General features: G+C 68.8%; 54 protein-coding genes. 29 read left to right on the forward strand and 25 right to left on the reverse strand.

All coding sequences use genetic code 11. The features are described from left to right. Positions 1-638, forward strand: a 638-nt coding sequence (tsaB, locus tag VNS22_RS09170) for a tRNA (adenosine(37)-N6)-threonylcarbamoyltransferase complex dimerization subunit type 1 TsaB (protein WP_325731717.1), incomplete at its 5' end; no start/stop codon positions are given. Then, positions 638-1,171 (forward strand): GNAT family N-acetyltransferase, encoded by a 534-nt coding sequence (locus VNS22_RS09175; protein WP_325731718.1) that lies wholly within the window; start codon positions 638-640, stop codon positions 1,169-1,171. The genes tsaB and VNS22_RS09175, both read left to right, overlap by 1 nt. On the opposite strand, the gene VNS22_RS09180 is transcribed toward VNS22_RS09175, so the two are convergent. Beyond that, positions 1,168-1,407: a sulfurtransferase TusA family protein gene (locus tag VNS22_RS09180; RefSeq protein ID WP_325731719.1), complete on the reverse strand. Its 240-nt coding sequence runs from the start codon at positions 1,405-1,407 to the stop codon at positions 1,168-1,170. The two genes, VNS22_RS09175 and VNS22_RS09180, sit on opposite strands and share 4 nt — an antisense overlap. A gap of 114 nt (positions 1,408-1,521) precedes the next feature. Between VNS22_RS09180 and VNS22_RS09185 the strand changes: the two genes are divergently transcribed. From VNS22_RS09185 to irrA, 20 genes are all read left to right on the forward strand, one after another. Continuing rightward, positions 1,522-1,950 (forward strand): MucR family transcriptional regulator, encoded by a 429-nt coding sequence (locus VNS22_RS09185; protein WP_159712480.1) that lies wholly within the window; start codon positions 1,522-1,524, stop codon positions 1,948-1,950. Between the two features lie 153 nt (positions 1,951-2,103). After that, positions 2,104-3,477, forward strand: coding sequence for a tRNA (N6-isopentenyl adenosine(37)-C2)-methylthiotransferase MiaB (miaB, locus tag VNS22_RS09190; protein ID WP_325731720.1), 1,374 nt, complete (start codon positions 2,104-2,106; stop codon positions 3,475-3,477). Continuing rightward, positions 3,474-4,532, forward strand: a complete 1,059-nt coding sequence (locus VNS22_RS09195) for a PhoH family protein (protein ID WP_325731721.1) — start codon at positions 3,474-3,476, stop codon at positions 4,530-4,532. The genes miaB and VNS22_RS09195 overlap by 4 nt, the downstream gene beginning before the upstream one ends. Continuing rightward, positions 4,529-5,038 (forward strand): rRNA maturation RNase YbeY, encoded by a 510-nt coding sequence (gene ybeY / locus VNS22_RS09200; protein ID WP_325731722.1) that lies wholly within the window; start codon positions 4,529-4,531, stop codon positions 5,036-5,038. The genes VNS22_RS09195 and ybeY overlap by 4 nt, the downstream gene beginning before the upstream one ends. Further along, complete coding sequence (locus tag VNS22_RS09205) at positions 5,035-5,952, forward strand: hemolysin family protein (protein WP_325731723.1); 918 nt, start codon at positions 5,035-5,037, stop codon at positions 5,950-5,952. The genes ybeY and VNS22_RS09205 overlap by 4 nt, the downstream gene beginning before the upstream one ends. Next, entirely contained in the window at positions 5,945-7,507 is a 1,563-nt protein-coding gene (lnt, locus tag VNS22_RS09210; RefSeq protein WP_325731724.1) for an apolipoprotein N-acyltransferase, read from the forward strand. Before VNS22_RS09205 ends, lnt begins: the two co-directional genes overlap by 8 nt. 18 nt (positions 7,508-7,525) lie before the next feature. Then, a complete protein-coding gene (locus VNS22_RS09215) occupies positions 7,526-8,050 on the forward strand; it encodes a helix-turn-helix transcriptional regulator (RefSeq protein WP_325731725.1) in 525 nt (174 codons plus the stop codon). Positions 8,051-8,201: 151 nt separating this feature from the next. Next, complete coding sequence (gene metK, locus VNS22_RS09220; protein WP_325731726.1) at positions 8,202-9,377, forward strand: methionine adenosyltransferase; 1,176 nt, start codon at positions 8,202-8,204, stop codon at positions 9,375-9,377. A 2-nt stretch (positions 9,378-9,379) separates the two neighbouring features. After that, positions 9,380-10,090, forward strand: a complete 711-nt coding sequence (gene trmB / locus VNS22_RS09225; RefSeq protein WP_325731727.1) for a tRNA (guanosine(46)-N7)-methyltransferase TrmB — start codon at positions 9,380-9,382, stop codon at positions 10,088-10,090. Positions 10,091-10,135: 45 nt separating this feature from the next. Beyond that, on the forward strand, positions 10,136-10,546 hold the full coding sequence (locus VNS22_RS09230) for a hypothetical protein (RefSeq protein WP_325731728.1): 411 nt from the start codon (positions 10,136-10,138) through the stop codon (positions 10,544-10,546). 79 nt (positions 10,547-10,625) lie between these two features. After that, the gene (rimP, locus tag VNS22_RS09235) at positions 10,626-11,201 is read left to right on the forward strand and encodes a ribosome maturation factor RimP (protein WP_325731729.1); all 576 of its coding nucleotides are present in this window, start codon (positions 10,626-10,628) and stop codon (positions 11,199-11,201) included. 8 nt (positions 11,202-11,209) lie between these two features. Further along, positions 11,210-12,760, forward strand: a complete 1,551-nt coding sequence (gene nusA / locus VNS22_RS09240) for a transcription termination factor NusA (RefSeq protein WP_349261756.1) — start codon at positions 11,210-11,212, stop codon at positions 12,758-12,760. Further along, complete coding sequence (locus VNS22_RS09245) at positions 12,757-13,425, forward strand: DUF448 domain-containing protein (protein WP_325731731.1); 669 nt, start codon at positions 12,757-12,759, stop codon at positions 13,423-13,425. Before nusA ends, VNS22_RS09245 begins: the two co-directional genes overlap by 4 nt. After that, positions 13,422-16,124, forward strand: a complete 2,703-nt coding sequence (infB, locus tag VNS22_RS09250; protein ID WP_349261754.1) for a translation initiation factor IF-2 — start codon at positions 13,422-13,424, stop codon at positions 16,122-16,124. Before VNS22_RS09245 ends, infB begins: the two co-directional genes overlap by 4 nt. Positions 16,125-16,234: 110 nt before the next feature. Continuing rightward, positions 16,235-16,558, forward strand: coding sequence for a 30S ribosome-binding factor RbfA (rbfA, locus tag VNS22_RS09255; protein ID WP_414653339.1), 324 nt, complete (start codon positions 16,235-16,237; stop codon positions 16,556-16,558). Continuing rightward, a complete protein-coding gene (gene truB / locus VNS22_RS09260) occupies positions 16,555-17,499 on the forward strand; it encodes a tRNA pseudouridine(55) synthase TruB (protein ID WP_325731733.1) in 945 nt (314 codons plus the stop codon). The genes rbfA and truB overlap by 4 nt, the downstream gene beginning before the upstream one ends. Continuing rightward, positions 17,496-17,765, forward strand: coding sequence for a 30S ribosomal protein S15 (gene rpsO / locus VNS22_RS09265; RefSeq protein ID WP_159712434.1), 270 nt, complete (start codon positions 17,496-17,498; stop codon positions 17,763-17,765). Before truB ends, rpsO begins: the two co-directional genes overlap by 4 nt. Positions 17,766-17,968: 203 nt before the next feature. Next, on the forward strand, positions 17,969-20,221 hold the full coding sequence (pnp, locus tag VNS22_RS09270) for a polyribonucleotide nucleotidyltransferase (RefSeq protein ID WP_325731734.1): 2,253 nt from the start codon (positions 17,969-17,971) through the stop codon (positions 20,219-20,221). Between the two features lie 201 nt (positions 20,222-20,422). Continuing rightward, positions 20,423-21,841 (forward strand): NAD(P)H-dependent flavin oxidoreductase, encoded by a 1,419-nt coding sequence (locus tag VNS22_RS09275; RefSeq protein WP_325731735.1) that lies wholly within the window; start codon positions 20,423-20,425, stop codon positions 21,839-21,841. Positions 21,842-21,963: 122 nt separating this feature from the next. After that, positions 21,964-22,401, forward strand: coding sequence for an iron response transcriptional regulator IrrA (gene irrA / locus VNS22_RS09280; protein ID WP_325731736.1), 438 nt, complete (start codon positions 21,964-21,966; stop codon positions 22,399-22,401). Positions 22,402-22,497: 96 nt separating this feature from the next. Here the strand turns inward: irrA and VNS22_RS09285 are convergent, their stop codons facing one another. Then, positions 22,498-22,995 (reverse strand): SH3 domain-containing protein, encoded by a 498-nt coding sequence (locus tag VNS22_RS09285; RefSeq protein ID WP_325731737.1) that lies wholly within the window; start codon positions 22,993-22,995, stop codon positions 22,498-22,500. 167 nt (positions 22,996-23,162) lie between these two features. Here VNS22_RS09285 and VNS22_RS09290 point away from each other — a divergent pair, with 167 nt between their 5' ends. Beyond that, a complete protein-coding gene (locus VNS22_RS09290; protein WP_325731738.1) occupies positions 23,163-24,149 on the forward strand; it encodes a D-glycerate dehydrogenase in 987 nt (328 codons plus the stop codon). Here the strand turns inward: VNS22_RS09290 and VNS22_RS09295 are convergent. From VNS22_RS09295 to VNS22_RS09325, 7 genes are all read right to left on the reverse strand, one after another. Then, positions 24,146-24,847, reverse strand: a complete 702-nt coding sequence (locus tag VNS22_RS09295) for a hypothetical protein (protein WP_325731739.1) — start codon at positions 24,845-24,847, stop codon at positions 24,146-24,148. The two genes, VNS22_RS09290 and VNS22_RS09295, sit on opposite strands and share 4 nt — an antisense overlap. Positions 24,848-24,875: 28 nt before the next feature. Continuing rightward, on the reverse strand, positions 24,876-25,544 hold the full coding sequence (locus tag VNS22_RS09300) for an ABC-type transport auxiliary lipoprotein family protein (RefSeq protein ID WP_325731740.1): 669 nt from the start codon (positions 25,542-25,544) through the stop codon (positions 24,876-24,878). Next, positions 25,541-26,515: an MlaD family protein gene (locus tag VNS22_RS09305; protein ID WP_325731741.1), complete on the reverse strand. Its 975-nt coding sequence runs from the start codon at positions 26,513-26,515 to the stop codon at positions 25,541-25,543. The genes VNS22_RS09300 and VNS22_RS09305 overlap by 4 nt, the downstream gene beginning before the upstream one ends. A 10-nt stretch (positions 26,516-26,525) precedes the next feature. After that, the gene (locus tag VNS22_RS09310) at positions 26,526-27,305 is read right to left on the reverse strand and encodes an ABC transporter ATP-binding protein (protein ID WP_325731742.1); all 780 of its coding nucleotides are present in this window, start codon (positions 27,303-27,305) and stop codon (positions 26,526-26,528) included. A gap of 2 nt (positions 27,306-27,307) precedes the next feature. Next, positions 27,308-28,441 carry an ABC transporter permease gene (locus VNS22_RS09315; protein ID WP_325731743.1) on the reverse strand — a complete coding sequence of 378 codons (1,134 nt, stop codon included), beginning with the start codon at positions 28,439-28,441 and terminating at the stop codon, positions 27,308-27,310. A gap of 75 nt (positions 28,442-28,516) precedes the next feature. Then, entirely contained in the window at positions 28,517-29,086 is a 570-nt protein-coding gene (locus VNS22_RS09320) for a tetratricopeptide repeat protein (protein ID WP_325731744.1), read from the reverse strand. Further along, entirely contained in the window at positions 29,061-30,350 is a 1,290-nt protein-coding gene (locus tag VNS22_RS09325) for a nucleotide sugar dehydrogenase (RefSeq protein WP_325731745.1), read from the reverse strand. Before VNS22_RS09325 ends, VNS22_RS09320 begins: the two co-directional genes overlap by 26 nt. 592 nt (positions 30,351-30,942) lie before the next feature. On the opposite strand from VNS22_RS09325, the gene mdoH reads away from it, so the two are divergent. Together mdoH and VNS22_RS09335 are read left to right on the forward strand one after the other, a co-directional pair. Continuing rightward, on the forward strand, positions 30,943-32,688 hold the full coding sequence (gene mdoH / locus VNS22_RS09330) for a glucans biosynthesis glucosyltransferase MdoH (protein WP_325731746.1): 1,746 nt from the start codon (positions 30,943-30,945) through the stop codon (positions 32,686-32,688). Positions 32,689-32,791: 103 nt separating this feature from the next. Next, on the forward strand, positions 32,792-32,917 hold the full coding sequence (locus VNS22_RS09335; RefSeq protein WP_325731747.1) for a hypothetical protein: 126 nt from the start codon (positions 32,792-32,794) through the stop codon (positions 32,915-32,917). Between the two features lie 4 nt (positions 32,918-32,921). Here the strand turns inward: VNS22_RS09335 and VNS22_RS09340 are convergent, their stop codons facing one another. Then, entirely contained in the window at positions 32,922-33,281 is a 360-nt protein-coding gene (locus VNS22_RS09340) for a histidine triad nucleotide-binding protein (RefSeq protein ID WP_325731748.1), read from the reverse strand. Positions 33,282-33,361: 80 nt separating this feature from the next. On the opposite strand from VNS22_RS09340, the gene gshB reads away from it, so the two are divergent. Next, positions 33,362-34,324, forward strand: coding sequence for a glutathione synthase (gene gshB, locus VNS22_RS09345; RefSeq protein ID WP_325731749.1), 963 nt, complete (start codon positions 33,362-33,364; stop codon positions 34,322-34,324). Between the two features lie 133 nt (positions 34,325-34,457). On the opposite strand, the gene VNS22_RS09350 is transcribed toward gshB, so the two are convergent. From VNS22_RS09350 to VNS22_RS09400, 11 genes are all read right to left on the reverse strand, one after another. Then, a complete protein-coding gene (locus tag VNS22_RS09350) occupies positions 34,458-34,703 on the reverse strand; it encodes a hypothetical protein (RefSeq protein WP_325731750.1) in 246 nt (81 codons plus the stop codon). A 100-nt stretch (positions 34,704-34,803) separates the two neighbouring features. After that, a complete protein-coding gene (locus tag VNS22_RS09355) occupies positions 34,804-35,307 on the reverse strand; it encodes a CarD family transcriptional regulator (RefSeq protein WP_159712393.1) in 504 nt (167 codons plus the stop codon). 239 nt (positions 35,308-35,546) lie between these two features. Beyond that, positions 35,547-35,888, reverse strand: coding sequence for a ferredoxin FdxA (fdxA, locus tag VNS22_RS09360; protein WP_325731751.1), 342 nt, complete (start codon positions 35,886-35,888; stop codon positions 35,547-35,549). A gap of 208 nt (positions 35,889-36,096) precedes the next feature. Continuing rightward, complete coding sequence (gene mutL / locus VNS22_RS09365; protein ID WP_325731752.1) at positions 36,097-37,902, reverse strand: DNA mismatch repair endonuclease MutL; 1,806 nt, start codon at positions 37,900-37,902, stop codon at positions 36,097-36,099. 35 nt (positions 37,903-37,937) lie between these two features. After that, the gene (locus VNS22_RS09370; RefSeq protein ID WP_325731753.1) at positions 37,938-39,191 is read right to left on the reverse strand and encodes a pitrilysin family protein; all 1,254 of its coding nucleotides are present in this window, start codon (positions 39,189-39,191) and stop codon (positions 37,938-37,940) included. Positions 39,192-39,240: 49 nt separating this feature from the next. Beyond that, positions 39,241-40,563: a pitrilysin family protein gene (locus tag VNS22_RS09375; RefSeq protein ID WP_325731754.1), complete on the reverse strand. Its 1,323-nt coding sequence runs from the start codon at positions 40,561-40,563 to the stop codon at positions 39,241-39,243. A 14-nt stretch (positions 40,564-40,577) separates the two neighbouring features. Continuing rightward, a complete protein-coding gene (locus VNS22_RS09380) occupies positions 40,578-41,192 on the reverse strand; it encodes a DUF3035 domain-containing protein (protein ID WP_325731755.1) in 615 nt (204 codons plus the stop codon). After that, the gene (lspA, locus tag VNS22_RS09385; protein ID WP_325731756.1) at positions 41,189-41,662 is read right to left on the reverse strand and encodes a signal peptidase II; all 474 of its coding nucleotides are present in this window, start codon (positions 41,660-41,662) and stop codon (positions 41,189-41,191) included. The genes VNS22_RS09380 and lspA overlap by 4 nt, the downstream gene beginning before the upstream one ends. Then, the gene (gene ileS, locus VNS22_RS09390; protein WP_325731757.1) at positions 41,659-44,478 is read right to left on the reverse strand and encodes an isoleucine--tRNA ligase; all 2,820 of its coding nucleotides are present in this window, start codon (positions 44,476-44,478) and stop codon (positions 41,659-41,661) included. The genes lspA and ileS overlap by 4 nt, the downstream gene beginning before the upstream one ends. After that, on the reverse strand, positions 44,478-45,437 hold the full coding sequence (locus tag VNS22_RS09395; protein ID WP_325731758.1) for a bifunctional riboflavin kinase/FAD synthetase: 960 nt from the start codon (positions 45,435-45,437) through the stop codon (positions 44,478-44,480). The genes ileS and VNS22_RS09395 overlap by 1 nt, the downstream gene beginning before the upstream one ends. Before the next feature lie 72 nt (positions 45,438-45,509). Continuing rightward, positions 45,510-45,977 (reverse strand): MaoC family dehydratase, encoded by a 468-nt coding sequence (locus VNS22_RS09400; protein ID WP_325731759.1) that lies wholly within the window; start codon positions 45,975-45,977, stop codon positions 45,510-45,512. Between the two features lie 118 nt (positions 45,978-46,095). On the opposite strand from VNS22_RS09400, the gene VNS22_RS09405 reads away from it, so the two are divergent. Further along, complete coding sequence (locus tag VNS22_RS09405) at positions 46,096-46,677, forward strand: nitroreductase (RefSeq protein WP_325731760.1); 582 nt, start codon at positions 46,096-46,098, stop codon at positions 46,675-46,677. On the opposite strand, the gene VNS22_RS09410 is transcribed toward VNS22_RS09405, so the two are convergent. Then, positions 46,650-47,696, reverse strand: a complete 1,047-nt coding sequence (locus tag VNS22_RS09410; protein WP_325731761.1) for a hypothetical protein — start codon at positions 47,694-47,696, stop codon at positions 46,650-46,652. The two genes, VNS22_RS09405 and VNS22_RS09410, sit on opposite strands and share 28 nt — an antisense overlap. A 116-nt stretch (positions 47,697-47,812) precedes the next feature. Continuing rightward, the gene (locus tag VNS22_RS09415) at positions 47,813-48,190 is read right to left on the reverse strand and encodes a phasin family protein (RefSeq protein ID WP_325731762.1); all 378 of its coding nucleotides are present in this window, start codon (positions 48,188-48,190) and stop codon (positions 47,813-47,815) included. Positions 48,191-48,452: 262 nt separating this feature from the next. Here VNS22_RS09415 and rpmB point away from each other — a divergent pair, with 262 nt between their 5' ends. Continuing rightward, entirely contained in the window at positions 48,453-48,749 is a 297-nt protein-coding gene (rpmB, locus tag VNS22_RS28275; protein WP_349261755.1) for a 50S ribosomal protein L28, read from the forward strand. 8 nt (positions 48,750-48,757) lie between these two features. Further along, the gene (locus VNS22_RS09425; RefSeq protein ID WP_325731763.1) at positions 48,758-49,315 is read left to right on the forward strand and encodes a VUT family protein; all 558 of its coding nucleotides are present in this window, start codon (positions 48,758-48,760) and stop codon (positions 49,313-49,315) included. Positions 49,316-49,349: 34 nt separating this feature from the next. Here VNS22_RS09425 and VNS22_RS09430 read toward each other — a convergent pair whose 3' ends face one another. Further along, positions 49,350-50,327: an esterase-like activity of phytase family protein gene (locus VNS22_RS09430; protein ID WP_325731764.1), complete on the reverse strand. Its 978-nt coding sequence runs from the start codon at positions 50,325-50,327 to the stop codon at positions 49,350-49,352. 94 nt (positions 50,328-50,421) lie between these two features. Beyond that, positions 50,422-51,117, reverse strand: coding sequence for a Bax inhibitor-1/YccA family protein (locus VNS22_RS09435; RefSeq protein WP_349261757.1), 696 nt, complete (start codon positions 51,115-51,117; stop codon positions 50,422-50,424). Positions 51,118-51,201 lie beyond the last annotated feature (84 nt).

Here is a 51,201-nt window from a genome sequence, read left to right on the forward strand (position 1 = left end):
TTGGCGGGAGCGGGTCGGTCGCGGCGGCCGCTTGCCTGGTTGACGCTGCTGGCACGACCGTGACCGGCCGGGCGATGCGGGCCGCTGCCGCCGAGGCCGATCTGCTGCCGGGCCAGGTCCAGGCCTGTCTGGAGCAAGCAGGCTGGCGCGCCGGCGAGTTCGACCTGATCGCCTGCGGAGTCGGGCCCGGCGGCTTCACCGCGATCCGCGTGGGCGTGGCCCTCGCCCGGGCGCCGGCGCTCGCCGCCGGCGTGCCGGTCATGGCGGTCTCGACCTTCGAGGCGCTGGCGATTGCCGCCCGCACCGCTGGCATCACCGAGCCTTTGCGCATCGTGGTGCCCGGCGGCCGCGGCAACTGGCATGTGCAGGACGTCGATGCGGCCGGCCGCTTCGGCCCGATCTCGACCAGTTCCACCCCGCCCGGTACCGCAGCCGGCTTCCAGCTCATCGGCGGCGAGGTGCCCGAAGCCGTGCAGCTCGTGACCGGCGCCGAGGAGGTGGCCCTGGCCGCAGTCAGGCGACTGCAGGCCGGCGAGCCGGGGATGGCTGGCGAAATGCTGGTGCCGCTCTATCTGCGCGGTGCCGATGCCCGGGAAGGTGCCGGGCGGTCGCTGCTGGAACTGGCCGGGGTGGCCTGATGGCGCTGATCGCCCTGCCCCGGCCCGGCCAGATCGCCGTCAAGAATATCGGGCCGTTCGATCTCGGGCGGCTGGCCCGCCTGCATCGCGGCTGCTTCGACGATGGCTGGTCGAGATCGGATATCGCCCACCTCCTGTCCCTGCCGGGCAGCTTCGGCCTGATCGCGCGCTGCTTCGACCGCGGCTTTTCTGCGATCGACGGGCTGCGCGGGGTTGGGTTCGCCATCTGCCGCGTGGTGCGCGACGAGAGCGAACTATTGTCGATCGGGGTCCTGCAACCTTGGCGCAAGCGCGGGGTCGCCGGAATGTTACTGGAAACCGCTATGTTCCGCGCCCATGAAGCCGGCGCCGAGGCCATGTTCCTGGAGGTCGCCGTCGACAATGTCACGGCGCAGAGCCTGTATGAAAGATATCGCTTCGAGCGGGTCGGCACGCGCACCGACTACTACCACCGCCCGGACGGCCGCAAGACCAGCGCCTATACGATGAAGGCTTCTTTAGGAAACCTCAGGTCCCGGGTGCGCCTGGGCTAGTCCTTCCCTCGGCGTACGACAAGCTCGAAAATCCCCTTGTCCACAGCTTCGCGAGCGATGACCTCGTGTCCATGGTCCATCAGGGAAACCGGTACATTACTCAGCGGCTCACCCTCGCGCAGCCGAATGCGCAGCATGTCGCCGGGACGCATCTTTTCGAGTGCCAGCTTTGCACGAACGAACGTGATCGGGCAGGTGTCGGCGGTGATGTCCAGGGTTGCTTCAGTTGACGGCACTTCAACTAGCCTTTTCTGACACGATTTTTCTCTAAGCCCCCTTGCGGGCGCGCGTTGAAGAAATATAGTAGTGGCTCGTCTAATACCAAGCAGGCCGGGAGCCCTTACGCTGAGATGGCGGATCAGTTGACCCAGAACGAACTCCTGTCGTTGACGACGGAGATCGTCGCGGCACATGTGTCCAACAACACTGTGTCGTCCACCGACCTGCCCGACCTCATCAGGCTCGTATATTCGTCTCTGTCGTCCCAGGGCGTCGAGATCAAGGAAGAGCCCCAGGAGAAGCTGACTCCGGCCGTGCCGGTGAAGAAGTCGGTGACGCCTGAGTACATCATCTGCCTGGAGGATGGGAAGAAGCTGAAGATGCTCAAGCGGCATCTGAAGACCCGTTATAATATGTCTCCGGAAGACTATCGCAAGCGCTGGGGGTTGCCGGACGACTATCCGATGGTCGCGCCCGCCTATGCGGAGCAGCGCTCTTCGCTGGCGAAGAAGATCGGGCTCGGCACCAAGCCGCGAGCACGCGGTCGCCGTTCGGCCTGACCGCAACCGTCTGGCGGGAGGTGGCCGTCCGGCCTTTACCTCCCGTATCGGCGCCGCCTGCACGGGCGGCGCGGCTGCACAGCGAAGCGTAACTTGACGGGTCGAGCCGCGCTGGGAATAACTCGGCGCGGTAAAACCATTTCTGGTTGGCGGGTGACGAAGAAGCTCTTCATCAAGACCTATGGCTGTCAGATGAACGTCTATGACTCCGAGCGCATGGCCGGAGCTCTGGCACCACACGGGTACGCCGCCACGGATCGGATCGAGGACGCGGATCTCGTCGTCCTCAATACCTGCCACATCCGCGAGAAGGCCGCCGAGAAGGTCTATTCCGAACTCGGCCGGGTCCGCCTGCTGCGCGACCAGCGTCGCGCCTCGGGCGACGACCTGACCATCGCGGTCGCGGGCTGCGTCGCCCAGGCCGAGGGCGAGGCCATGCTCGAGCGCGCGCCCTTCATCGACGTGGTGGTGGGCCCGCAGGCCTATCACCGCCTGCCCGAGATGCTGGCAAGGCGCGGCCTGACCGCGCGGGGTGTGATCGACACCGACTTTCCTCCGGAAAGCAAGTTCGACGAGCTGCCGGCGGCGCTCACGCCCATGGGGCCGTCAGCCTTCCTCACCGTGCAGGAAGGTTGCGACAAGTTCTGCACCTTCTGCGTGGTGCCTTATACCAGGGGCGCCGAGGCGTCGCGCCCGGCTGCCGCGATCCTGGCCGAGGCGCGCCAGCTCCTGGCCCAGGGCGTGTGCGAGATCACGCTGCTCGGCCAGAACGTCAATGCCTATCGTGGCGATGGCCCGGACGGCAGGAGCTGGAGCCTCGGACGGCTGATCCGTGCCCTGGCCGAGCTCGATGGCCTGGCGCGGATCCGCTACACGACCTCGCACCCACGCGACATGGACGACGAGCTGATCACGGCGCATCGCGACGTGCCACAGCTCATGCCCTTCCTGCACCTCCCGGTGCAGTCCGGCTCGGATGCGCTGCTCCAGGCGATGAACCGCAAGCACGGCGCGGACGACTATCTCCGGCTGGTCGACCGGCTGCGCGCGGCCCGGCCCGACCTGGCCCTGTCCTCCGACTTCATCGTGGGCTTTCCCGGCGAGACCGACGAGGACTTCCAGGCGACCCTGCGACTGGTCGAGCAGGTCCACTACGCCCAGGCCTTCTCCTTCAAGTACAGCCCGCGCCCGGGCACGCCCGCCAGCCTGATGAAGAAGCAGGTGCGCGAGGCGACCAAGGCCGAGCGGCTGGCGGCCCTGCAGGAACTGTTGGAGGCGCAGCGGCGTTCGTTCGATCAGCGGGCCATTGGGACGGTGATGGAAGTGCTGATTGAGCGCGACGGACGGGATGCGGGCCACAAGGTCGGTCGTTCTCCCTGGTTGCAGATCGTCCATCTGGTAGGCGACGAGCTCCGCGTCGGCGATTTGTGCCGCGTCGAGATCACCGGCGCCAATCCGCGCAGCCTGGCGGCGCGCCTCCTGCCGACCCTGTCCTCACCCAATGTCCAGCGAGGACGCGCCGCTTGAAGCCGCTCTTGCCGATGGCGGAACTCGACCACGCGGATCGCCGGGTCGTCCTGCCGGACAACCGGCTCTGCGCCATCGTGTTCGGCCAGCACCACAGCCATCTGGCCCGGATCGAGCAGCAGATTCCGGTGAATCTGGTGGCGCGGGGCAACGAGGTGATCGTCCATGGCGACGACCCGGATGCCGTGAACGCCGCAGCGACCGTGCTGCAGGAACTCTATGTCCGTGCCCGCGGCGGCGAGCAGCTCGGCCGCAACGAGGTGGATGCCACCGTGCGCATGGTGACGGCGGGCGAGCCCCTGCCGGCCGACGGCTATCGCGGCCAGCAGGCGGCGGTGCGCACCGAGCGCAAGCTCGTGGTGCCGCGCACGCCCAACCAGGCGCGCTATCTGGAGGCCCTGCAGAAGAACGACCTGGTCCTGGGCCTGGGACCGGCCGGCACCGGCAAGACCTATCTGGCGGTGGCCGCCGCGGTGGCGGCGATGAAGGCCAGGACGGTGGAGCGGCTGATCCTGTCGCGCCCGGCGGTCGAGGCCGGCGAGCGGCTGGGCTTTCTGCCCGGCGACATGCGCGAGAAGGTCGATCCCTATCTGCGGCCGATCTACGATGCCCTGCACGATCTCCTGCCCGAGGGCCGCCTGGAGCGGGCGATCGAGACGGGGCAGATCGAGATCGCCCCGCTCGCCTTCATGCGTGGCCGCACCCTGCGCAACGCGGCGGTGATCCTGGACGAGGCGCAGAACGCCACGCCCATGCAGATGAAGATGTTCCTCACCCGGCTGGGCGAGAACTCGCGCATGGTGGTGACCGGCGATCCCCGCCAGTCCGACCTGCCGCCCGGCGTGACCTCGGGTCTGCAGGATGCGGTCGACCGGCTGAGCGGCATCGAGGGCATCGCCGTGGTGCGCTTCGATGCGTCGGACATCGTGCGCCATCCCCTGGTACAGAAGATCGTGCAGGCCTATGAGCCTCATGAACCGCCGTCCGCGACGTTCGAGGACGGCGTTGCGAGGACGCTCGGCCGCGGGCCGAGTAATCCGGCTAAGGAACAATGAACGACGACAGTAGTCACCCGATCGAGGTGGCGGTCGAGGCAGAAGCCTGGCAAACGGCCGTCACCGATCCGATCGGGCTGGTGCGGAGCACTGCCCAACTCGCTTTGGCGGAGGCGGCTCCGGCACCGTTGCAGGACGCGCAGCTCTCGGTGGTGCTGACCGACGACCCGCGCATCCGCCGCCTGAACCACGAGTGGCGCGGCAAGGACAAGGCCACCGATGTCCTGTCCTTCCCGGCCTATGACCCGGACCTGCCCTTGCCGCCCGGCTGCCGGCCGGAGCTCGGCGACATCGTGATCGCCCTGGAGACCGTGCAGCGCGACGCGGCAGAGGCCGGCCTGCCGCTCGACCAGCATCTGCGCCACATGGTCGTCCACGGTGTCCTGCACCTTCTGGGCATGGACCACGAGACCGGCGAGACCGACGCCCTGGCGATGGAGCGCCTGGAAGCGCAGATCCTGGCCCGGTTCGGCATCGGCGATCCCTATCTGGAGGCGGTCCGGTGAGGCAACTGCAACGGCGGGCCGAGCAGAACCCGTCGCTGTTCAGCGATCTGGTGCGCCGGCTGCGCAGCTTCGCGGGTGCGGCCGATGCCACCGATGGCAGCCTGCGTACCCGTATCGAGCATCTGATCGAGGGCGACCTCGACGAGGAAGGCGACCAGAAGCTGCTGCCGGCCGTCCGCGAGCTGGTCCTGAACGCCCTGGCCTTCGGCGAGCTGCAGGTCGCCGACGTGATGGTGCAGCGCCCGGACATCAAGGCGGTCGCCAAGGACGCGTCGCTGGCCAAGGTGCTGGAGACCATGCAGATCGGCATGCATACCAGGCTGCCGGTCTATGGCACCGCGCTGGACGACGTGATCGGCATGGTCCACGTCAAGGACCTGCTGCCCTACATGCTGAAGCCCGACACCTTCGACCTGGCCGCGGTCACGCGCCGGGTGCTGGTGGTGCCGCCATCCATGAAGGTGCTGGATCTCCTGCGCGAGATGCGGGACACGCGGGTCCACATGGCGGTGGTGGTGGACGAGTTCGGCGGCACCGATGGCCTGGTCACCATGGAGGACCTGGTCGGCGAGATCATCGGCGAGATCCCCGACGAGCACGACCCGGCCACCGACGCGCAGATCGTCCGCCAGCCGGACGGCACGGTGGATGCGGACGGCCGCGTCTATCTGGACGACCTCGAGCGGTTCCTGGACGTTGAGCTGGTGGACGAGGAGATGCGCGAGGAGGTCGACACGCTGAGTGGCCTGGTCTCGTCCCTGGTCGACCGGATCCCGGCGACCGGCGAGAAGATCCCGCACCCGGCGGGTTTCCTGTTCGAGATCCTGGATGCATCGAGCCGCCGGATCGAACGTGTGAAGATTCACGATCAACGTGCTGCAAGTACAGGCGAATTCGAGGTGATGGGTGACTGACCCGGCTCCCGGGAACCGGATCGAGGCCATCCTTCTCCGCCATCCCCTGCTCGCCTGTCTCCTGGCCGGGGCCGCAGCCGCCCTGGCCCTGCCGCCCTGGCACGTCCTGCCGGGCCTGCTCGGGTTCGGCGTGCTGGTGCTGGCGATCGCCCGGGCAGCGGGCGTGTTCCGGGCCGGCCTCGCGGGGCTGGCGTTCGGCCTGGGGTTCCACCTGGTCGGCCTCTACTGGGTCGCCATCGCCTTTTCCGCCGAGGCTGCCGGGGTGGCGGTCCTGGCCCTGCCGGCCACCTTCCTGCTCTGCCTGACCTGCGCCCTGTTCGTCGCAGCCTACGCGATGATCCTGCGTGTCCTGCGCATCCGACGGCCGCTCGCGGTGGCGCTCGGCCTGGCGGCATGGTGGGGCTTCGGGGAATGGCTGCGCGGCGCCCTGTTCGGCTTTCCCTGGAACCCGGCCGCCATCGTCTGGTCCTTCAGCGAGGCGAGCCTGCAGATCGTGGCGCTCACCGGCTCGCCCGCTTTGTCGGTCGTGACGGTCGCTGTTGCCGGGGTCGCCGTTCTGGCCGTGACCGGACCAGGGCGGCGGGCACGGCTGATGGGGCTGGCCGTGCCGCTGCTGCTCACCGGAATCGTGCTGGCCCATGGTGTCTGGCGCCTGTCCCAACCGCTGCCGCCCCCCACGGAGCTGGAGCTGCGGGTCGTCCAGGCCGCCATCCCGCAGGACCGCAAATGGGACCCGCAGCGGCTGCGCGAGAACTTCCTGACCCATATCGAGCTGGCCGAGGAGCCGGCCCCGGTCCAGCCGCGGCTGATCATCTGGCCGGAAAGTGCCGTGCCGTTCTCGCTGGAGCGGGACGAGGTCGCGCGCACCTACCTGGCGCGGATCGCGCAGAAGGCCGGCGGGTTCGTCGTCACCGGCTCCAACCATCATGCCGAGGACGCCGACGGGCGGCCCTTTGCCAACAACAGCATCTACGTGATCGATCCGGACGCCGCAGTCACCGCGCGCTATGACAAGGTCGACCTGGTGCCGTTCGGAGAATACCTGCCGCTGCGCGGGCTGCTGGGGGCGCTCGGGCTGAAGGCGGTGGCGGCGCGCGGCGACTTCCGGCCGGGTCCCGGCCGGACCACCCAGGAGCTGCCGGGCATTCCGCCGTTCAGCCCGCTGATCTGCTACGAGGTGGCCTATCCGTCCGCCGCCACCGACGGCAGCGGACGGGCGCAATGGCTCCTCAACGTGACCAACGACGCCTGGTTCGGCAGGAGTGCCGGGCCCTGGCAGCATCTGGCCCTGGCGCGGATGCGCAGCGTGGAGGAAGGCCTGCCGCTGGTGCGTGCCGCCAATACCGGCGTGTCGGTGGTGACCGATGCCTATGGCCGGATCCTGGCTGAGCTCGGCCTGGGCGAGCGTGGCGTCATCGACGGGAAGCTGCCCGCTTCCCTACCGGAGCGGCCGGCAGGCGGGCAACTAGGTTCACTTTGGGGTTGGATAGCGATCGTTCTATTCGCCGTGGCTTGCCTGTTCGTTGAGTTTCGGTCACAACAGGACACTGTTTGAGCGATCAGGCTCGTCCCAATGACGATCGAGCATCCGGACCCGGTTGATGTCCATGTCGGCAAGCGTCTGAAGCTTCGCCGCACGCTCGTGGGGATGAGCCAAGAACGGCTGGGTGAACTGCTGGGCGTCACGTTTCAGCAGATACAGAAGTACGAGCGCGGTGCGAACCGCATGGGCAGCTCTCGCCTGTTCGCGATTAGCCGAATTCTCGACACGCCGGTGGCCTGGTTCTTCGACGAGATGGAGGAGGCCCCGCAACGCGGCTTGGCCGAGGACCGGAGCGGCCGGTTCGATTTCTCCGGCGCGCCACGTACGGTCCCCGCCCCGCCCCTCAAGGTCTCCGGCACGGCGGTGGAGAACCGGGAGACGCTGGAACTGGTGCGCGCCTTCCATCGCATCGAGGATCCGACGATCCGCCGTCGCCTGACCGAGCTGACCAAGGCGCTGGCCGGCCTGTCCGCCGCTCGCCCGCCGGCGGAAAGGGCGTATTCCCCGGGTAACGCGGCGGATTGGTCGCTGTCCCGGCCGCACCGGTCTTCTTGACCGGCACGTTCGTGCCGTTCAGAAGCATCCACGGTCACCATGGCGCGTTCGACCTGACCAATAGCTGGCAAGCGTCGGAATCCGATGGGTCTGTGCCTGCGGCACGGCCTGCGTCTGGGTGACCCCTGTGGTTTCGGAGAGTGGGCGACCAATGGCCTCGAACGACTTCCTTTTCACCAGCGAATCGGTGTCCGAGGGACATCCGGACAAGGTTTGCGACCGGATCTCGGACGAGGTCGTCGATCTCTATCTGGCCGAGTATCCGTATGCGCGCGTCGCGTGTGAGACGCTCGCCACCACCAACCGCGTGGTGATCGCCGGCGAGGTCCGTCCCGGTGCCGACAGCCGGATCGACAACGAGGTGATCAAGGAGACCGCGCGCAAGGCGATCCGGGCGATCGGCTATGAGCAGGACGGTTTCCATTGGCGGAACTGCCAGATCGACGTGCTGCTCCACGAGCAGTCGGCCGACATCGCCCAGGGCGTGGACGCGGGCGACAGCAAGGACGAGGGCGCGGGCGACCAGGGCATCATGTTCGGCTTCGCCGTCGACGAGACCCCGGAGTTGATGCCGGCTCCGATCTACTATGCCCACGAGATCCTGCGCCGCATGGCCGCCGACCGCCACTCCGGCAAGACGAAGGGTTTTCAGCCGGACGCGAAGAGCCAGGTCACCCTGCGCTATGTCGACGGCCAGCCGGTGGCGGCCACCTCCGTCGTGGTCTCCACCCAGCATGACGCGGGGCTGAGCACCGCCGAGGTGCGCGAGCTGGTGCGGCCTTATGTCCGCTCGGTGCTGCCCGAGGGCTGGTTCCCGCCGGAAAGCGAGTTCTACGTCAACCCGACCGGCAATTTCGTGATCGGCGGGCCGGACGGCGACGCCGGCCTCACCGGCCGCAAGATCATCGTGGACACCTATGGCGGTGCCGCTCCCCATGGCGGTGGCGCCTTTTCGGGCAAGGACCCCACCAAGGTCGACCGCTCGGCGGCCTACGCCGCGCGCTACCTCGCCAAGAACGTGGTGGCGGCGGGCCTGGCGCGCAAATGCGTGATCCAGCTCTCCTACGCGATCGGCGTGTCCAAGCCGCTCTCGATCTATGTCGACACGTTCGGTACCGGCCAGGTCGACGAGAGCCGCCTCGCCAGCGTGCTGAACGAGGTCATGAACCTGAGCCCGCGCGGCATCCGCGAGCATCTGCGCCTGAACCGGCCGATCTATGCCCGCACCGCCGCCTATGGCCATTTCGGTCATGCGGCCGAGGCCGATGGCGGCTTCTCCTGGGAAGCCCGCGACCTGGTCGACGAGCTGAAGCGGGCGTTCAACTGAGCATGACCGATCCCGACGCGACCGGGCCCGGCCCGGTCCGTCGCCAGATCTGGGGCCGGCGGCAGGGCCCGGGCCTCAAGCCGGCCCGCCGCCAGCTCCTGGACGAGCGGCTCCCCGCACTGCGGATCACGCTGCCCGAGCAGGGCCGGCTCGACCCGGCCTCGCTGTTTTCCCGGCCGATGCAGGGCTTCCGCCTGGAGATCGGCTTCGGCGGCGGCGAGCATCTGGCCGCCCAGGCGAAAGCCCGTCCCGAGCTGGGATTCCTGGGCGTCGAGCCGTTCCTGGACGGCGTGGGCAAGCTGGTCGCCGAGATCGAGGCGGCCGGGCTCGACAACGTGCGGATCCTCACCGACGACGCACGGCTGCTCCTGCTTGTGCTGCCGGACCGCTGTCTGCAGCGCATCGATGTGCTGTTTCCGGACCCCTGGCCCAAGCTGCGTCACCACAAGCGCCGGATCGTCAACCGTCAGACCGTGCCAGAGATGGCGCGGGCGCTGGTGCCGGGCGGCGAGCTGCGCCTGGCGACCGACATCACCGACTACGCGCGGTGGATGCTGGATACCGCCCTTGCCGAGCCACGGCTGGCCTGGATGGCAGAGCGGGCGGACGACTGGCGGGTGGCACCAGCCGACCACGTACCGACCCGCTATCAGGCCAAGGCTGAACGGGAAGGGCGTAAGTCAGTATTCCTGCGGTTTGTCACCCGACAATAGTCGAGCCGCGCGAGATATACTGCCGCATGCGTGACGAAGGCCGTCATGCCGCGGATCATCTCGACGGAACAACCAGACATGCGTGTGACGAAGTGGGCTGGCGGTGCTGGCGTCCTTGCGTTCATCACCTTGGCGGTCGGCTTGCCGGTGCAGGCGGGACCGATGGAACCGCTGGTCCTCGCCGCTTGCATGAAGAGCCGTACCACGACTGCCGACGAGCGCATTTTCCGGGACATGATGGTCGCAGCACTCCAGGAGGATCAGCATGGCCTCAGGACCACGTTCTCGAACATGCTTTCCTCCTTTATGCGCATCGGCCTCGAGTGCGGGATGACGGTCGACGATTTCGACCAGCCCTGGGCCGAAGCCGCCGTGAATCTTTATGCAGTCGATGTCGGGGAAAGAATCATGGCCCGCGCCATGGCGAAGTCGGGGCTGACGGCGGAAATGAACTGACTGCCAGCGCTCCCCCTTGAACTTCTCCGCCTGAGCGAGTATCTACCGCCACGTTCACTGCCACGCCGATGCGAGGTGAGTGGGTAGACGCCCGCTCCCTTTGGCATGCCGTTTTTCCAGGAGCTACACCATCAGCACCCTTGTCGATCTGATCGAACCAAGCCTGCGTGGAATGGGCTTCGAGCTCGTCCAGGTCCGGCTTCTCGGCCAGACGCGCAGGACGCTGCAGGTCATGGCCGAGCCTGCCGACCCGAACCGGGTGATGGATGTCGAGGACTGTGCCGACATCAGCCGCGCGATCTCGGCGATCCTGGACGTGCATGATCCCATCCCCGGGGCGTACACGCTGGAGGTCACCTCGCCCGGCATCGACCGGCCGCTCGTCAAGCTGGGCGACTATGCCCGGTTCGCCGGCCACCTGGCCAGGCTGGAGGTCGAGCCCGACATCGAGGGGCGCAAGCGCTTCAAGGCCACCATCAAGGCGGTCGACGGCGAGGACATTGTGATCGAGCAGGACGGGCAGGAATTCCGGGTGCCCTACCCGAGCATCCGCAAGGCCCGCCTGGTGCTGACCGACGCGTTGATCAAGGTGGCGCAGCAGGCTCACGAGGCCCGGCTCGCCGCGCAAGACGAGAGCCCCGAGGGAGGCGTCTGATGGAAGCGATGGGTCCCGTGTTCGGCCGGGCCGAACTCCTGCGGATCGCCGAGGCCGTGGCGCAGGAAAAGGGCATCTCGCCTACCGAGGTCATCGAGGCCATGGAGCAGGCGATCGGTACCGCCGCGCGCCGCAAGTATGGTCAGGAACTGGAGATTCGCGCCGAGATCGACCGCAAGACCGGCGACATCGGCATCTTCCGCGTGATGCAGGTGGTCGAGGAGGTTACCGAGCCGACCCTGCAGATCTCGCTGGCCGACGCCAAGCGCCTCAACCCGGCCGCCCACGAGGGCGACGTGATCGAGGACCCGCTGCCGCCGATCGATTATGGCCGCATCGCCGCGCAGTCGGCCAAGCAGGTGATCGTCCAGCGCGTGCGCGAGGCCGAGCGCGAGCGGCAGTACAACGAGTTCAAGGACCGGATCGGCGAGATCGTGGTCGGCGAGATCAAGCGGATCGAGCACGGCAACGTGCTGGTCGACCTCGGCAAGGCGGAAGCCATCTGCCGGCGCGACGACCTGATCCCGCGCGAACTGTTCCGCAACAAGGACCGGATCCGCGCCTATCTCTACGACGTGAGTCACCAGACCCGCGGCCCGCAGATCTTCCTCTCGCGCACGCATCCCATGTTCATGGCGAAGCTGTTCGAGCAGGAAGTGCCGGAGATCTATGACGGCATCATCGAGATCAAGGGCTGCGCCCGCGATCCGGGCAGCCGGGCGAAGATCGCCGTGTACTCGCGGGAAGGCGGCATCGACCCGGTCGGCGCCTGCGTCGGCATGCGCGGCAGCCGTGTCCAGGCGGTCGTGCAGGAACTTGCCGGCGAGAAGATCGACATCATCCCCTGGTCACCCGACCCGGCCAACTTCGTGGTCAATGCCCTGGCACCGGCCGAGGTGTCGCGCGTGGTGCTCGATCCGGACAACAACCGGATCGAGGTGGTCGTGCCCGACCACATGCAGCACATCGCGATCGGCCGGCGCGGTCAGAACGTCCGGCTCGCCAGCCAGTTGACGGGGTGGGAGATCGACATCATCTCCGAGACGGAGGACAGCGAGAAGCGTTCGGCGGTCTTCCGCCGCCGCATCGAGCTGTTCACCGAGGCCCTGAACGTCGAGACCGTGATCGCCGAGCTGCTCGCCACCGAGGAGTTCGACACGGTCGCCGACGTCGCCTATTGCCCGCCGGAGGAACTGGCGGCGATCGAGGGCTTCGACGAGGAGATCGCCCAGGCCCTGATCGAGCGTGCTCATTCCTGGCTGCAGGAGCAGCAGGAGGCGCTGGCCGCCGAGGCGGGCGAGCTTGGCATTGCCGACGACCTGCTCCAGTTCGAGCAGCTGGAGCTGGCCCATACGGTCGAGATCGGCCGCAAGGGCATCAAGACGCTGGAGGATCTGGCCGACCTCTCCGGCGACGAGCTGGTCGAGCTCCTGCCCGACGCCGGTCTGACCGGCGAGACGGCGGGCGAGATCATCATGGCGGCTCGGGTGGCGCTCGGCTGGATCGAACCGCCGGCCACCGAGACCGAAACGACCGAAACGGAAACGGAGCACGCTTGAGCGAGACGACGATCGCGATCATCGAGGAGGCTGCCGGCACGGCGCGCAACCCGCGCCGCTCCGTCCTGTCGCGCGAGCGCCAGGACCGCGCCGGCATGCTCCGCTTTGTCCGTGATCCCGAGGGCCGGCTGGTCTTCGACGTCGACGCTCGCCTGCCCGGCCGCGGCTTCTGGCTGGAGGCCGACCGCGCCAGCCTGGAGCTGGCGCTGAAGCGCCGGGCACTCAGCCGGGCGGCCGGCCCGGAGGTCCGGGTTCCGGACGATCTTCCCCGGCAGGTCGAGGTTGCCCTGGTGCGCCGCGGCCTGGACCGGATCGGGCTGGCCCGCCGCGCCGGCGCACTGGTGAACGGCTTCGACGAGGTCGAGCGTTGCCTGCGTGCCAAGCGGGGCAGGCTCCTGATCCAGGCTATGGACGCAGCGGAGGACGGGCTGCAAAAGCTGGGCCGGATTGCGGTCGACCTGCCGGTGGTCCGGCTGTTCGACCGCTCAGAACTTGGCCGGGCACTCGGCCGCGACGAGGCCGTCCATCTCGTGGTCACCCACGAGAGCCACGCCACGCCGCTTTTGGCGATCACGCGCCGCCTGGCTGGGTTCCGGCAGGCTGGCACTGATCACCCCACCACGATGACGACATCGACCGAACGACAGGAACGGCTCGCCTCATGAACGATCCGAAGGGTCAGGACAACAAAGCCCGGATCGGCCTCCGCCCGTCTGGCACCGGCGGCAGCGCCGGTCGCATGGATCTCCCCCGCAAGACGGTCGACGTCGGCACGGTGAAGCAGGCGCGCTCGCATGGCGTGCTGAGCAAGCCGGTCCAGGTCGAGGTGCGCAAGTCGCGCGGGACCGGCCAGGCTCCGGCGGCACCCCGCCCGACGTCCGGCGGAGGGGCCGATCAGGCCAGCCGCGCGCCGACGGGTGCCGGGCGCTCGGGCGGTGAGTCGCGCGGCTCCGGCGGCGGCAATCGCGGGCCGGTGCGCCTGCGCGCCCTGACCGAGGCCGAGCAGCAGGCACGCCTCCAGGCGGTGATCGTCAACCAGCGCCGCGCCGAGGAGGACCGCAAGCGCCTCGAGGAAGAGGCGCGGCAGCGGGCGATCGACGAGGAGCGTCGCCGCGCCGAGGCCGAGGCCGAGGCCAAGCGTCGCGCCGAGGAGGAAACCCGGCGCAAGGCCGAGGAAGAGATCCGTCGCAAGGCCGAGGAGCAGGCCCGCCGCCTGCTCGAGGAGCAGGAGCGCAAGGCCGCCGCGGCAGCGCCGCAGCCGGCTCGGCCGACCGAGGCCCCTGCCCCGGCCCGGACCGAGGAGCGTCCGGTCGCCAAGCCGGCCGCTGCCGCGCCCGAGGCGCCGCGTGCGCCGCAGCCGACCGCGCGCTTCGGCTTCGAGTCGCTCGAGGAGAAGCGCCCGGTCAAGGGCAAGGCCGCCGCCAAGGCGCCCAAGCTCATGGCCCCGGCCGCCCGCAAGGACGATGGCGGCAAGGTCAAGGGTCGGATCGTGCTCGGTGCCGAGGGCGACATCGAGGAGCGTCGCGCTCCCTCGGTAGCCGCCATGCGTCGCCGCCAGCAGAAGGGCCGCCAGCAGGTCCAGCAACCGACCGAGCTGATCGTCCGCGACGTCGCGATCCCGGACGTCATCACCGTGCAGGACCTGGCCGCCCGTATGGCGGTCCGGTCGGGCGAGGTGGTGAAGGTTCTGATGAAGAACAAGATCCTCGCCACGCCGGCGCAGACGATCGACGCGGACACCGCGGAGCTGGTGGTCTCCGAGTTCGGCCATCGGGCCAGGCGCGTGTCCGAATCGATGATCGAGGAAGGCATCGAGGGCCTGACGACCGACGAGGACGTCGACCTGCAGCCGCGCTCGCCGGTCGTCACGGTCATGGGCCATGTCGACCACGGCAAGACCTCGCTGCTCGACGCGCTCCGCAACGCGGACGTGGCGGCGCACGAGGCCGGCGGCATCACCCAGCATATCGGCGCCTACCGGGTCGACATCGGCTCGGGCATGCCGGTGACCTTCATCGACACGCCCGGCCACGCGGCGTTCACCCAGATGCGCGCCCGCGGCGCCTCGGTGACGGACATCGTCATCCTGGTGGTCGCGGCCGATGACGGGGTGATGCCCCAGACGATCGAGGCGATCCGCCACGCCCAGGCGGCCAAGGTGCCGATCGTGGTGGCGATCAACAAGATCGACCGGCCCGAGGCCGACCCGAACCGGGTCAAGAGCGAGCTGCTCAGCTACGACGTGGTCACCGAGGATTTCGGCGGCGACGTGCAGGCGGTCGAGGTGTCGGCGCTCAAGAAGCTGGGCCTGGAGAAGCTGATCGAATCGGTCCAGCTCCAGGCCGAGCTGCTCGATCTCAAGGCCAATCCGGACCGCGAGGCACAGGGCACCATCATTGAGGCGCGGCTCGACCGCGGCCGTGGCGTGGTGGCCACCGCCCTGGTCCAGAAGGGCACGCTTCATGTCGGTGACACGGTGGTGTGCGGCACGACCTCGGGCCGCATCCGCGCGCTCGTCGACGACCGCGGCCAGAACGTGGCCGAGGCCGGCCCGTCGGTGCCGGTCGAGATCCTGGGCCTGGACGGCGTGCCGAGCGCTGGCGACCTGCTTTCGGCCACCGACAGCCCGGACCGGGCGCGCGAGATCGCCGAGTACCGGCAGCGCAAGAAGCGCGAGGCCCAGCTCGTGGCGACCGCGGGCGCCCGCGGCTCGCTGGAGGACATGTTCTCGAAGATCAAGGAAGGCGAGCTCAAGGAGCTGCCGGTCGTGATCAAGACGGACGTGCACGGCTCGCTCGAGGCGGTCTCGGCCGGCCTGCAGAAGCTCGGCACCGAGGAAGTCTCGGTGCGGATCCTGCATGGCGGCGTCGGTGCGATCACCGAGAGCGACGTCACCCTGGCAGCGGCATCTGGCGGCGTCATCCTGGGCTTCAACGTCCGGGCCAACGCGCCGGCACGCGAGCTGGCCAAGCGCGACGGGATCGAGATCCGCTACTACTCGATCATCTACGAGCTGCTCGACGAGATGAAGGCGCTCCTCTCCGGCCTGCTGGCGCCGGAGGCCAAGGAGGTCACCCTCGGCCATGCCGAGATCCGCGAGATCTTCGTGGTGCAGCGGATCGGCAAGATCGCCGGCTGCCGCGTCACGGACGGTCTCATCAAGCGGACCTCGCGGGTGCGGCTGCTGCGCGACGACGTGGTCATCCACGAGGGTGCCCTCGGTTCGCTCAAGCGCTTCAAGGACGATGTCCGCGAGGTGCGCGAAGGCTTCGAGTGTGGTCTCTCGCTGGAAGGCTACAACGACATCCGCTTGGGCGATGTCGTCGAGGCCTACGAGGTCCAGGAGGTCGCGCGAAGCCTGTGAGCGGACGTTCCCGTGGCCACGGAGCGGGCGGCAGTGCCCGCTCCGGTGCGCCGTCACAACGGCAGATGCGGGTCGGCGAGGCGGTAAGGCACCGCCTCGCCGATGTCTTCATGCGCCATGAGCTGCACGACCCCGAACTTCAGGACGTGCACGTGACCGTGTCCGAGGTGCGGATGAGCCCGGACCTGAAGCAGGCCACCGTGTTCGTCGCCGAACTCGGCCGCGACCGGATCCGTCCGGAGGTGATGAAGGCACTGATCCGCGCCTGCCCCCACCTGACCGCCCGGCTTGGCCGCGAGATGGACCTGAAATACGGTCCGCGCCTGCGCATCGTCCCGGACGAGACGTTCGGCGAGGCATCCAAAGTCGAGACCCTGCTGGCCCGCGAGCTGGCGTCATTGTCCCCGCGCGACGGCGAGGAAGATCCCGAATGAGCCGCAGACGCGCCAAGGGCATCCCGATCCATGGCTGGCTGTGCGTGGACAAGCCCGGCGGCATGACCTCGACCCATGTGGTCAACGTCATCAAGCGGGCGACCAACGCGCAGAAGGTCGGCCATGGCGGCACGCTCGACCCGCTGGCGACCGGCGTCCTGCCGATCGCGCTGGGCGATGCGACCAAGACTGTCATGTACGTGATGGACGCCCGCAAGGCCTACGAGTTCACGATCAGGTTCGGCGAGGCGACCGACACGGACGACAGCGACGGCGTGGTGATCGCCCGCTCCGACGTGCGGCCGACCCGGGAGCAGATCGAGGCGGTGCTGCCGGACTTCCAGGGCGAGATCATGCAGCGGCCGCCGATCTATGCCGCGGTCAAGATCGATGGCGAGCGCGCCTACGACCTCGCCAGGCGTGGCGAGGAGGTGATCCTGGAACCGCGCCCGATCCGGATCGACAGCCTGGAGCTGGTGGACATGCCGGATGCGGACCACGCCGTCATGGCGATGAGCTCCGGCAAGGGCGCCTATGTCCGGGCAGTGGCGCGCGACCTGGGCGAGGCGCTCGGCACCGTCGCCCACGTCACTCAGCTGCGCCGCACCGCAGTTGGCCCCTTCAATATCGAATCATCCGTGCGGCTGGACGACCTCGAGGCGCTGATCGCCGAGGAAAGCCTGCCGCAGGTGCTTGTTCCCGTGGCGACCGCGCTGGCCGGCATCCCGGCGCTCGCCGTCACGGAACCGCAAGCCCACCGTCTGGCCGCCGGCCAGGCCATCGTGGCTCTCCCGCACATGATCGAGGGAGAGCTCGGGGCCGAGCCGATGGTGCGGGCGATGTGGGGCGGCCGGCTGGTCGCGCTTACCCGATTCGAGGAAGGCGAATTGCAGCCGGTCCGCGTATTCATGACCTCGATGCCGATGGAACGTAGACGATGACGATCACCGCCGAGCGCAAGGCCGAGCTCATCAAGGAGTACGCCACCCACCCGGGCGACACCGGTTCGCCCGAGGTCCAGGTGTCGATCCTGTCCGAGCGGGTCACCAACCTGACCGAGCATCTGAAGACCCACCAGAAGGACTTCCACTCCCGTCGTGGTCTCCTGATGATGGTCGGCCAGCGGCGCAGCCTGCTGGACTATCTCAAGCGCAAGGACGCCAACCGCTACAAGGCGCTGATCGAGCGTCTGGGCCTGCGCAAGTGATCTCGGGCGCCCGCTGAAGGGCGCCCGCTGCGTCCGGCGACCACGGCTGACCAGCTCGGCCCCGGTCGCCGGAGGCGGACCATCCGCGAGGTGCGGATGGTCCGGCTCTCCCATGGCCAGCATGTTGGCAGGGCCGGGATGGCCGTCATGGGAGTAGACCCCGCCGAACGTGACGGACCGGGGCGACGAAGGGAACTGGGGATATGTTCAATCTGACCCGCAAATCGATGACCTGGGGGGGCAAGCCGCTCTCTTTGGAGAGCGGCAAGATCGCCCGTCAGGCCGATGGTGCCGTCCTGGCAACGCACGGCGAGACCGTGGTGCTCTGCACCGTGGTCGCCGCCAAGGAGAAGAAGCCCGGCCAGGACTTCTTCCCGCTGACCGTGAACTACCAGGAGAAGGCATTCGCCGCGGGCAAGATCCCCGGTGGCTTCTTCAAGCGCGAGGGCCGGCCGTCGGAGAAGGAGACGCTGATCTCCCGGCTGATCGACCGCCCGATCCGCCCGCTCTTCCCCGACGAGTTCAAGAACGAGGTCCAGGTCGTCGCCACCGTGGTGGCGCATGACGGCGAGACCGATGCCGACGTCATCGCGATGATCGGCGCGTCCGCGGCCCTGACCATCTCGGGCGTGCCGTTCCTGGGGCCGATCGCGGCCGCCAAGGTCGGCTACAAGGACGGCTCGTACATCCTGAACCCGACGGTCGAGCAGCTGAAGACGTCCGATCTCGACCTGGTCGTGGCCGGCACTTCCGACGCGGTGATGATGGTCGAATCGGAAGCCAAGGAGCTCTCCGAGGAGGTCATGCTGGGTGCGGTGATGCATGGCCACGAGGCGATGCAGCCGGTCATCGACCTGATCATCTCGTTCGCCGAGCAGTGCGCCAAGGACCCCTGGGACCTCGAGGAGGCCGACAACGCGGCACTGCTCGCCGAGCTGGAGAAGCTGGTCGGCAGCGACCTGCGCGCCGCCTATGCCGAGAAGGGCAAGCAGGCCCGCCACGAGAAGGTCGCCGGCGCCCGGGCGAAGGTCGCCGCGCAGTGGCCGGATGCCGATATCGACCAGAAGGCGCTGCTCAAGAGCCTGTTCAAGGAGCTGGAAGCAAAGATCGTCCGCGGCAGCATCCTCGACACCAAGCGCCGCATCGACGGTCGCGACCTGGTGACGGTCCGGCCGATCGTGGCCGAGGTCGGCGTGCTCCCGCGCGTGCATGGCTCCGCCCTGTTCACCCGCGGCGAGACCCAGGCGCTGGTGGTGGCGACGCTCGGCACCGGCCAGGACGAGCAGGTCGTGGACGACCTGACCGGCGATTCGCGCAACCACTACATGCTGCACTACAACTTCCCGCCCTACTCCGTGGGCGAGACCGGCCGCATGGGCTCGCCGGGCCGCCGCGAGATCGGCCATGGCAAGCTCGCCTGGCGGGCGACCCATCCGGTGCTGCCGGCCAAGGACCAGTTCCCCTACACGATCCGGGTCGTGTCGGAGATCACCGAGAGCAACGGCTCCTCGTCGATGGCCTCAGTGTGCGGCGCCTCGCTGGCGATGATGGATGCGGGTGTGCCGCTGACCCGTCCGGTGGCCGGCATCGCCATGGGCCTGATCAAGGAGGGCGACCGGTTCGCCGTCCTGTCCGACATCCTGGGCGACGAGGACCATCTCGGCGACATGGACTTCAAGGTGGCCGGTACCGATCAGGGTGTCACTGCGCTGCAGATGGACATCAAGATCACCGGCATCACCAAGGAGATCATGGAGATCGCCCTGGGCCAGGCCAAGGATGGGCGCATGCACATCCTAGGCGAGATGGCCAAGGGCCTGGGCCGGGTGCGCGAGGAGATGCGCGACACGGTGCCGAGGGTCGTGCAGATCCAGATCCCGACCGACAAGATCGGCGCGGTGATCGGGCCGGGCGGCAAGATGATCCGCGAGATCTGCGAGGTCACCGGCGCCAAGATCGACATCAACGACGACGGCACGGTCAAGATCGCCTCCTCTGACGCGCTCAAGGCCCAGCAGGCGGTCGACTGGGTGCGCGGCCTCACCTCCTCGCCTGAGGTCGGCCATGTCTACACCGGCAAGGTCGTGCGCATCGTCGATTTCGGCGCGTTCGTGAACTTCATGGGCAGCCAGGACGGCCTGCTGCACATCTCGGAGATCAAGAACGAGCGGATCAACAAGGTCACCGACGTCCTCAAGGAGGGCGACCAGGTCAAGGTGGTGATCCTGGCGATCGACGACCGCGGCAAGGTCAAGCTGTCGATGCGCGCCGTCGACCAGGAGACTGGCGAGCGGATCGAGGTCGAGCGCCGCCCGCGCCGCGAGGACGAGGGCGAGGGCCGCGGAGAGCGGAGTGACCGCGGGGATCGCGGTGACCGCGGCGATCGGGGCGACCGTGACGGCGGCTATCGCCGCCGTGGCGGCGACGACCGTCCGCGCCGGTCCCGCGACGACTGAAGCCGGCGCAATGGCCCGGCGGCTTTGGCGGTATTGCCGACACCGCCTTGTTGCCGGGCCCATTCGTCGCCATACTATCGTGACGGCCCGATGTACCCAGGGCGCGCCTCGGCGCGTCCGGATCGGTGTTGCCAACAACCGGCAGGCCGTTCGTTCCAGGATGACGGCAGCAGCCCGAGCGAGATCCCAGGTAGGCGCTAGATGACCGCAGCTTCGATCGTCGATCCGATGTTCATTTCCGGAGCTTCGGTGTGGCCGTTGGTGGAAGGTGGCAAGGGTGTCGCCGCCTCCAACGGGACCAGCGCCGGTGCCTGGGCCGCCGCAGGTGGCGTGGGTACGATCTCCGGCGTGAATGCCGACCTGATCGACGACAACGGCGAGTACGTCCCGCTCGTCTACAAGGGGCGTGACCGCAAGGCCCGCCACGAGGAACTGGTCGAGTATTCGACCAAGGGTGCGATCAGCCAGGCCCGGATCGCGCACGAGCTGCGCGGCGGCGAAGGCCGCATCCACCTGAACGTGCTCTGGGAGATGGGTGGCTGCGAGCGCGTGCTCACCGGCGTGCTGGAAGGAGCCAAGGGCCTGATCCACGGCGTCACCTGCGGTGCCGGCATGCCCTATCGCCTCGCCGAGATCTGCTCCCGGCACGAGGTGCACTACTATCCGATCATCAGCTCGGCCCGGGCGTTCCGCGCCTTGTGGAAGCGGACCTACCACAAGTTCGGCGACTGGCTGGGTGCAGTGGTCTACGAGGATCCCTGGCGGGCCGGCGGCCATAACGGCCTGTCCAACGCCGAGAGCCCGGACCAGCCGGAGAACCCCTTCCCGCGCGTGCTCGAGCTGCGCAAGATGATGCGCGAGATGGGGCTGGACCAGATCCCGATCGTGATGGCGGGCGGCGTCTGGCACCTCAAGGAATGGATGAACTGGATCGGCAACAAGGATCTGGGCCCGATCGCCTTCCAGTTCGGCACCCGGCCGTTGCTCACCCAGGAAAGCCCGATCCCGCAGGCCTGGAAGGAGCGTCTGCTGGACGTGACGCCGGGCGCCGTGGCGCTGCATCAGTTCAGCCCGACCGGCTTCTACAGCTCGGCGGTGCGCAACAGCTTCCTGGACGAGCTCTACGAGCGCTCCGAGCGGCAGGTGGCCTATTCCGACGACCCGTCGGAAGCGGACGGCCAGACCATGTTCCTGCCCTATGGCCGCTCCAACCACGGCGTCTACCTCACACCCGCCGATCATGCCCGTGCCACGGCATGGATGGTGGAAGGCTACAGCCAGCCGATGCGCACGCCGGACGGCACGCTGATCTTCGTGGCGCCCGATCGCGCCCGGCAGATCCGGCGCGACCAGGCCGACTGCATGGGCTGCCTCAGCCATTGCCGGTTCAGTGCCTGGAAGGACCGGGACAACTACGCCACCGGCCACCAGCCCGACCCGCGCAGCTTCTGCATCCAGAAGACCTTGCAGGACATCGCGCACGGGCGGGGCGATCCGGTCGACAACCAGCTCATGTTCAGCGGGCACAATGCCTACCGGTTCGGCCAGGACCCGTTCTACAAGGGCGGGTTCATTCCGACGGTGAAGCAGCTGGTCCAGCGCATCCTGACCGGCGAATAGGTCGCAGGCGCACCGAAGATGTGCCGATCGGCTGTGCAGGTGGATTGATCTGGACCTATTTGGTCCGATATAGGACTCGCGCAGCCCGTTGTTCCGGTTCGTCAGCCTGTAGTGGATTGTTCATGCAGCGTCCTTATGCAACCGCCCTTCGGCAGCTCAAGGCTTGCGGCCTGCGGCCGACCCGGCAGCGTCTGGCCCTGGCCAAGCTGCTCCTGGAGAACGGTCCGCGCCATGTGAGCGCCGAGGACCTGTTCCAGGAAGCCCGCTCCAACGCCATCCCAGTATCGCTGGCGACCGTCTACAACACGCTGCACCAGTTCACCGCGGCGGGACTGCTCACCGAGGTGGTGGTCGGCTCCGGCCAGTCCTACTTCGACACCAATCCGACCTCGCATTGGCACTATTTCGACAAGAACACCGGCGAGATCATCGACGTCGCCGAGGATGCGATCGAGTTCAAGAAGCTGCCCGAGCCGCCCGTCGGCAAGGTGATCGACCGGATCGACGTGATCATCCGCGTGCGTGACGTCCGCGGCCACAACAGCCGCACCCGCAACTGAGCCGACCGGCACCGTTCCGGAAAGGCCTGCGCATGCAAGGGCCCCGCAACGATGGTTGCGGGGCCCTTTCGCGTTGCAGGGAGCGTGAGCACCAGCTCAGTCGAGCTTCTCGCCTTCCAGCAGGCCCCAGACATGGTCGCGCGGGATCCAGCCCTCGGCCGTCCCGAGGTCGATCAGGCACCAAGCGGTGTCGCAGGTTTCCAGATCGCCGATGACGCCCGGCTCGGCCTGCGCCACCACCCGCGCCTCGATTGCGGCATTGCGCTTGATGTCGACCAGGCTCTGACCGACCACCAGCAGCTTGCGGCGGTTGGACAGGAGGTTCGACTTGATCCAGCCGACGTCGCCCTCATGGTCCAGCACCTTGCGCCACTGGTAGAACTCGCCGACCACCTTCACCGGCAGGCCGTTGCGCCGATAGACCCAGAGCACCGGGTGCTGCTCGCCTGGGCCGGTGCGCATGTTGACCACGTCGGCACTCAGGCTCACGAAGCGCGGCAGCGGCTGACCGGTGCTGCGCGGCCCACCCTCCTGGGCATGAGCCGGCGCTGCGGCCGCAACCAATGCCACCACCGCCACAAGAAAACGACGCAAGGACTTCATCCGCCACTCCATGGACGGAATGGTCGATAGCCAGCGAACGGCAGGGGGGGCAACAGCGAAACCGAGTGCATCCGCCTGTCGCGTTTGAGGGAGCCTGCGGATTCTGCCAATGTCCGGGCGCGGCTGTCGGCCGCCGCTGCGGCACAAGGGGATGCTTGATGAGCCGAAACCGCCCGCTCGTGATCGTCACGCGCAAGCTGCCGGACGTGATCGAGACGCGCATGAAGGAGCTGTTCGACGCCCGGCTGAACATGGACGACCAGCCGATGAGCCGAGCAGAGCTGGTCGACGCGGTCCAGACCGCCCAGGTACTGGTTCCGACCGTCACCGACCGGGTGGATGCCAGCGTCATCGCGCAGGCCGGCAGCCAGCTCACGCTGATCGCCAACTACGGCAACGGCGTCGATCATATCGACGTGGAGGCCGCCCATGCCCGCGGCATCACCGTCACCAACACGCCGGGCGTGCTCACCGAGGACACGGCCGACATGTGCATGGCGCTGATCCTGGCGGTATCGCGCCGACTGGTGGAGGGCGAGGGCCTGGCGCGGTCTGGCGAATGGACCGGCTGGACACCCACCGCGATGCTGGGCCACCGGATCTGGGGCAAGCGGATCGGCATCGTCGGCATGGGCCGGATCGGCACGGCCCTGGCGCGCCGTGCCCGTGGCTTCGGCCTGGCCGTGCATTACCACAACCGCCACCATGTCCATCCTTCTTTGGAACAGGAGCTGGAGGCGACCTACTGGGACAGCCTCGACCAGATGCTGGCCCGGATGGACGTGATCTCGATCAACTGCCCGCACACGCCCGCGACCTACCACCTGCTGTCCGCCCGGCGCCTCAAGCTCCTGCAGCGGCATGCCATCATCGTGAACACCAGCCGCGGCGAGGTGATCGACGAGGCGGCGCTCACCCGGATGCTGCGCGCCGGCGAGATCGCCGGGGCCGGCCTGGACGTGTTCGAGCACGAGCCCGCCATCAATCCGCGGCTGCGCGAGCTCAAGAACGTCGTGCTGTTGCCGCACATGGGCTCGGCCACCATCGAGGGACGGGTCGACATGGGCGAGAAGGTGATCATCAACATCAAGGCCTTCGTCGACGGGCACCGGCCGCCGGACCGGGTGCTGCCCCCGATGGTCTAGCGCCCCGGCTCACCGGACAGGGCCGCCCTCGCCTGCGCATAGAGGGCGATGTCGAGCTGGTTCGCGGCCGTGATCGCCGCCAGGTCCGCCTCACTGCCGCCCCAGGCCTCCTTGGCGTCCAGCCGGTTCACGGCCGGGAACTCCGGGGGATGATCGATGCCCAGGAAGCTGGCGGCCTCTGCCAGGAGCGGCCGAGCATCTTCCGCCAGCCCGAAGATCGTCTCCCCGCCCAGCAGATTGGCCAGCGCCTGTTCCAGATGCGGCTCGGCCGGGGTGACGCCGGTGCCGAGAATGCCGGCCAGCTGTGCCACGGTGGCGTTGCGCGGCCCGGTGCCGGGCAGGCGTTCCGCATAGAACCGCGCGATGGTCATGCCCGGCTGGTTCAGGACCGGATGGAGGTCGTGATGCGGCAGGCTGCGGATATAGCGGAACAAGGACAGGACCCGTCGCACCGGCTCGCGCAGCAGGACTACGTAGCGGCACGGCTGACCAGCGAACCCGGCATGCACGCCATGGAGGAAGTGGCCGCTCACCACCGCCGGCTCGTTCTCGCCCTTGCGGGCGGCCACCGCGCGCTGGACGGCTGCCGCAGCGTTGGCCTGGACGACGCCGCCGGGCCCCAGTCCCCGGCGGAACCAGGCATACAGGCTGGAGCCGGAAGCACGCGGCACGTGGAGGTGCAGGAGGATGGGACGCAAGCGCTCTCGCTCCAATCGGTGGAGTGGTTCAGGCTCTGGCCGCCGGCCCGTCGGCCGGCGGGTTGGCCAGGATGGTCTCGACGACCCAGACGGCCATCTGCTTCAGGCAGGCGCCCAGCGCGTCGTCATGGGCCGCCACGACATCCTCGATGGCGCTGCTGGCCGACGGCACCCGGAAGTCGGCATAGCTGGCGCCGATCGAGATGCGCTGCGGCATGCGCAGGAGGCGGAACTGCAGGCGGATATGGGCGAGCGGTGTCTGGGCCTGCTGCTGCATCTCCGCCTGGAACTCGCGGATATGGCAGATCAGGGAGAAGTCGGCACGCGACGCCAGGTCGGTGCGGCTGAACACGTCGACCCGGCCGCTGTTCTCCAGGGTCTCGATCATGAGCGTGTGGACCATCACCGGCACCACGTCCACCCAGACCACGTCCGCATAGTAGTCGATGGCGGTCGGCATCGGGCGGACCGCGATCCGCGAGGTGTTCAGGCCGCTGGATGCAGTCGGCATGTCGACCACCAGCGAGGCGCCGGTGTCCGGCAGGTCGGGCGGGAACGAGCTCTTGGGGGTCAGCTCGAAGATCCGCGGCGGCGGCGCGTTCAGAATGTCCAGGCCAGCGCAGCCCGCGACACCTGCGGCCCCGATGGCGCCCCCGATGCTGCCGAGGAGGCCGCGGCGCGGCAGATGCTTGCTCATTCCGTAGGTATCCCCCGCCTGGTCCCGCCGAATACATAGCCGGCCGGATCGCGGTCGAAGCGGTTCACCACCCGTGACAGGGTCGCCGTCAGGTCCCGGAACTCGCCGACCAGCTGGGTCAGCTCGTAGAGGCCGGTCCGGGAGAAATCGGCGATGGGCACGGTGGTGTCGTCGAGGAAGGTGTCGAGGCGGCGGCTGACCCGCTCCAGGGCGACGCTGGCATTGGCCAGCGCCTCGAGTGTGGTCTTGCCTTGGTTGCCGAGCGTGGCGAAAGCGCCATCCGCGGTCTTCAGCACGTCCTTGGCGCCGCCGGACAGATCCACGATCGAGGCGCTCGCCACGCGCAGATCGGCGGCCATCGCCTGCACATCGACCAATGTCTTGTCGATGCCCTCGCTGCGGGCGGCCAGCGTGCTGGTAATCTTCTCGAGATTGGCGACGGTGCGGCCGATGGCATCGACATTCTGGTCGTCGAGGAGAGCGATGGCGCGATCCACCAGGGTGACGCCGCGGGCGAGCAGTTCCGGCGTGGTCTGGACGAGCTGCTGGAAGGCGCCAGGCCGTGACGGGATCTGGGGCGGGCGCTGCTCGCTCGCATCCATCAGGTTGGGCGCGTCCTGGGTTCCGCCTTCCAGTTGGATCAGGGACAGGCCGGTGATCCCCTGGGCCTCGACCGAGGCGACGGTATCCGTCTTGACCGGCGTGCCCGCATCCAGGTCGACCAGGGTGAGGATCCGGCTGACGTCTTCCGGATCGATGCGCAGATCGACCACCCGGCCGACCGGGATGCCGCGATAGCGCACGCCGCTGCCGGCCTGCAGGCCGGTCACGGCGCCCGAGAAGATGATCTCATAGCGGTCGGTCTTGCGGTCGAGCGAGGAGCGCGCCAGCCAGGCGCCAAACACGGCGATCGCCACCAGCCCCAGGAGGACGAAGACCCCTACCACCACATGATGCGCGCGCGTCTCCATCGGCCTCCGCTCAGCCCGCTAAATGCCCGGCTTCGAGCGCCGCTCGCCCCCTCGGTCCGCCAAAGTACTGGCGCAACCAGGGGTCGTCGAGCCTGCGCAGTTCATCAATCGGTGCGACCACGGCCTTGCCGTTGATCAGGGCCGCCACCCGGTCGGTGATTCGCATCAGCGAATCCAGGTCGTGGGTGATCATCACCACGGTGAGGCCGAGCGTCCGGGACAGCTGCAGGATCAGCTCGTCGAACGCCGCGGCCGCGATCGGGTCCAGCCCGGCGGTCGGCTCGTCCAGGAACAGCACCTCGGGATCGATCGCGATGGAGCGGGCCAGACCCGCCCGCTTGCGCATGCCGCCCGAAAGCTCGGACGGATACTTGTCGCGGGCATCCTCCGGCAGGCCCACCAGCGCGATCTTCAGGCAGGCCATCTCGGCCAGGAGCGACCTGGGCCAGTTGAAGCGCTCGCGCATCGGCACCTGGGCGTTCTCGGCCACGGTCAGCGTGCTGAACAGGGCGGCATCCTGGAACAGCACGCCGGTGCGGCCGCGCAGCGCCACCAGCTTCTCGCGCGACAGGGCAGCGAGATCGGCGCCCAGCAGGCGGATCGTGCCGGCGCTCGGCCGGAGCAGGCCCAGGATGGTACGCATCAGGACCGACTTGCCTGAACCGGAGCCGCCCACCAGGCCCAGCACCTCGCCGCGCCGGACCGTCAGGTCCAGCCCGTCATGGATGGTGCGCTCGCCGAACCGGGTGACCAGGCCGCGCACCTCGATGATCGGGTCCGGATCGGCCATGCTCAGATCCCGAGCCGGACGAACAGGATGGAGAACACCGCGTCCACCACGATCACCAGGAAGATCGAGGCCACCACCGACTGGGTGGTCATCCGGCCGACGCTCTCGGCGTTGCGCTCCACCCGCAGCCCATTCCAGCAGCCGATCAGCGCGATGGCGAAGGCGAACACCGGCGCCTTGACCAGGCCCACCAGGAGATGGGTGAGCGTCGCCACCTCGCCGAACCGGCCGACCATCTGGACCCAGGGGATGTTCAGCTCGAACAGCACCACCATCGCGCCGCCCAGCAGTGCCGAGGCATCAGCGATGAAGGTCAGGATCGGCATGGCCAGCAGGAGGGCGAAGAAGCGGGGCAGGACGAGCGTGTCGATCGGGTCGATCCCGATCACCCGCATCGCGTCGATCTCCTCGTTCAGCACCATGGCACCGATCTGGGCGGTGAACGCGCTGGCGGTCCGCCCGGCGACGATGATCGCGGTCAGCAGCACGCCCAGCTCGCGCAGCACCGCGATCGCCAGCAGGTCGACGGTGAAGATGTCGGCACCGAACCGCACCAGCTGGGTGGCCCCCTGCCAGGCCATCACCAGCCCGATCAGGAACGACAGGAGAGCGGTGATCCCGACGGCGCCCAGGCCGGTCTGCTCGACATGGTGGGCCAGTGCGGTCCAGCGGATCTGCCGGGGCCGGGCCAAGGCCGCCACGGTGCGCAGGAAGATGGCGCCAAAGAAGCCCAGAAGGGCCACGGCCAGCCGCCCCGCCTCCTCCATAGCCCGGCCGACCCTCCCGAGCAGGGCCACGACCGCACCGGGTGGCTGCGCCAGCCGGGGATGGGCCATCGGCAGGCTGCGCACATGCTGCAGTAGGTCGGCGTCGCCCGGACCCTGGGGCGGCGCGGTGGTGACTTCCACCCCAGCGGCCTGCAGGCGCCGCTCCGTCCGGGCGATCAGCCAGGCGCCGCTGGTGTCGAGCCGCTCGATGCCGCCGAGATCCAGGCTCACCCGGCGGACGCCGGCCAGCCGCACCGGCAGGCGCCGCAAGCGCACCGCCAGCCAGCCCACCTGGTCGACCAGCCAGGTGCCTGCGCCCGTCACCACGGCCTGGTCGCCCTGCCGCTCCGCTTTCAGAGTGGCACTCACGCGCCTAGATGCTCCCCGCCTCAAGTCTCATTGGTCCAGAGCGACCGTAGACGGGCAGATCGCGGCACGGGAAGATCAGATGTCCCGCCCGAACAGCCGTGAGCGCAGTTCATCGATCCGCCGTCGCACGGCTGCCATGGTCGGATAGATGGTGAGCGCCGCTTCGAAGGCGCGCAGGGCCGCCTCCGGCTGCCCGAGCTTCAGGTAGGTCTCCCCGAGCCTCGCCAGCGCCTCGAAGTGGTGGGGCTCCAGGGCCAGGGTGCGCTGGATGTCGTGCACTGCCGTGTCCAACTCGTCCAGCAGGAAGGCAGCGGTGGCGCGCTGGTTCCAGGCCTCGGCGAAGTCCGGGGCGCGCTGCACCAGCTCATCGAACCTCTGGTAGGCCGCCGACCACTGCCGGTCGCTCAGGAGCACCACCCCCTCGTCCAGCAGGCTCGTCGCGATCCGGTCGGGATGGCGGTACCAGATCGCCCGGATGCGTGCCTCGATCAGAGGCGCCTCGACCGCATCGGCCTCTCGCAGTCGGTCGAACAGGTCGGGGAGGGCCGGGTCGCGCTGGTCGGCCAGCGCCCGCCCAGTGGCAAGGCAAGCGGGCAGCAGGCCCAGGAGGACGCGGCGGCTAGAGCCGCCAGAGATCGATGCCATCGGGGGTGGAACCGCGATCGAGCAGCCCCTTCACGTCCAGGACCGGACCCAGGTCCGCCTTCAGCAGGCCGCGGACGAAGTCCCAGCCGCCCGCCAGGAACGCCCGGTGCTTCACTGCGATGATTACCGCATCGGCCGGTTCCAGGGCATCGGCGCTACGCAGGGTGATGCCGTACTCGTGCAGGGCGGCCTCGGCGTCCGCTACCGGATCATGCACCTGGACCCGGATGCCGAACTCCTCGAGCCGCGCCACGATGTCGACCACCCGCGTGTTGCGGACGTCGGGCACGTCTTCCTTGAAGGTGAAGCCCAGCACGGTGACCACGGCGTCGTTGGCGCGGCGGTGACGGACCAGGCGCTTGATCGCCTCGTCGGCGATGTGGCGGCCCATCCCGTCATTGATCCGGCGCCCGGCCAGAATGACATGGGGCACGTAGCCGGCTTCCTCGGCCCGGCTGGTCAGGTAGTAGGGATCGACGCCGATGCAGTGGCCGCCCACCAGGCCCGGCTGGAAGCGCAGGAAGTTCCACTTGGTGTAGGCGGCCGCCAGCACGTCGCTGGTGTCGATGCCGAGCCGGCCGAAGATGATCGCCAGCTCGTTCATCAGCGCGATGTTGAGGTCGCGCTGGGTGTTCTCGATGACCTTGGCGGCCTCCGCGGCCGCGATCGAAGGCGCCTCGTGGATGCCGGCCGTCACCACCGAGCCATAGACCGCCGCCACCACCTGCCGGGTCGCCAGGTCGCTGCCGGCCACGACCTTCACGATCGTTTCCAGCCGGTGCTCCTTGTCGCCCGGGTTGATCCGCTCCGGGCTGTAGCCCAGCGTGAAGTCGCGCCGGTAGGTCAGCCCCGATTCCTGCTCCAGGATCGGCGCGCAGATCTCCTCGGTGACGCCCGGATAGACGGTGGATTCGTAGACGACGATGCCGCCCTTGGCGAGCTGGCGGCCGACCATGCGTGAGGCCGCCATGAGCGGGCGCAGGTCCGGCTGCTTGGCAGGCGTGATCGGGGTCGGCACCGTGACGATGTGGAAGTCGGCCCGCTGCAGGTCGGTGGGGTCACTGGTCAGGCGCAGCCGTGCCGCCTGCAGCCGTGCCGCCTCGACTTCGCCGGTCCGGTCATGGCCGCGACCGAGCTCCGCGATCCGCCGCTCGTCGATGTCGAACGCGACCACCTCCCCGGCACCGCTCTGGCCGAAGGCCACGGCGACCGGCAGGCCGACATACCCCAGTCCGATGACCGATATCCTGCGTCCGTGGTCCATGCAGCCCATCCAGAGGGCAGGCCGCCGGAACAGCCGGAAGCCGAGCCCGAATTCGGCACGTGCATAGCCCGGCTGGCAGCGCCAGGCCATCCTGGCGGGCCCGGCATCCCGACCTACGCCATCCTTGCGGATTTCGCATCCAGACCATGCAAATCCAGGCGGTTCCAGGGCCGCCGTCTCGCGTGTGTGCTGTTGCGGACCGCTCGGAGAGGGGCTACATCCTCAATGCCCGCAACCCCGTTAAGCTGCTGAAGAACGAAGATTTTTGTGGGGAGGTGGCTTCGGTGGCGGCCGTCGGGCGGAGTCGGGATGTGGCGATGCCAGAGGCGCGTCAGCGACCATCGCTCCACCCCTGCGCCGGGCCGGCGAGATGAGGTGGGCACGACAGGACAATGATGAGCGCTTCTACAGGATACGCCACGGAACGAAACGCATCATCGTCCGTTAGCATACGGTATCGGCCGGCCATCACTGGACAATTTCTCACGGTGGCGTGAGGCCGGGCAAGAAGGGGGCCATGACCCTCGCAGATCTTCCGCAGCACGTCGATATACCGAACGCATCAGCGCATGTAGCGAGGCTGGACCAGATCATGGACCGTGTTGTCGATCGAGATAATTTGGCCCTCGCCCTGGATCCGGCTCCGGCGGACATGCCGGTCAAGGGCTTTACCGAGCCGTTGCCCCGGCCCGTGGCGTTGCCTTCGCACCCGCACTCCACCGGCTGGCGGCTGCTCGTGATCGGCATCTGGCTGACGCTCACCGGCACGGCGACCTGGTGGCTGGGCGGCGGGCTGGCCGCGGATGGGCTGTCGGCCGGCGAGATCGTCCTGCTCACCCTGTTCACCCTGTGCTTCGGCTGGCTGGCCTTCGGCTTCGCCCTCACCGTGGCGGGCTTCCTGGCCCTCAAGCGCAGCGTGCCGCCCGCAGGCATGAACCGGCCGACCAGCACCGCCTCGCTCCTGCCGCCGCGCGGCCGCACTGCCGTGCTCATGCCGCTCCGCAACGAGGATCCGACCGAGAGCCTGGCCAAGCTGGAGAGCCTGATCCGCGATCTGGCCGCGCTCAAGATGGACGGGCACTTCGCCTTCCACATCCTCTCGGACAGCAATGTCGAGGAAGTGATCGAGAAGGAGCGGCGTGTGTGGCAGCGCCTGGTGCGCTCATGGCCGCAGTTCCGGATCATGTGGCGGGTGCGGACCGACAATTACGGCAAGAAGGCCGGCAACATCGCCGAGTTCTGCCGCAGCCATGGCGGCCGCTACGACTACATGCTGATCCTGGACGCCGACAGCCTGATGAGCGGCCGTACGCTGGCCTCGCTCGCCCGGCTGATGGACGCGAACCCGGATGCCGGCATCATCCAGGTTTCGCCGGGTCTCACCGAGGGCGAGACCCGCTTCACCCGCTACCGGGCGCTGGCGACCCGCATCTACGGCCCGATCGCGTCGGCCGGCCTGTCGATCTTTGCCGGCAGCGAGGCCAACTACTACGGCCACCACGCCATCATCCGGGTGCGCGCCTTCACCGAGAATTGCGGTCTGCCGGAACTGCCGGGCAAGGCGCCGCTGGGCGGCCCCATCATGAGCCACGACTTCGTCGAGGCCGCCCTGGTCCGGCGCAGCGGCTGGCGGGTCTGGCTGGCCTACGAGCTGGACGGTGCGGTCGAGGACAGCCCGCCCACCCTGATCGACGAGATCAAGCGCGACCGGCGCTGGATGCAGGGCAACCTGCAGCATCTGCGCCTCCTGCGGATGCACGGCCTCCATCCCCTGAGCCGCCTCCATTTCTTCATGGGGGCCTGGGCCTACATGGTCTCGGCGGTCTGGATGGCGCTGGTGGTTACCAGCCTGATCGTGAGCCCCGGCGGCGGCGAAGCCGGTGCCGTGCTGCCGTCGATCCTGATGATCACGCTGGTGCTGCTGTTCGCCCAGAAGCTGCTGGGCATCACCCATGCGCTGGCCGAGGGCAAGGAGCGGTCGAGCTGGCGCTTCTGGCGCGACGTGATCGGCGAGCAGATCTTCTCCACCCTGACCTCGCCCTTGTTCATGGTCTTCCACACCCGCTTCCTGCTCCAGACCCTGCGTGGGCAGGTGGATGCCTGGGGTGCTCAGGCGCGCGGCGCCCGGCGCCTGAGCTGGGGCGAGGTGTGGAGCACCCACATGCTGCCGGTGGGGGTCGGCGTGGTGCTGCTGGGCTTGGCCTGGTGGTTCTCGCCGACCGCGCTGCCCTGGCTGGCACCGGTCCTGGCCGGGCTCTGGCTGGGGCCGGTGGCGACCTGGTGGTCGGCGGGTGCAGCCAGGAGCCCGGTGCGGGCCCCCTTCCCTGCCGTGGCCTGAACCGGCTCCGGGAATGGTGGAAAAGGCGGCCTTCCGGCCGCCTTTTTCGTTGCCGCTGCGGTGGCGGCAAAGGATGCTGGCCGGGTCGAGGCGATAAAGGATCATGGCGACGATGAGCGTGCTGCTGCGCACCCTGGCGGTCCTGGCGCTGGCCGGTGGTCTGTTGACCGCCTGCACGCTCAACCTGCCGACCGAGCCGGACCAGCCCACCGAGCTGGACGCCGGCTGATCCTTCACCGCGCCAGCATCGGCCCGAGCGGCTTGCCGGCGAACAGATGCAGGTGAAAGTGGGGCACTTCCTGGTGGGCGTCCGTGCCGGTGTTGCACAAGGCCCGGAAGCCCGGCGCCACGATGCCCAGCTGGTCGGCGATCTTCGCCACCGCGCGGAAGAAGCCGGTCACCTCCTCGGCACTGGCCCGGGCGCTGAAGTCGGCGAGATCGGTATAGGCGCCCTTCGGGATCACCAGCACATGGGTGGGCGCCTGGGGGTTGATGTCGTGGAAGGCCAGCACGAAGTCGTCCTCGTAGACCGTCCGGTTCGGGATTTCGCCGCGCAGGATGCGCGCGAAGATGTTGTTCGGGTCGTAGGCCATCACTACCTTCGCTGCGGTTGAGTTCCTGTCCTGTTGCGGAGCGCGTCCGCACCGCCTGTGTCAAGCCAAGGAGTGAGTAGATGTCGCTAGCGGTGGCCATCCAGATGGACCCCCTGGAGACCGTGGCGATCAACGCCGACAGCACGTTCGCCCTGGCGCTGGAGGCGCAACGGCGCGGTTTCGGCCTCTACCACTACCTGCCGAAGAACCTGTCCTGGCGGGACGGCCGGGTGCTGGCCAAGGCGCGGCCGATCAAGGTGCAGCGCGTCGAGGGCGACCATGTGCAGTTCGGCCAGCCGGAGATCCTCGACCTTGCCGGGGTGGACGTGGTCCTGCTGCGCCAGGACCCGCCGTTCGACCTGAACTACATCTCGACCACCCATCTGCTCGACCGGGTGCATCCCACCACGCTGGTGGTCAACGACCCGCACCATGTGCGCAACGCGCCGGAGAAGCTGTTCGTCACCCAGTTCGCCGAACTGATGCCGCCCAGCCTGATCACCTACGACCTCGACGAGATCCGGGCGTTCCGCAGGGAGCATGGCGACATCATCGTCAAGCCGCTCTACGGCAATGGCGGGGCGGGCGTGTTCCACCTCAGGCCCGACGACACCAATCTCGGCAGCTTGCACGAGCTGTTCGCCCGCTTCCTGAACGAGCCCTTGATGGTGCAGCGCTACCTGCCTGCGGTGCGCCAGGGCGACAAGCGCATCATCCTGGTGAACGGCAAGGTCGCGGGCGCGGTGAACCGGGTGCCGGCCGAGGGCGAATCGCGGGCCAACATGCATGTCGGCGGCCGGGCGGAGAAGAGCACGCTCACCCATCGCGAGCAGGAGATCTGCGAGGCGATCGGCCCGGCGCTCAAGCAGCGCGGCCTGATCTTCGTCGGCATCGACGTGATCGGTGACTACCTGACCGAGATCAACGTCACCTCGCCCACCGGCATCCAGGAGATCGACCGGTTCGACAACGTGTCGATCGAGGGGCAGATCTGGGACGTGATCCAGGAGCGGGTCGCCGAGAACCGCGGCTCGGTGGTGTGACGGCAGAGCGAACGCGGGTTGCTCGGGTTCGTTCGTGCAAAAAGGCCGGCCCAGGCGGCAGCAGCGCTAGCTGGAGCGCCAGATGGCCCAACTGCTCGGCAGCGGGGCCATGCTGATCCCGGCATAGAAGGTTTCAGCACCAGGGGCGGCGACCAGCACGAGCGTGGTGCATGTGCCGGCGGAAGTCGGTGATCGCCCGGGCGATACCTACCAGCTGCATGCCCGCCCTGGCGGTCAGAACGATGTCGGCCTGGCGCAGCATCCGCTCCAGCCGGGGCAGGTCATCGACCGGCCGCCGGGTGCCGAGCGTGGTGGCGGCCAGGAGGTCGCGGAACGCCTGGGCGTCCAGGTCGGGCTTCCGCGCATAGCAGATCGTCATCGGATGGACTCCGGGCTGGCTTGCGGCTGCCCAGATCAAACGGGGCCAAAACGAAACGGGGGCCATGAGGCCCCCGTCGTTTCGAAGCGGAAGAACGGGCTCAGGCTGCGGCCGAGAGCACCTTCTCCAGCCGGCGCGTGGCCTCGGCCTCGTCAACCTTGTCGATCGCGGCGACCTCGCGGGCCAGGCGCTCGAGGGCAGCGCGGTACATCTGCCGCTCGGAATAGGACTGCTCGGCATCCTCGGCGCGATGCAGTTCGCGGACCACCTCGGCGATCGCGACCGGATCGCCGGAGTTGATCTTCGCTTCGTACTCCTGGGCGCGGCGGCTCCACATCACGGAACGGCGCGGCTTGGTCTTGATCTTCAGGGCTTCCAGCGCCGAGCTGATCTTCTCGCGCGAGCTGAGCTTGCGCATCCCGGCCTTCGCCGCCTTGTTGACCGGCACCCGCAGCGTCAGGCGCTCGTTCTCGAAGCCGACCACATACATCTCCAGCTCGAAGCCGGCGATGATCTCGGTCTCTACGCTGCGTACCCGACCCACGCCGTGGGAGGGGTAGACGATGTGATCACCAGGCTCGAAAGCCAGTTCTTTTTTGGCCATCCGGCACTTTCCCTCGCGTCTCGTCAGGGACTGGCCGTTCGCAGCCATCCCGACGCTTCACTCCGATGTGAACGCTACGACGTCGGCGCCTCAATGACCCACGCAGGCAGGAAAGTCGGGCCGACCAGTAGGAGAAGCAGACAAATTGTCTTCAACAAGATATACATACCACATTTTGGGCCACGACGCCACCGGGCACGCCAATGCGTCGTCATCACGTATGTGGAATGTACCCTGGCCTATCCATTGCCTTCGCCGGGCTTGGCACTGAAGAACTGCTCGTACTTGCCGGGCATGTTCTTGTAGCTGTCGGCGTCGTCTGGCTGGGGCCGCTTTCGGGTAAGATTAGGCCATTGGCCGGAGAACTCACGATTGAGCTCCGCCCACTTCTCGCCCTCCGACTCGGTGTCCGGGACGATCGCCTCAGCCGGGCATTCCGGCTCGCACACGCCACAGTCGATGCATTCGTCAGGATTGATGACCAGCATGTTCTCGCCCTCGTAGAAACAATCTACCGGGCAGACCTCGACACAATCCGTGAACTTGCACCTGATGCAGGCTTCCGTGACCACGTAGGCCATGAATACTCCGAGTTCCCACGTAAAAGGCCGGAGACATGGCTGCCACCGGCCTCGAGCCCGCATACGACGCCGCGCGCGTCGGATCCTGCGGCGGAAGATATATAGCGTTTTTTCTGCACCGCGTCGAGGTTATGCGGCATTCGCGCGCACCTTGCCCTCCGTGCCGGCGCGCTGCGGGCAGCGGCTGCCCCTCGATGGCACCCGCCGCTCAGCGCCCGAACAGCCGGTCCAGCGCGGCGCGGTCGATCGCGATCCAGGTGGGCCTGCCATGGTTGCAGGTGCCGCCGTTCGGGGTCGTCTCGATCTGGCGCAAGAGCGCGTCCATCTCGGCCAGATGCAGGCGTCGGCCGGCGCGCACGCTGCCATGGCAGGCCATGGTCGCCGCCACCCGCTCCAAAGAGCGCAGCAGAGCCTCGGCACCGCCATGCCCATCCAGGTCGGCGGCGAGATCCTGCACCAGCCCGGCCAGGTCGGCCGCACCCAGCATGGCCGGGCTCTCGCGCACCAGCACGGCACCGGTGCCGAAGCGCTCCAAGACCAGGCCCAGCCGCGCCAGCTCCGCCTCGGCCGCGACCAGCAGGTCGACCTGGTGCGGCACCAGCTCGACCACCACCGGGACGAGCTGACCCTGGCGTGCCACCGCACCACGCGCCAGCTCCGCCTTCAGGCGCTCATAGACGATCCGCTCGTGCGCGGCATGCTGGTCGACCAGCACGAAGCCCTGCCTGGTCTCGGCCAGCACATAGGCATCGAACAGCTGGACCCGCGCCGCACCCAGCGGATGGGCTTCGGCCGGTGGCGCCGGGGTCGCGGCGGCCGAAGCACCGGACGGCGCGCCGACGTCGAGCCGGCCCTGATAGGCAAACGCCGCGGCGGTTTCCTTCAGCCCGGGCGCAGCGGCCCGCCTGTCCCAGCCGGATGGGGCCGTCCAGCCGCCGGCCGTAGCTCGTTCCGGTGCCGGGCCGGCGGCAAAGCGGGCCAGGGCCGCCTCGCCGAGCGCGCGGGCGGTCAGGCTTCCCTGCCCATCCAGATGGCGGCGCACCGCACCGATCACCAAGCTGCGCACCAGATCGGGCTCGCGAAAGCGCAATTCGGTCTTGGTCGGGTGGACGTTGACGTCGACCCGCTCGTGGGCGAGGCGCAGCATCAGCGCGGCACCTGGCAGGCGGTGCCCGGCCAGGGTGTCGCCATAGCCGACCCTAAGGGCCGTCTCGATCAGCCGGTCGCGCACCGGACGCCCGTTCACCGCCACCAGGAACGGCCGGCGCCCCTGGGCTGCCTGGGTAGGCAGGCCCAGATAGCCTTCCAGGACGACCCCGTCCCGCTCGACCACGACCGGGCGCGCGTCGGCCAGAAAGCCCTCGCCCAGCACGGCGGCGACCCGCGCCTCCAGACGGTCCTCGGCCTGCCGCGCCGGCTCGAAGCGCCGCCGCTCCACCCCGTCCACGGTGAGGCTGAACGCGATCTCGGGCCTAGCCAGCGCCAGGCGGTCGAGCTGGTCCAGGATGGCCTGGGTCTCGGCGCGCTCCGAACGGAGGAAGGCCAGCCGCGCCGGGGTGGCGAAGAACAGGTCGCGCACCTCGATCCGGGTGCCGGGCGTGGTGCCGGCCGGGCGGACCGCCGCAACCCGGCCGGCCTGGACCTCGAGCACGGCACCCACTGCCGCGTCCCGGGTACGGGTGGTGATGCTCACCCGCGCCACCGCACCGATCGAGGCCAGCGCCTCGCCGCGAAAGCCCAGCGTGGTGATGCGCACGAGGTCGGCATCCGGCGCGAGCTTGCTGGTGGCATGGCGCTCGACGCACAAAGCGAGGTCGGCCTCGTCCATGCCCTGCCCGTCATCGACCACGCGGACCAGGGCACGCCCGCCCTGCTCGACCGCGACCTCGATCCGGCCGGCCTTTGCGTCCAGCGCGTTCTCGACCAGTTCCTTGACCACCGCTGCCGGCCGCTCGATCACCTCGCCGGCGGCGATCCGGTTCACCAGCTGGTCGGGCAGACGGCAGACCGGCATGGGCGCGCTCCCTCCGGACGGGTCCTGGAGGCGGCTCAGCTCGTGGCGACCAGGCCCTGCGGCCGGCCGACCGCGACCACCCGCATGGCTTCCGGGTGGAGCAGCCGGGCGGCCGCGGCCTGCACGTCGGCCAGCGTCACCGCCTCGATCAGCTGGTTGCGCCGCTCGAGGAAGTCGGCGCCCAGGCCCAGCATCAGCATGCCGGTCAGCATGCCGGCGACCTGGTCGTTGCTGGTCAGGCGCAGCGGGAACGAGCCGGTGAGATAGGTGCGCGCATCCTCCAGCTCCGGCGATTCCAGCATGCCGCGCGCCAGCTTGCCGGCCTCCTCCGCGATGATCTCCAGGCTCTGCGCCACCCGGTCGTTGCTGGTGGCGACCTGGCCCAGCCAGAGCGGCGCACCCTCCAATTCCACCAGCGAGGCGCTCACGCCATAGGCCAGGCCGCGCTTCTCGCGGACCTCCTCCATCAGGCGTGAGGAGAAGCCGCCGCCCGCCAGGATGTGGTTGGCGATATAGGCCGCATGGTACTCTGGATCGTGGCGGGCGATGCCGCCATGGCCGAACATCGCGACGGTCTGCGGGTTGTCCATCTCGACGATCGCGAGGCCGGGACCGGCCAGGGGCACGTCCTGCTCCCGGGTCCACACGCTGCCCGCGGGCAGGCCGCCGAACACATGGTCGAGCAGCGGGGCCAGCGTCTGGGCGTCGATGTCGCCGCACACGCCCACCACCAGATCGTCCCGACGCAGATTCTGGGATACGTAGCGGCGCACGTCGTCCGCGCTGAAGCCCGCCACCGTCTCCGGCGTGCCGCGGATCGAGCGGCCATAGGGGTGGCTGCCGAACATGCCCTTGAAGAAGTGGCGGCGCGCCTGGGCGTTCGGCTCCTTGGCCCGCCGGGCGAGATCGGCCTGGAGCTGCGCGCGCACTCGCTCCACCGGTTCCTCGTCCAGCCGCGCCTCGACCAGCGCCAGGCGCAGCAGCTCGAAGGCGTGGTCGCGCGTCGCGGTGAGCGTCTTCAGATGGCCGCTGAAGCCGGTCCGGTCGACGTCGAAGCCCAGCCGGATGACATTGTCCTCCAGCTCGCGGCGATAGGCCTGGCTGTCATAGGGGCCCGCTCCCTCGTCGATCACCGCCCCGGCGAACGCGGCCAGACCCTCGCCGTCCGGGGGATCCAGCCGGGCGCCGCCCCGGAAGTGGAAGCCCAGCGATAGGAACGGCACGGCACGCTCGGTGACCAGAAAAGCGCGGATGCCGCCCGCGGTCGTCACTTCCTGAACGGGGACCAAGCTCCGGCACTCCCTGATGGCGTTGGTTGGATCGGGGGCTGGACCGGGCTCATGCGCCCTGGAGCAGCCGGCCGGTGACGGCATGGCGCCGGTCGAACGCGACGGCAGCCGCTGCCCGGATCGCGGCACCGTCGACCGCGGCGATGCGCTCGGGCCAGGCCTCGGCGTCCTCGACCGACAGTCCGCTGCACAGGCAGGCGCCGAAATAGCGGGACGCACCCATCAGGCTGTCCCGATCATAGACGGCCTCGGCCAGCATGCGCTTTTGCACCCTGGCCAGCGCCTCGTCGGGCATGCCGTCGCGCACCACCCGGTCCAGCACCGCGTCCATGGCCGCCTCCACCGCATCGAGGCTGCCCCCCGGCCGCGGCACCGCATAGACGCGCAGCGTGGTCGGATCGAGCGCGACACCCCGGTAGAAGCCACCGGCATTGGCGGCGATACCCTGCTCGATCACCAGCTCGCGATAGAGTTCGGCCGTACCGCCGGAGCCCAGCCACTCCATCAGCACTTCCAGCGCATAGGCGTGGTCGCTGCCCGCACTGGCGAAGGACGGCACCAGGTAGGAGCGCATCACCAGCGGCTGGCCGACCCGCTCGTCGGCCAGCTCGATCCGGCGCTCGGCGAGCTGCGGCGGCTCGGCCAGGCGGACCCGCTCCGGCGTCCCGCGCCTGGGAAGGCGGCCGTAGCTGGCCTCGGCCAGCGGGCGCAGCTCGTCCGCCGTGATGTCGCCGGCGATCACCAGGATCGCGTTCTCCGGCCCGTACCAGCGTTCGTAGAATGCCAGCGCATCCTCGCGGGTATAGCTCTGGATCTCGTGCATCCAGCCGATCACCGGCAGGCGATAGGGATGATGGAGGTACTGGAGCGCCCCCATCTGCTCGGCCAGCTGCGCGCCCGGGTCGTTGTCGATCCGCTGGCGGCGCTCCTCCACGATCACGTCACGCTCGGGATAGACGATCTCGTCGACCAGCCGGAGATTGGCCATCCGATCGGCCTCCATCTCCATCATCAGCGGCAGGCGGTCCTTGGCGATCAGCTGGAAATAGGCGGTGTAGTCCACGCTGGTCTGGGCGTTGTCGTTGCCGCCCTGGCGCGCGACCTCCTTGCTGAACGCCCCCGGCGGGATCTTGTCCGTCCCCTTGAACATCAGGTGCTCGAGGAAGTGCGGCAGGCCGGACTTGCCTGCCGGGCTGTCGGCGCAGCCCACCTTGTACCAGACCCAGTGCGCCACCACCGGAGCGCGGTGGTTCTCGACCACCACGACCTGCATGCCGTTATCCAGCGTGAAGGTACTGGGGTGGAACAGGCCGCGCCTGGGCGGCACCACTTCCGCAGGATCGAGCTGGGGACCGGAGGCGGGATCGGACAAGGCGGCGCCCTCTTCTAGTTGATCGGCGGGGCTGCGAGCGGGACGCTGCCGACGCGCATGGTGAGCGGCCGCTCGGCCGCGTTGATGCCCGCTTCCTGCAGGCGCCGGCTCTCGGCCACCGGGTCCAGCACCACGCCCGGCTGGTCCTCCGGGCTGGTCTTCTGCCAGGATGCGATGAACAGGAAGGTGCGGTCGCTGATCGAGGTCGAATCGGTCTGCTCCTGCGCCAGCGCCCGGCGGATATCCGGGTCGGCGGCGGTCCCGCCGGAGGCGGCCAGGAGTGCCTGCTGGCCGGGCGAGGTCCGATCCGCAGCGGCGGCCGCGGGCGCGGCGGCGGGATCGACTGCGGCGGTCGTCACCGGTGCGGTGGTGGCGGCACCGAGCAGGACGTTGCGCGCCTGCCGCGACGGGTCGGCCTGGCTGATCGGCGGCGCGCCCGGCCGGGGCGGCGGCAGCTCGGCCATGGATGGCGGCATCTCCAAAGGTGCCTGGCGCACCACCTGGAACTCATCCGGCCCGCTGCGCAACAGGCCCAGTTGCTCCTGGACGGTGGTCTCGCCGCAGCCCGCCAGCAGCAGCATCGCCAGCCCGGCCGAAAGCCCGGGCAGGCCGGTCCCGAGGCTTCTCACGACGCGGCCTCCTTCTTCTTGACCATGAAGCTCTCCGCCACGAGCAGCAGCGCCCCCACCACGATCGCCGAATCGGCGAGGTTGAACGCCGGCCAATGATAGCCGGCCACATGGAAGTCGAGGAAGTCGACCACTGCGCCATGGCGCAGCCGGTCGATCACGTTGCCGATGGCACCGCCCAGCACCAGGCCGATCGCCAGGGCGGTGCCCCGGTCGCGCTCGCGGACCAGCCAGACCAGCAGGCCGACCGTGATCAGGAGAGCCAGGCCCACCAGGATCCAGGGCTCGGTGGCCTGGTCGCCGCCCAGCATCCCGAAGCTGACCCCGGGGTTCCAGACCAGCACCAAGTTGAAGAACGGCAGCACCGCCCACGGCAGGGCATCCGCCACGGCCAGGATCACCTCCTTGGAGACCTGGTCCAGGGCGAACACGACCAGAGCCAGGATCAGGGCCGGGCGGACATGGCTCATGCAGCGACCCGGAGCCGGCCGAGCACGCCGGTGCAGCGCTGGCAGACATGTTCCGGCGACGGCTCGACCTCAGGCAAGACCCGCCAGCAACGCAGGCACTTCTCGCCTCTGGCCGGGCGCGGCACGGCCGCGGCACCGGCCACGTCGTCCAGGCGGAACGCATCGGCCGGCGGCTCGCCCTCGACCAGGTCGAAGCCGGACGTGATGCACAGTTCAGCCATGTCCAGGCCAGCCAGCAGCCGGTGCTGCTCATGGGTCATGTAAAGGGTGGGTGCCGCCTCCAGCGAGCTGCCGATCCGCTTCTCGCGCCGCTCGATCTCCAGCACGCCCGTGACCACCCGGCGCAGATCGCGGACCTTGGCCCAGCGCTCGCCCAGCTCCGGCCGGTACCAGCTCTCCGGCAGGTCGGCGAAGCACTCCAGATGGATGCTGTCCGCACCTTCCCCGTGCCGGTAGCGCCAGGCTTCCTCGGTGGTGAACACCAGGACCGGGGCCAGCCAGCGCACCAGGCAATCGAACACCCGGTCCAGCACGGTGCGCGCGGCACGCCGGCGCAGGTCGTCCGGATGGTCGCAGTAGAGCGCGTCCTTGCGCACGTCGAAATAGAAGGCGGACAGGTCGATCGCCGCGAATTCCAGCAGGTCCTTGTAGGGCCCCAGGAAGTCATAAGCCTCGTTGCCGGCCCGGATCGCCCGGTCCAGTTCGGCCAGCCGGTGCAGCACCCAGCGCTCCAGCTCCGGCAGCTCCTCGTCCGGCAGGATCTCGTCGGGCGTGAAGCCGTGGAGGTTGGCCAAGAGGTAGCGCAGCGTGTTGCGCGCCTTGCGGTAGCTGTCGGCGGTGCGCTCCAGGATGTCCTTGCTGATCCGGATGTCTTCGGCGAAGTCGGTCGAGACCACCCACAGGCGCAATATGTCGGCGCCATGGGTCTTCATCAGGTCCATGGGCGAGAGCACGTTGCCGAGCGACTTCGACATCTTGCGCCCGGCGGCATCGACCACGAAGCCGTGGGTCAGCACCGCCTCGAAGGGTGCCCGGCCGCGCGTGCCGCAGCTTTCCAGCAGGGACGACTGGAACCAGCCGCGATGCTGGTCGGAACCTTCGAGATAGAGGTCGGCCGGCCAGCGCAGGTCGTCGCGGCCCTCCAGGGTGAAGGCATGGGTCGAGCCGCTGTCGAACCAGACATCCAGGATGTCGTCGACCTTCTCGAAGTCCTCCGCGCGGTACTTCTCGCCCAGGAACTCCTGCGGGTCGCGCGACCACCAGGCATCGGCCCCTTCCGCGCGGAAGGCATCGGCGATCCGCCGGCAGACTTCCGGGTCGCGCAGGGGCTCGCCGGTGGCCTTGTCGACGAACACCGCGATCGGCACGCCCCAGGCGCGCTGGCGGCTGACACACCAGTCCGGGCGACTCTCGACCATGGAGCCGATCCGGTTGCGGCCCTTGTCCGGGACGAAGGTGGTGGCGGCGATCGCGGCCATCGCCTTGTCGCGCAGCCGGTTCTCGTCGTCCATCGCGATGAACCACTGGGCAGTCGCGCGGAAGATGAGCGGCGCCTTGGAGCGCCAGCTGTGCGGGTAGGAATGGACCAGCGGTGCGGAGGCCAGCAGCGCCCCGCGCTCGGCCAGCGCCGCCATCACCGGCTCATGCGCCTTGAACACATGGATGCCGGCAAAGCCCGGCACGATCGGGGTGTAGGTGCCGTCCGGCGCCACCGTATCCTCGGCGGGAATGCCGTGCGCCGTGCCCAGGTTGAAGTCGTCCTCGCCGTGCGAGGGCGCCACGTGGACCAGGCCCGTGCCCTGCTCGGTGGTGACGAAGTCGCCGGGCAGGAGCGGCACGTCGAAACTGTAGCCGCCGGCCAGGCCTTTGAGCGGATGCTCGGCCTTGGCACTGGCCAGGGCGGTGCCGGGGAAGCGGCCGCGCAGGGCATGACCGGTGATCTTGGCGCTGGCGAGGAAGGATTCCAGCAGCTCCTCGGCCACCACGAGGCGGTCGCCCACCCGCGCCGTCGAGCCCTCGGCCAGTTCGGTGGGCTCGATCAGCACATAGGCGATCTCCTCGCCATAGGCGATCGCCCGGTTGGCCGGGATCGTCCAGGGCGTGGTGGTCCAGATCACCACCGCGGCGTTGGCGAGTGCCGGGTCCAGCGCCCGGGTGAGCGGGAAGCGCACCCAGATCGAGGTCGAGGTATGGTCGTGATACTCGACCTCGGCCTCGGCCAGTGCGGTCTTCTCGACCGTCGACCACATCACCGACTTCAGCCCGCGATAGAGCGAGCCGTTGTTCAGGAACTTGGCCAGCTCCTCGAAGATCGCCGCTTCCGACGAGAAGGCCATCGTCGTGTAGGGATTGTCCCAGTCGCCGAGGCAGCCCAGGCGCTGGAACTCCTTGCGCTGGATGTCCAGGTACTTCTCGGCGTGCCGGCGGCACTCGGCGCGGAACTGGACGATCGGCACCGCGTCCTTGTCCGCACCGCGCTTGCGGTACTCCTGCTCGATCTGCCACTCGATCGGCAGGCCGTGGCAGTCCCAGCCGGGCACGTAGTTGGCGTCATGGCCCAGCATCTGGCGCGAGCGGTTGATCAGGTCCTTCAGGACCTTGTTCAACGTCGTGCCCATATGGATGTTGCCGTTGGCATAAGGCGGGCCGTCGTGCAGGACGAACAGGGGCCGGCCCTTCGACTGCCGCCGAATTCGCTCCCAGAGCCCCGTCTCGATCCAGCGCTGGACGATCGCGGGCTCGCGCTCGGGCAGGGCCGCCCGCATCGGGAAATCGGTCTTGGGCAGAAAGACCGTGCTCTTCAGATCCTGGCTCATCATTCGGCAGTCGGCAGGGGAGACGACAAGAGCGCGCGGGCGGCAGCGGCATCCTCATGGATGCGGGCCACCAGCGCGTCCAGGTTCGGGAACCGGATCTCGCCGCGCAGCCGCTCGACGAAACCCACCCGCAGGCGTCTACCATAGAGGTCGCGGGCGATGTCGAACAGATGGACCTCCAGCACCTCCTTGACACCGTCCACCGTGGGCCGCCGGCCCCAGTTCAGGACGGCCGGGCGCGGCTCGTTCTGGTCCTCGCCGACGATCCCGACCTTGGCGGCATAGACGCCGTGGGCCGGCAACAGTGCGCGCGGGTGGAGCGGCTGGAGGTTGGCGGTGGCGAAGCCCAGCTTGTGGCCGAGCCCGGCCCCCTTGACCACCATGCCCTCCACCACGTGCGGCCGGCCGAGCAGCCGGGCCGCGGCGCGCGCCTGGCCCTCGGCCAAGAGGCTGCGGATCAGGGTGGAGGAGCAGGTCTCGCCGCCAATCGAGACCTTGCAGTGGACGATGGTCGCGACGCCGTGCCGGGCCAGGCGCTCGGCCAGGAAGGTCGCATCGCCGCCGCGGCCCTTGCCGAAGCAGAAATCCTCCCCCACCACCACCACCCGGGCCGCGAGCTGGCCGACCAGGACCGCGTCCACGAAGTCGGCGGCGGAACGGGCGGCGAACGCACGGGTAAAGCGCGGCACCACCACATGGCTGACGCCGATCTCGCCCAGCAGCTCCAGCTTGCGCCGCAGTGGGGTCAGGCGCCTGGGTGCCGTGTCCGGCTGGAACAGCTCGCGCGGGTGCGGCTCGAAGGTCAGCACGCCCGCGCGCACGCCCAGGTCCCGCCCTTCCGCGGCCGCCCGGCCCAGGATGGCGCGGTGTCCCAGATGAACGCCGTCGAAATTGCCGATGGCGAGCGCCAGGTGTCGGGCGGCATCGGGCAGACGGTCGAGATGGCGATGGACCTGCATGTGCGGCAGATGCGCGAGGGCAAAGGCCGGGTCAAGCCTGCCCGCCCGTCCCCCGTTGGCGCGCCGGTACGCTCAGGCGGCCTCGCGCGGGCGGCGCTGCACCATGAGGGTCGCCTCGCCGGCCAGCACCTTGGTGTCGCGCACGCGGCATTCGGTATCGAGGGTGACGCGGCGGCGCTCGTAGTCGACCACGCGCACCGTGACCGACGCCTTCAGCGTGTCACCGACCCGCACGGGGGCCAGGAACTTCATCGACTGGCTGACATAGATGGCGCCGGGACCGGGCAGCCGGGTGCCGAGCACCGCGGAGATCACCCCGGCGATCAGCATGCCGTGGGCGATCCGGCCCTTGAACATGGTGCCTTGCGCGAACTCCTCGTCCAGATGGACAGGGTTGGTGTCCCCGGACACGCCGGCGAACAGGACCAGGTCGGCATCGGTGACCGTCTTGCCGAGCGAGGCGGTCATGCCGGGCTGCAGATCCTCGAGATAATGACCCTGGTCGGACATGCGTTCCTGCGGCAGCGGTTGATCCGGCATCGGCGTGCCGCTCCGGCCTAGCGCGGCCGTATCCCGCAATGCAACAAGGGCGGCACTACGGCGGTAGCCGGCTACGTCACGAGCCCAGCCGCGACATCGGCCAGCAGAGGATAGCAAGATGGATGCTTTGACCGCGATCATGAGCCGCACGAGCGTGCCGCCGCTCAAGATGGGCAGTCCCGGGCCCGACCAGGCGACGCTGGACGCGATCCTGGCGGCCGGGGCGGCCGCACCCGATCATGGCCGGATCTCTCCCTTCCGCTTCCTGGTGGTGACCGGCGAGGCGCGCCAGGCGCTGGGCGAACTGTTCGTCGCAGCGGCACTGGCGGCCAACCCGGACACGCAAGAGGCCGACCTGGACAAGCAGCGCCGCAACCCGCAGCGCGCTACCGCGGTGATCGCGGTGATCACCCAGGTCCGGGCCGATCATCCCAAGATTCCGGCGGTCGAGCAGCTGGCCGCGGGCGCTGCCGCGATGCAGAACATGCTGCTCGCCGCCCATGCCAAGGGCTTTGCCGCCAAGTGGGTCACCGGCAAGAACGCCTATGACCCGGTGGTGCGCGCCGGGCTGGGCTGTGCCGGCGACGACGTGATCACCGGCTTCCTGTTCATCGGCTCCTACGAGGCGGAGCACCAGCCGAGCCCGAAGACCGACCCGGCCAAGCTGACCCGCTACTGGACCGGACCCGCCGCAGGCTGAGCGGCAAAGCTCCTGGCGAGTGCCGCGGCGATCGCCGCGGTGATTTGCTGGTGGGCCGCCGCACGCGACCGGCCGTGCGGCTCGCGGCACAGCGCATCGTCCTCCCCCTCCTCGGCCAGCAGCGCCGGCGCCGCCTCCGTGCATTCGGGAAAGGCGCTGAACGGGCCGGCGTCCGGGATGATGCGGGGACGCAGGCCGGGGCCGGCATCGGCCAGGGGGGCGGGATCCAGCCAGGGCGGCAGGGTCTCGGCCTCGCCCAGGCTCAGGATCGCCGCCGGCACCGCGAGCGTTGCCAGGCTGGCTTCGGCAAGACTGTCAGCCAGTTCCGGGTTCACGGCGACCACGGCGCGGATGCGCGCATCACGATGGTTGCCGGCGATGCCGGCCAGGTCCAGCGCGTCCAGCTCGACGCCCTGCCGGGCGAGCCAACGGCAGTCGGGGCTGGCGGGATGGCGCGTGCAGCTCAGCCGAAAGCGCTCCGGGTCCGGTTCCACCCCGGCCAGCGCCAGGGCGGCGGTCCCACCCAGGAAGAATCCGACTGCCGCCACCTGATCGCGGTCGATCCGGCCGGCCATCCCTGGTTCGGCTTCGAGGGCAGAAAGTGCGGCGACGAGCGCGGCCGGCCGCTGCCAGACCTCGCGGACGGCGATGGCCGCGTCGGCCTCGGCATGAGCGGGAGGCGGGATCACCAGGACGAGATGGCCGCGCCTGGCGAGCGCCGCGGCCAGCCAGTCCCCGCCGTGCGGGCTGGCGCGCAGCCCGCCATGGGCCAGCAGGATCAGGGGCAGCCTGTCGTCCGGCAGTTCCGCGCCGCGGCGCGCGGGTACGCCCTGAAAGACCAGGGAAGCACCGACCAGCTCCGGCACGCCACCCGCACCGGCCGGAAACCAGAGCTCGATCGTCCTGCCGACACCGGCTAGCGGGGCCGGCAGGCTGCGGATGCCGGCCTCGGGCGAAGCCTGGGCTAGGCCCTGCATGCCCACCACCGCCAGCAACAGGGCGATCCAGAGCCGCGTCATCCCGTCCTCCCGGACCGGCAGGTCGCCCGCTACAACAAAAAGAGGCAGCGCCGGCCGGCACTGCCTCTTCTCTCGAACCGGACGGCCGGGGCAAGCCCGGCCGTACTGGCGATCGCTCAGGCGGCGATCTTCTTCATGTCGTCGAAGCTGGCGACCGCGGCGTTGTTCAGCACGTTCATGGCGTCGGTCTGCACCTTGACCACGAGGTTGCCGAGCTCCTGGACGTTCGCGATGGCGGCCTCATAGGAGGTCTTGACCTTGGCGGCGACGTCGCCCGGCTTCACCTCGGTGGGCTTCGCGGTCATGAACGCCTGGCTGTCGGCCATGAACTGCTTGAACGAGGCCTGGGCGATCTCGGCCTGGCGCTGCGCCAGGGTGCGCATGCCGTCGGCGAAGATCTGCGAGGCGCCGGTGAAGGCATCGACGTTGCGCTTCTGGATGGCGACGAACAGGTCGGCATCGAACTTCGGGGCGGGGAAAGCATATGAAGCCATGGGAACTCTCCGGTCTGGCGGCAATGGGAGGCGGCCGTCAGTCGCTATGCTGCACCGCACAAAATCCTAGATAAGCGGCCCTCTCGCCAGTTTCAAGAGTTCTTTTGTGCAGTGCAACATGAGCCGCGCCCGCCGGCCTCTCGGGGCCGGTGCTTGACGTCCGGGCGTCCCGGGGCTAGATGCGCGCCACTGCGTGCCGGACTTCCGCCACCTGCGGGTCCCGTTCGTCCGATCGGTCAAGAATTCAGTTGAGGATCTCCCCATGGCACGTCGCTGCGCCGTCTCGGGCAAGGGCGTTCTCGTCGGCAACAATGTCAGCCACGCGAACAACAAGACCCGTCGCCGGTACCTGCCGAACCTGCAGTACCGCCGGCTCTACAGCGAGAGCCTGAAGCAGCAGTTCCGCGTCCGCCTGACCGCGGCGGCGATCCGCACCATCGACAAGCATGGTGGCCTGGACGGCTTCCTGGTCGAGGCGTCGCGCAAGGACCTGTCGCCCGAGCTGGCCCGTGTCCAGGAGCGGGTGGTGGCAGCGCGCGCTGCCGCGGCCCAGGCCTGACCTTTCCCATGGCGGCTGTCACGACCCGTCCGCTGCGCGCCCTGCCCTTCGAGGCAGTGGCGGCGATGGTGGCCGTGGTGGCCGCATCGAACTGGCTGGTCCAGTTCCCGATCAATGACTGGCTGACCTGGGGCGCGTTCAGCTACCCGCTGGCCTTCCTGGTCACCGACCTCACCAATCGCTGGTACGGACCCAAACGCGCGCGCCACGTCGCCTATGTCGGCTTCGCGCTGGGCGTGGTCCTGTCGATGCTGCTGTCCGATGTCCGGATCGCGCTGGCGTCCGGCGCGGCCTTTTTGACCTCGCAGCTGCTCGACATCACCATCTTCGACCGGCTGCGCCGCGCATCCTGGTGGAAGGCGCCGCTGGTGGGTTCGATCCTGGCCTCGGTCTGGGACACCGCCGTGTTCTTCGGCGGCGCCTTCGCGTTCACCGGCCTGCCCTGGCTGAGCTGGGCCATCGGCGACCTGACCGTGAAGCTGGCCATGGCGCTGGCGCTGCTGATCCCGTTCCGCGCGATCATGAACCTGCGCGCTTTGGCCCTGCCGAGCCCGTCCGCGTCCTGAACGGACGCTCTGCCGCTCATCCCTTCTCCGCCGATCATCCTTCCCCGACTGCCGACGGCTGCCAAGTGAATGCCAGAAGCAGCCGGCGCTGCAGGGCGAAGCCGTTGTCGTCGCTGGCCACCAGCAGCGAATAGCTGCCGTCGGGGAGCTGGCGAACCGCCATGGCCTCGTGATTGTCGCCGAGCGGCTCGTGGCGGATGACCGCGATCGTCCGGGGCGTGAACGCGTCGCCTGGCTGGTCCAGCGCGCCCAGCGGCAGTGCCAGGATCTCGCCGCGCCAGCCCGACAGGAGGCCGAAGCGGCGCAGCAGGACGAACAGATGGTCGCCCGCGACCGCGGCCTCGACCGGCAGGAGGTCGGCGGCCGGCAGCCTCAGCCAGCGCCGCTGCCAGTCCCCGTCCGCGTCCTGCAGCAGGACCAGCGCGCGGCCATCCGGCTCCACGGCCCCTTCCGGAATGGTGAGCAGCCGTCCGTCTGGCAGCGCCGCCACCGCTTCCGGGCCGGCATTGCGGTCGAGGAAACGCAGGTCGGGCGCACCTTCCAGATGGCCGATCCGGTAGTCGCCGGCCCGGCCTTCCAGCAGCGCCAGGCGCGGCCGGTTCTCCAGGCCCAGCACCACGCTGCCGTCCGGACGGACCGCCAGGGCCTCGAGATCGGCCCGGGGTGCACCACGCGCCACCAGCCGGCCATCGAAACGCCACTCGTTTGCGCATTCGGTGAGGGGCTGGTCGAGCGGGCAGGAGGTCTCCAGCAGGTCGCCCTGGTCGGTACCCAGGAGGAGCCGTTCGCCATCCAGCGCCATGGCGGACAGGCCGGTGATCGGCAGCTGCGAGCGCAGCTCCCAGGCAGCGGTGAGCACCGCACCTTCGGCCAGCCGCTGCGGCAGTTCCAGCTCCGGCACCGGCACGCGCTGCACCGATCCGGTCTCGGTGCCGGCCCGAACGGGCGGGGGCTCCGCGGCGCAGGCGACGAGCAGCAGGACGAGTGCTAGCGCACTGGAGCATCTGGGCAAGGGGCGGATCCGGAAGAAGCGCAAAAACAAAGGGCCGGTCGCCCATCAGGACGACCGGCCCAGCCCGGTCAAGAGCCGTGCGACAAGCGACGACTTAGTCGCTGCTGGTGCGCACGCCCATGAACTGCAGCAGGAACTGGAACATGTTGATGAAGTCCAGGTAGAGGGTCAGCGCCCCCATGACCGCCAGCTTGGTCTGGGCACCCGGCTCCATGTTCTCCAGATACATCTCCTTCAGGCGCTGCGTGTCCCAGGCGGTCAGGCCCGCGAAGATCAGCACGCCGGCGACGCTCACCGCGAACTGGATCGCGGAGGAGCCGACGAAGATGTTGACCACGCTCGCGATGATCAGGCCGAACAGCCCGACCACCAGAAACGTGCCCATCGCCGACAGGTCGCGCTTGGTGGTGTAGCCGTAGAGCGAGAGGGCGCCGAACGCGGCAGCGGTGATGAAGAAGGTCCTAGCCACGCTCTCGCCGGTGAACACCAGGAAGATCGAGGCCATGGACAGGCCCATCACGGCGCAGAAGGCCCAGAAGGTCATCTGTACCGCGGAGACGCTCATCTGGTTGAGCCTGAAGCCCAGGAAGAAGATGAAGCCGAGCGGCGCCAGCATCACCACCCACTTGAGCGGCGAGGTGAAGATCGGGATGTAGAGGGCCGGGGTGGCGGCCACGAACATCGCGATGATGCCGGTCAGCGCCAAGCCCAGGCCCATATAGTTGTAGATCGACAGCATGTAGCGGCGGAGGCCCGCGTCGACCTGGTCGACCGCTACACGTCCGCCCATGCGCGCCAAGCGGGGATCCGTGCCGAATGCCATGTAACCTCCTCAGGGGCGGCGGCGACCTCGGGTGGCCGACGCTCGTACGTC

It is taken from the genome of Geminicoccus sp. (genome assembly GCF_035556675.1).
GTDB lineage: Bacteria > Pseudomonadota > Alphaproteobacteria > Geminicoccales > Geminicoccaceae > Geminicoccus.

Excerpts from the sequence above, each read along its gene's own strand:
- lspA (WP_325731756.1), bottom strand. The coding sequence starts at position 41,662 with ATGAGCCATGTCCGCCCGGCCCTGATCCTGGCTCTGGTCGTGTTCGCC.
- trmB (WP_325731727.1), top strand. The coding sequence starts at position 9,380 with ATGACCGATCCCGACGCGACCGGGCCCGGCCCGGTCCGTCGCCAGATC.
- rpmB (WP_349261755.1), top strand. The coding sequence starts at position 48,453 with ATGGCACGTCGCTGCGCCGTCTCGGGCAAGGGCGTTCTCGTCGGCAAC.
- VNS22_RS09335 (WP_325731747.1), top strand. The coding sequence starts at position 32,792 with ATGGCGACGATGAGCGTGCTGCTGCGCACCCTGGCGGTCCTGGCGCTG.
- ybeY (WP_325731722.1), top strand. The coding sequence starts at position 4,529 with ATGAACGACGACAGTAGTCACCCGATCGAGGTGGCGGTCGAGGCAGAA.
- VNS22_RS09400 (WP_325731759.1), bottom strand. The coding sequence starts at position 45,977 with ATGCCGGATCAACCGCTGCCGCAGGAACGCATGTCCGACCAGGGTCAT.
- VNS22_RS09410 (WP_325731761.1), bottom strand. The coding sequence starts at position 47,696 with ATGACGCGGCTCTGGATCGCCCTGTTGCTGGCGGTGGTGGGCATGCAG.
- VNS22_RS09185 (WP_159712480.1), top strand. The coding sequence starts at position 1,522 with ATGGCGGATCAGTTGACCCAGAACGAACTCCTGTCGTTGACGACGGAG.
- VNS22_RS09415 (WP_325731762.1), bottom strand. The coding sequence starts at position 48,190 with ATGGCTTCATATGCTTTCCCCGCCCCGAAGTTCGATGCCGACCTGTTC.
- mdoH (WP_325731746.1), top strand. The coding sequence starts at position 30,943 with ATGGACCGTGTTGTCGATCGAGATAATTTGGCCCTCGCCCTGGATCCG.
- VNS22_RS09355 (WP_159712393.1), bottom strand. The coding sequence starts at position 35,307 with ATGGCCAAAAAAGAACTGGCTTTCGAGCCTGGTGATCACATCGTCTAC.
- VNS22_RS09230 (WP_325731728.1), top strand. The coding sequence starts at position 10,136 with ATGCCGCGGATCATCTCGACGGAACAACCAGACATGCGTGTGACGAAG.
- infB (WP_349261754.1), top strand. The coding sequence starts at position 13,422 with ATGAACGATCCGAAGGGTCAGGACAACAAAGCCCGGATCGGCCTCCGC.
- VNS22_RS09300 (WP_325731740.1), bottom strand. The coding sequence starts at position 25,544 with ATGAGCAAGCATCTGCCGCGCCGCGGCCTCCTCGGCAGCATCGGGGGC.
- fdxA (WP_325731751.1), bottom strand. The coding sequence starts at position 35,888 with ATGGCCTACGTGGTCACGGAAGCCTGCATCAGGTGCAAGTTCACGGAT.
- nusA (WP_349261756.1), top strand. The coding sequence starts at position 11,210 with ATGGGTCCCGTGTTCGGCCGGGCCGAACTCCTGCGGATCGCCGAGGCC.
- ileS (WP_325731757.1), bottom strand. The coding sequence starts at position 44,478 with ATGAGCCAGGATCTGAAGAGCACGGTCTTTCTGCCCAAGACCGATTTC.
- VNS22_RS09290 (WP_325731738.1), top strand. The coding sequence starts at position 23,163 with ATGAGCCGAAACCGCCCGCTCGTGATCGTCACGCGCAAGCTGCCGGAC.
- VNS22_RS09305 (WP_325731741.1), bottom strand. The coding sequence starts at position 26,515 with ATGGAGACGCGCGCGCATCATGTGGTGGTAGGGGTCTTCGTCCTCCTG.
- VNS22_RS09435 (WP_349261757.1), bottom strand. The coding sequence starts at position 51,117 with ATGGGCGGACGTGTAGCGGTCGACCAGGTCGACGCGGGCCTCCGCCGC.
- VNS22_RS09395 (WP_325731758.1), bottom strand. The coding sequence starts at position 45,437 with ATGCAGGTCCATCGCCATCTCGACCGTCTGCCCGATGCCGCCCGACAC.
- VNS22_RS09350 (WP_325731750.1), bottom strand. The coding sequence starts at position 34,703 with ATGACGATCTGCTATGCGCGGAAGCCCGACCTGGACGCCCAGGCGTTC.
- metK (WP_325731726.1), top strand. The coding sequence starts at position 8,202 with ATGGCCTCGAACGACTTCCTTTTCACCAGCGAATCGGTGTCCGAGGGA.
- VNS22_RS09310 (WP_325731742.1), bottom strand. The coding sequence starts at position 27,305 with ATGGCCGATCCGGACCCGATCATCGAGGTGCGCGGCCTGGTCACCCGG.
- VNS22_RS09215 (WP_325731725.1), top strand. The coding sequence starts at position 7,526 with ATGACGATCGAGCATCCGGACCCGGTTGATGTCCATGTCGGCAAGCGT.
- VNS22_RS09275 (WP_325731735.1), top strand. The coding sequence starts at position 20,423 with ATGACCGCAGCTTCGATCGTCGATCCGATGTTCATTTCCGGAGCTTCG.
- irrA (WP_325731736.1), top strand. The coding sequence starts at position 21,964 with ATGCAGCGTCCTTATGCAACCGCCCTTCGGCAGCTCAAGGCTTGCGGC.
- VNS22_RS09405 (WP_325731760.1), top strand. The coding sequence starts at position 46,096 with ATGGATGCTTTGACCGCGATCATGAGCCGCACGAGCGTGCCGCCGCTC.
- VNS22_RS09425 (WP_325731763.1), top strand. The coding sequence starts at position 48,758 with ATGGCGGCTGTCACGACCCGTCCGCTGCGCGCCCTGCCCTTCGAGGCA.
- VNS22_RS09175 (WP_325731718.1), top strand. The coding sequence starts at position 638 with ATGGCGCTGATCGCCCTGCCCCGGCCCGGCCAGATCGCCGTCAAGAAT.
- rpsO (WP_159712434.1), top strand. The coding sequence starts at position 17,496 with ATGACGATCACCGCCGAGCGCAAGGCCGAGCTCATCAAGGAGTACGCC.
- mutL (WP_325731752.1), bottom strand. The coding sequence starts at position 37,902 with ATGCCGGTCTGCCGTCTGCCCGACCAGCTGGTGAACCGGATCGCCGCC.
- gshB (WP_325731749.1), top strand. The coding sequence starts at position 33,362 with ATGTCGCTAGCGGTGGCCATCCAGATGGACCCCCTGGAGACCGTGGCG.
- VNS22_RS09320 (WP_325731744.1), bottom strand. The coding sequence starts at position 29,086 with ATGGCATCGATCTCTGGCGGCTCTAGCCGCCGCGTCCTCCTGGGCCTG.
- VNS22_RS09325 (WP_325731745.1), bottom strand. The coding sequence starts at position 30,350 with ATGGACCACGGACGCAGGATATCGGTCATCGGACTGGGGTATGTCGGC.
- VNS22_RS09340 (WP_325731748.1), bottom strand. The coding sequence starts at position 33,281 with ATGGCCTACGACCCGAACAACATCTTCGCGCGCATCCTGCGCGGCGAA.
- rbfA (WP_414653339.1), top strand. The coding sequence starts at position 16,235 with ATGCGCCATGAGCTGCACGACCCCGAACTTCAGGACGTGCACGTGACC.
- pnp (WP_325731734.1), top strand. The coding sequence starts at position 17,969 with ATGTTCAATCTGACCCGCAAATCGATGACCTGGGGGGGCAAGCCGCTC.
- truB (WP_325731733.1), top strand. The coding sequence starts at position 16,555 with ATGAGCCGCAGACGCGCCAAGGGCATCCCGATCCATGGCTGGCTGTGC.